Raw genomic sequence first — 57,385 nt, forward strand, 5'->3', positions numbered from 1 at the left:
GTAACCAGTGATTTCAGGCAGCTGGACTACCTGGGGAAAGACCATGCTGGCGGCGAACATCGCGAATCCGAACACGATGGATGCGAGGTTGGTGAAGAGCACCTGGCGGCGGATGGATACGCGTAGATCCACCAGCGGCTTGGGGGTGCGTAGTTCCCACCATGCCCAGAATCCGAAAATCAGGATCGCGGCGCCGAACAGGGAAAGCGTGAGCGTGCTCGTCCAACCCCAGTCGCCACCCTTGGAAATTGCGAGTAGCAGAGCGATGAGGGCGGCTGAGAGTGAGATTGCTCCGCCGAAATCGAACGTGCCTCCTGTGCGAACCGCCGATTCGGGGACCAGGACGACAACAAGAACGGCCGCAAGCGCGCCGAGCACGGCTGACGCCCAGAACAGGACGTGCCAGTCGGCGTACTCGGCGATCAAAGCCGCGATCGGAAGCCCCAGAGCGCCACCGACTCCCAGCGAAGCGCTCATCATCGCAACAGCGCCGGCGAGCTTCTTGGGCGGAAGTACATCGCGCATCACACTGATACCCAGCGGAATGACACCGGCAGCAAGGCCTTGCAGGATTCGGCCGGCAACGAGGGGGATAACGCTCGAACTGAGGGCTCCGACCACCGAACCGGTGACCAACAGCGCCATGCTGATCAGGAGTAGACGCCGTTTGCCGAACATGTCGCCCAAGCGGCCCATGGTCGGGACGGCGACGGCGGCGGCGAGCAGCGTGGCGGTCACAGCCCACGCGGTATCGGACGCCGGCGCGTTCAGGTACTCGGGCAGATGCGGGATGATCGGGATGACCAGCGTCTGCATGAGCGAGACGACGATGCCGGAAAACGCCAGAACAGCCACCACTGCGGTGGTGGCTGGCGACTTCGTTGTCTGTGGCGGCGTTGTCGGTGGTGGAGAAGTGGTTGACGACATTGCGGTAACTCCATCGGAGGAAGAACGAATAATGGTTTAAGTCAGTTGATTGAACTAAAGTTAAATCAAGTGACTGACTTAACGGAAGGGTGCGCCTCCGATCGTGACGAATATCTCCGGTGCCGAGCAGCTTCGGATGGTCGAGGATGATGGTGTCCATGACTACGAGGACTGAGGACGCGTCGGCCGACGTCGGCGGCGCCGCAAATTCCGCGCGCTCTGCTGCAACCCGAGACCGCATTCTCGCCGTCGCCGAGCAGCTGTTCGCCGAGCACGGAGTCTTCGCGGTTTCGAACCGCCAGGTGAGTGAAGCGGCAGGTCAGGGCAACAATGCAGCCGTCGGATACCACTTCGGGACCAAGACCGATCTGGTCCGCGCGATCGTGAACAAGCATTCCCAGCAGGTCGAGAAGAAGCGTGGCGAACTGCTGTGTGAGATCGAAGGGTCCACAAACGTTCGTGACTGGATTTCGTGTCTGGTTCGGGCGTCGACCGATCACTACGCCGAAATGGGTGGCCCGACTTGGTACGCGCGGTTCAGTGCACAGATTCTCACCGACCCGGTCCTGCGGAAAATCGTCTACGACGAGGTACTGGCCTCGCCCACCCTGCAGGAGACGCTTCGGGGACTCTCTGACTGTCTGGCCGACATGTCGATGAGTGTTCGACGCGCCCGCGCGGACATCGGACGCAATGCGATCGTGCACATGTTCGCCGAACGTGAGCGCACGCTTGCCGAAGAGGGGCCGGAAGCGGTCACGTCATGGGAGGACTTCACGACCGACCTCGTCGACGCGCTGGTCGGACTTTGGACGGCTCCGATCAGCCGCTGACCGGCCGTTTGTCCGCGCTAGCCGCCCGCCCCGGGGCAACCCTGCGCAATGGATCTCGCGTCGGCGGAAGATCCAGGAGCAAGCCCACTCCGGCAAGAATGATGACAAGACCGCCAACGAGCGCGAAGGTGACAGGCTCGTTCAACCACAGCACTCCGATGGCTGATGCCGAAATCGGAACGAGAAGAGTGACGGCCGATGCCGCGACTGGACCCGCCTGACGAATTATCCAGAAGTAGACCAGGTAGCCACCGGCGGTAGCCCCCAGCCCCAGGGCCGCCACGGCGATGAGTGGACCGACGGTTATGGGCCCCGGTGGGGGAGCGACGGCGGACACGGGAACCAATAGGGCAACCGCGGCAAGTTGTTGTCCGAGGGCCAGTGTCATCGGTGGAGTGTCCTGGAACGACTTTCGTGCGTAAACACCTCCGACTGCGTACAGCAGCGCCGCGGTCAAAGATGCGCCAATGGCCAGCATTGCGCGACTGTCGATCGCTGAAGGAATTCCACCGACGAGCACCGAGACGCCGACGATGCCGATCGCGACCCCCGAGAGTTTTCGCCAGGTGATCTTTTGTCGAAGCCAGAAAGCGGCGACGAATACGGTGAACATCGGCGTCGTGGCATTCAGGATCGACGCCGTCGACGAGTTGAGGCCGACGATCGCAGTTGCGACAAGCGTCAGGGGCCCAGCGACGTTGAGGGCTGCCAGCAGTAGGAATGCAGGAAACCGGTGACCGACCGCGCGCCAGGTCGATCTGCTGGAAGCCGTTATCAGTGCGAGAACCAACGCTGCAACAATGAAGCGGCCGTGCGTCGTGCCGACGGCGCCGAGTGTTGGTGCTGCCACAGCAACGAGGGGGAACGAGCTTCCCCAGAGCGCGCCGACCAACAGCAAAGCTCCAACTACGGCGAATCGGCTGCTGCCGATTGCTTTCCAGTTCTTCATTGCGCCTCTTCGTCGACGACCTCGCGGACATGGATGGTCGATGCCAGACCTACCCTATACCCCCAGTAGGTATGATGCTTCTTGTGTCATGATGCTGCAGGTGATCCGAGGCTGCGGACGCATTATTCGTTCTCCTGCAATAGTTTATGTGTCGAGGTGCTGTACGCGCAGACCTTCAAGTTATCTTCAGTATACCTATAGGGGGTATATTGTTGGTTGTGTCAGGCTCGCTTTCCGGGCCACATCCGTCCAGCAAAAGAACAGGAATCCCAATGAGTAGTTGTGGCTGTGGAACTACCCCGAAGGCCGACGCCAATGGCGCTGTAGGCACTGTCGGTACGGCGATGCCGACCGGTGGGAAAGACCTACTCAACTCTGGCAGTAGTGAACTCGTCGAATGTCGGGTCATGCCCGGCAGTGTGATCGAAAAGGCGCGTGCCGAAGCGGAAGGCCTGTTCCGTGACTACGAAGGTAATCGGTACTGGTTTTGCTGCAAGGGTTGTGGTCCTCGATTCGACGCAAATCCGCGGAAGTACGCTGACGTGAGCTGAGCGAAAAGTGGTGGTGCAGGCGATGGCTGCACCACCACTTTCGTTGAGGCCCAATCGGGGTTCGGGCAGACCGTCGACATCAGACGGTGCGAGCGCATGCGCACTGGGTGGCCGCCAAGGTGCATTCGCCTCGCGTGGTTTCGTACGTCGCTTGTACGGGCAATTCAGCAACTGTCTCCCGAGGCCAAAGTGCAAATCCTGCAACGGCTCCCACTGCGGCAAGCGCTGCAAGGATGCTCCAAGTGACCGCAAATCCCGCGCTCGAACCAACCCATCCGGCGATCGGATAGGTGACAAGCCAGGCAAGGTGCGACAGGGAGAACTGGGCTGCGAACACCTCCGGTATACCTGCGGGTTCGACGGAGCGCCGAAGTACTTTTCCGGTCGGCGTGACGATCATGGCCATCCCGGCGCCGACGAGTGCCCACACTGCGGCAGTGAGCATCCACGTGAATACACCGGCCACGGCGAGGGCTGCTGCCGCGCTGGCACTGACGACCAAGACAACGGAACCTGCTGTCATCACAGTGCGTTCAGCGGTTCTGTCGAGAACGCGTGGAAGAAGCAGCGCGGTCACCAACGTGCCGGTGCCTGACGCGGCAAGCATCCACGCCACGTCGGATTGGGTTCCACCGAGCTCGTCGCGGACGTAGTTGACGGTGTTGACCACGACGATCGAACCGGCTGCTGCCACCACGAGATTGAGTGCCATGATGCCGCGCAGTCGCGGTGTGGTCACGAAGATTCGCACCCCCGACGCGATCCGATCCCACGCCTTGCGGTGAGTACTCCGACGAGCGTTGGGGATTCGGGTGGCCAGCACGAGCAGTGCCGAGACCGCAAAGCCCACGGAGGTGGCGACGAACAACAGGTTGAATGTCATGAAGGACAGTGCGACTGCGGCAAGAACAGGGCTGAGCAGGCTTTCCATCGTGTAAGCGACCTGCGATGCCGACAGTGCGCGGGTGAAATCGGCCTCGTCGGTCACGATGTCAGGGATGACCGCTTGGAACGTGGGAGTGAACGCTGCCGACGCAGCTTGGAGAACGCCTACCAGCACGTAGATGTGCCAGATCTCGCTGACGAAGGGCAATGCGATCACGACCGCTGCACGAAGGGCGTCGAGGGCAACGAGGAAAGCCCGTCTCGGCAACCGGTCGACGTACGCCGCCGCGAGTGGAGCGATCACGACGTACAGGGACATCTTGATCGTCAGCGCGGTGGCCAGCACAGCTCCGGCGCTCGGCCCAGCGAGTTCGTAGGCGAGTAGACCCAGCGCAACCGTCGCCAATCCGGTGCCGAACAGCGCGATGATCTGGGCGCTGAAGAGCAGGCGATAGTCGCGAATCAAGAACAGACGCATGCTGTTCCGTTCCGGTGCGGTCCTAGCGGTCCGGTTCATCTGGTTTCACTCCCGCGACAAGATTGAAAGCTCCGGTCAGGACATTGAGGGCGACGATTCCGACGACGTCAGCGATCTCGCGATCACCGTAGCCGTGCGCTCGAAGGCCCGCGATGTGTTCGTCTGAAATCGAGGCAGGCTCCCGATAGACGCGAAGTCCGAGGTCGATCATTGCCGCGATGGCAGGATCGGCGGACGTGCCCGCGCGGGCACGCTCGATCTCGTCCGCCTCGACGCCGTTGGCGTGCGCGGCGGCAACGTGGGCTTCGAGGCAAACAGCGCAACCTTGCTGGACCTGCACGGCGATCGAGATTCGCTCGGTGATCTTGCGGCTCAGTTTCGCTCGCTTCATTGCCCGGCTGAGTTGCAGATAGCCACCCAGTACGGCGGGCGAATGAGCCATCGCCGCGACCATGTCACCGACCTGTCCATGACGGTTGACGAGTTCGGCGAGAAGGTCTTTAGATGCACCGACAGCGGTGGCGGGTGTGAGAGATGCAAGGCGCGACATAACGAGTCCTAAGTGGTTCCGCCGGTGGTGGGTTCGGCTGGTGACAGCCGGCCGAACCCACCACCGGAGTTGGTCAAGAATTGACGGTGGATTGAACGGTTCGAGGATCGTCGACCTTGGTCGACCGCATCACGACCGCGGTGATTGCTGCGCCCACCACTGCGATGGCGGCTGCTCCCAGGAACACGGCGGAGAAACCGTTCGTCAACTCCGTCAGGTCACCGAGTTGATCAGCGCCGAACACTGCTGCGATCGCGGTCATCACCGCGAGGCCGACAGCCGAGCCGACCTGGTAGCTGACGTTGACGATGCCGGAAGCCAATCCGCCCTCTTCCGGGCGTGCAGCCGAAATCGCCGTACCGAGTGAGGGAATGAACGCCAGCGTCATACCTGCCGCAGCCACGAGCGACGCCGGCAGTACGTCGACCCAGAAGTTGCCGGTGGGCCGGATCAACGACATCCAACCCAAACCGATTCCCAGTACCAGCAATCCGGTCACGATCATCGCTTTTGCACCGAAGCGTGCCATGGCCCGTGGTGCCACGACGACCATGCCGAGCATGACGAAGATCGTCATCGGCAGCAGCGCCGCACCGGCCGGGAAGGCGCTGTATCCGAGCACTTGCTGCAGGTACAGGTTCAGGAAGAACCACATCGGTATCCAGGCAGCGCCGAGGACGAGCTGAGCGATGTTCGCGGCACCGAGGTTGGGCGCCTTGAAGATTCCCAGACGCACCAGAGGTTCCCGACGCTTGGACTGGATCAACACGAATGCACCCAACAGAGCGGCCGAAACGGCGAGCGCCAGCCACGTCTGCCCGGATCCCCATCCGACATCAGGTGCTCTGACGATGCCGAAGACTCCGACAGCAAGACCTGCGGTGACAGCGAGTGCGCCGAGGAAGTCGATCGACCCGGTACGTGCCGGTGCGTTCGGCATCAGGAGGGGAGTAGCGATCAGCGCGATGACGGCGATGGGAATGTTGAGGTAAAACACCCAAGGCCAGCTGGTGTATTCGGTGATGACGCCGCCGAGGAACACTCCGGCCGTACCGCCTGCCGGGGCGGCAGCGCCGTAGATGGACAGCGCCTTGGTCATCTCTTTCTGCGTGCTGCCGAACAGCATCATCAGCAAGGTGAGCGCCGATGGTGCGATGAGTGCGGCACCGGCACCCTGAACGGCGCGGCCCGCAAGTTCGACGGCAACGTTACCGGCGGCACCGGCGACAACGGAACCGATCAGCAGGATCAGCCAACCAGCGGAGAACACTCTGCGGGCGCCGAACAGGTCGGACAGGCGGCCGCCGAGGAGGAGTAGCCCACCGAATGCGATGACGTACGCATTGAAGACCCAGGTCAGGCCTTCCTGGGAAAAGCCGAGATCGCTCTGCATCTGGGGGAGAGCGACACCGATGATCGAGGTGTCCATGATGACCATGAACTGAGCGGCGGCGATCAACGCCAACGCCCACCACTTACGGGTGGATTTCGGTTGTGTGGACATTCTGAGTTCCTTACCTGTACGGGGTATAGGTGATGCTCGTGTGGTCAGGGGGTGTCGAAAGCGGGCCTGGGCGACATCGGCGCAGCGCTTCGTTGAGGTGCGCGGGGAAATGCTGTTCTTGGAACTCATTCGGCCGGCGCTCTGCGTAGATGCGCATCGGATCTCCTTCGAGTGAATTCAGGGTGTTCGAGTAGTTCGTTGCATACCCTAGGGGGGTATGGTACAAATTGCAACAGGTTCGAATTCAAGGAGTGTCGAACCCGACGCAGACGGCAACGGAAGTGCTGCCGACCCAAACTTTGGAGGGCAAGATGTTCAGCGGCAACGGCTACACACTGGAATTGGCAACGTCGGAGGCGGCCGTCGGCAGCCATGTCCCCTTGCAGTTCCGGATCCTGGATTCGGTTGGAACTCCGTTGACCAGGTACACCGACACCCACGACAAGCAGTTGCATCTGATCGTGGTCGGTCTGGACCTGACCGGATTCCAGCACGTGCATCCCGAATTGGACGAGAACGGAAACTGGCGTGTGTCAGTCGATTTCGATCACGCGGGAGACTACCGAGTCTTCGCTGACTTCACCCCGGACGGGGGTGACGGAATGACGCTGAGTGCGGATGTACGCGTCGCCGGGTCCTATGATCCTCGGCCGTTGCCCGCCGCTGCTGCCGTCACGACGGTCGACGGCTATACCGTCTCTCTCGAAGGCGCGGCCCATGCCGGCCAGACATCGAAGCTCACGCTCTCGGTCAGTCGTGACGGAATCCCGGTCACAGACTTGCAGCCCTACCTTGCCGCGTACGGGCATCTGGTCGCGTTGCGTGCCTCCGACCTCGCCTATCTCCATGTGCATCCGGATGGTCATCCGGGTGACGGTGTCACGCCGGCTGGACCGGCAATCACCTTCTACGCCAACATGCCGAGCGCTGAGGACTACCGGTTGTTCCTGGACTTCAAACATGGCGAAGTGGTGCGTACGGCGGAATTCACTCTGACTGCCGACAATGCGACCACGCCTGGGGTCGAACACTCGAGCCACTCGCACCACGGGCACTGAGACCGAATGAGTTTCGCAGCAACGGGAAAACGGGCATGGGCGATCATCATGCACCCATCTGTCCGTGCAGTAGCGAAATGCGTGGCGATGTGCGCAGTGATTGCTCTGCAAGACAACGGAAGTCGAAGAGTATCCGCACATCGCCCCGGTAACGAGAATTGTTGCGAAGTCACGCGTTGACGAACAGGAGGACATCGAATGTCGGAAGCGACAGAAGTGGGCAACGCTCCAAGCCGTGCCCCGGGCAATGATACGACCGGCGATGTGTGCTGCACGGGTGATTCCCACGGCTACATCACCGCCAAGGACGACTACCTAGGGCGCCTGCGTCGCATCGAGGGTCAAGCCCGCGGCCTGCAGCGCATGGTCGACGAGGACAAGTACTGCATCGACATTCTCACGCAGGTTTCGGCGATGACCAAGGCTCTCCACGCGGTGGCCATGGGGCTGCTCGAGGACCACATCAGCCACTGCGTCGTCAAAGCTGCCGTTGACGGTGGTCCCGAGGCGGAGGCAAAGGTGAAGGAAGCGACCGACGCGATTGCGAGGCTCGTTCGCTCGTAGAACTGTGCTCGACGAACATTGATACCGTGGTCGTCATGTTCAGCATCGAGATCCGTCGTACATTCGCTGTGAGGCAAGGGTTTCCGGCGACTTCCGGCACCCGTGCGGGACGCAAAGAATTTGCCGCCGCTGATGCCTGCCGAGGGATTTCGCGTGACGATGCGAGTCGGGTTCTCGTTCGAGGACGACCAACTCGGAGAACGTGGATGGTTTGTCGACACGGACGCTCTCACGAGTCCGTCGATTGGTGCGCCGAGCGATTGGCGAGCGGTGTCTGGCCGGAGATTTTCGATTTCCGTCCGTCATTCGAGAACGTTGCGAAGTGGGCTTTCACGGAACTTGCGTCCACGATTCCTCAGCTGACCTACGTCGAACTCGACAACGAGACGATAGGTGTGGCAACGAGATACGTCAGATCGCACTGATCTGACGTATCTCGTTGCCACAGGGGTTTCGATCGATCGGACTACTGGTAGAGACGCAGTGCAGACCCGATGAAGGACTTACCGAATGCGAGCCCGGCCTTGTTGAAGTAGAAGCTCATGTTCGTATTCGCGAACGGCACCGCGGACACCGTCTTGGTGATCTGCGACTCGGCGTCTGCCCACTCTGCGCACGCTGCGTCGCCGGTCAACCCGGAAGCCTTGGCCACCGCTGCTTCGTAGGCGGGGTTGTTGATCGAAGAGAAGTTCTTACCGGCTGCCGGAGCAGGTCCGGTGAAGAACGGGGTGAACCCGCTGGGAATCGAATTGTTGATCTGGATCCATGCGATGTCCCACTGATTGTTGTCTTTACCGCTGAGCATGACGTCGACAACTTTGGTCTGGTCGGCGCCCGTTACCTCGACGTTTGCGCCGAGATCCGACCATGCAGATTGAGCCAGTTCGGCTGCTGCGCTGCGAGCTTCTTCGCCTCCTGCGTAGAAGAGGCGGAGTGTCAACGGGTTTCCGTCTTTGCTTCGTTTTCCGTCCGACCCGGCGGTCCAGCCGGCCGCGTCCAAGGTTGCCTTCGCTGCGCTGACGTCGTAGTCCGGAATGTTGCCGGTGACGGAGTCGTACACGCAGGCGCGGGGCTCTACACCGACGAGACTTGTTGCGCGGGTGCCCTGGCCGGCAGTGATTACTTCTGCCAGATCGTCGAGATTGACTCCCTGGATGAGTGCTTTGCGAACGGCGGGATCGCTGGTGGGATTGTTCGCGATCTGGTTGAAGTACATCTGACCGGACGGCATCGGGCGATTGATCGAGGCGAAATTGGCGGCTTCGATCCGGTCCTTGTCCGGACCGGCGATCGGAGATGCGTTGAGTTCGCCGGAGAGAAGCTGGTTTGCGGCGGTGCTGACATTGGGTGCCATGACAGCGATGACGGTCTTGGGGACGCCCGGTGTGTCGGAGGTGGTGTCGTCGGGTCCCCAGTTGTAGCCGTCACGACGCTCGAACGTGTAGTGGTCGTTGGCGGCGACTTCGGTGACTTCGAACATCCCGGAACCGAGAGACTTCTTGTTCGAGGCGGTCGGGTCCGCGAGTCCGGCGTCGCACATGATCGGGAGGCGACTGACCGTGAGGAGGAGGAAGGGGCTCGGCGCCGGAGTGGTGACCGTGATGGTGCGGGTCGCGGGATCGGCAGTGGCCGAAGCGCCTACGGGGACCGTGGTGCCGCGTTGTTGTGAACCGTTGGCCGGATCGGCCACGAAGTTGATGTTGTTCGCGACGGTCTGCGCGTTCAGCGTCGACCCGTCGGTACAGGTCACTCCCTCGCGGATGGTGAAGGATGCGGAGGTCGGCGTCTCTTCCCATTTCTCTGCCAACCACGGTTTGAATTCACTGGTGTCCGGGTCCTGGTAGACCAGGGAATCGTAGGCCAGCCTCGAAATGTCAGCGGTTGCCGCGGAGCCGGACATGATCGGGTTGAGTGCACCCGGATCGGCTTGCAACGCATAACGGAAGGTTCCGTCTGTCAGAGGTTCACCGCCGTCGGAGCCCGAGGACGTGCCTCCCGAGCTGCAAGCCGACAACACGAGTGCGAGCCCCGCTGCCGTTGCAAGTGCCGGATAAGAGCGGTGTTTCATTGTGCCTCCGTGAAGGAGCCAGGGCCCGAGCGAAGTTCGAGAGGGCGCGGTCGAGTGTGACCGCTAAATCTTGGCGTAGGACGTGACGGGCATCTCGGTCGATCTTCACGAAAAAGGGGTGGATTTTTGTCCGATTTCACGAGAACCGGGGTGATGAACCAGTCTGGCTCAAAGCGAGTCGAGGTCATTTCGCTGTGGCCACCCGGTTGTAGTGAGTACAACGGCAGGGACCGACGTCAACGGAGAGATCGGGCCGATGGCGAGGAGATCTTCGTCTTCGTCGATCTCGGACCAGAATTTTTCAGAAGAAACATCGAGGCCGAGAACGATCCACGGCGGTCCGGCTTCTTGAAAGGCAAAGGAGACGCTGCCGGTTCGCGGAACCGTCGCATCGAACAGGTGGGCTCCGACTGGATATCCCTGTTGCTCGCCCACCAACGTCAGGGTTGTCGGTTCGAAGGACGCCTCGCGCAGCATCTTCTCGACTGTGCGGTCGAAACTCTGCTGGGTGGTGAACTCTTCGTCCGCGTTCGAACCGCTGAACTCGGGGAAATGCGCACAACACAAAACGTGCGAGCCCTCTGAGTTGCAGTAGAGACGAAACACAGGAAATCCACCTGCCACGAAGCGTGACGTTAGCAGAGCGTCGAAATGAAGAAGTTGCTGTTTCGGCAAAGATGGTTGCGTGAGTTGTGGAAGGTCGTTCATCCTGGGTGCATGAGCCACGAACACCACAATCACCACGAAAACTCTGAAACCACCGAGAATCCGTACGCCAAGGCGGACGCACAGTTCTGGAACTCGCTGTACGAGGAACGTCCCGCGCGCTGGAGCGGAAATCCCAACCCACAGTTGATTGCCGAAGCCTCCGACCTCGAGCCGGGCACTGCACTCGACGTCGGTTGCGGCGAAGGCGCCGACGCTTTGTGGTTGGCACGTCGCGGGTGGAAGGTCACCGGCACCGACATATCGTCGGTTGCGCTCAGTCGCGCCCAGGCTCACGTCGAGGGCGAGGGCGTCGACATCGAATGGCTGGAAGCCGACCTGACGAAGTGGGATCCGCAGGGTCGATCGTTCGATCTGGTGTCCGCGCAGTTCTTCCACATGCTCGAACCCGCGCGCGGGGAATTGTTCCGTGCTCTCGGAGATCTGGTCGCGCCGGGCGGGCATTTGCTGATCGTGGGCCACTCGCCCCACGAGTCGCCCACCGAACATCATCGGGCAATGCTGCATACCCCGGAATATGTGGAGTCGCTGTTCACCGATGGTTGGAAGGTGTTGGTCTCGGAGTCGCGGGAACGTGATCTTCCCGCGAACCCCGAGATGCATCACACCACGGATACCGTTGTGCTGCTTCAGCGATTGAGTGCGAGCACCGACAGCAACTCGTAAGCGACGTGAGCCGCTGCGATACCGGTGATCTCGGCGTGGTCGTACGCCGGCGCTACCTCGACGATGTCGGCGCCGACCACGTTGAGTCCCACCAACCCGCGCAGTGTGTTCAACAATTCGCGAGAGGTCATGCCGCCCGCTTCGGGTGTTCCGGTACCCGGAGCGTGTGCGGGATCGAGCACGTCGATGTCGACGGAGACGTACACCGGGCCACCGTCGAGGCGCTTACGCATGCGCTCGACGATGCTGGCGACGCCGTCGACCTCGTAGTCGTCACTGCGGATCACCTGGAAGCCGAGGACGCGGTCGTCTTCGAGGTCTTTCTCGCTGTAGAGCGGTCCACGGATACCGATGTGCTGGGAACGCTCCATGTCGATCAGGCCTTCTTCGCTGGCGCGGCGGAAGGGGGTGCCGTGGGTGAAAGGCTGACCGAAGTAGGTGTCCCAGGTGTCGAGGTGAGCGTCGAAGTGCAGGACGGCGATCGGGCCGTGATCGCGGGCCAGTGAACGCAGGATTGGAAGTGCGATGGTGTGGTCGCCGCCGAGCGTGAGCACGGAGGAACCGTCGGCGCGCAGGTCTGTGACGGCGGACTGAACCGTCGTGAGAGCTTCCTGAATGTCGAAGGGGTTGACGCCGATGTCGCCGAAATCGGCTACCTGCTGGTTGGCGAAGGGCGAGACCTTGAGCGCGGGGTTGTACGGACGCAGCAGCTTCGACGCAGCGCGGATGTGTCCCGGACCGAACCGAGCGCCGGGTCGGTAGCTGACACCCGAATCGAAGGGGATGCCGAGGATTGTCACGTCGGCGCGCGAGACCTCATCGAGGCGCGGCAGACGCGCAAAAGTGGTCGGCTCGGCGTAGCGGGGGACGCGGGTGGCGTCGACGGGTCCGATGAACGATCCGGGGTTGTTGGTAGCCATGTGCAGAGGTCCCTGCTCTCGATTCGGCGCACACCGGGCGCCCTTCAGTGATGTAGCTCTCTGAGCAAGTATGGTTTCTTCAAGAGGCTCGGTTGTCAACCCCTGTTTCCTGAAAGGGACACGGCGGTCGTGAAGGAGTGGGTTCAGTGGCCAAGGCGAAGGAAGCGGTCGAGCCGGTCGGACCGCGCATCGGGGCGAGGCTCAAGGCGGCACGTCAGTCGAAGCGGTTGACCCTCGACGACCTGGCCGAGGCCTGTGGTGTGACCAAGGGGTATCTCTCGAAACTCGAGCGCGATCACGTCAACGCGTCGGTGGCGACCCTGATCAAGGTGTGCGCGGTGCTCGAGATCCCCGTCGGATCCCTGTTCGAGAATGCGTCCGCCGGTGAAGTAGTCCGCGCCGACGCCATGCCGCAAATCAGCTTCGGCGGCGAAAAGATGACGGAGTACCTGCTCACGCCTACCAACGAGCGTCGAATTCAGGTGCTGCTCGGCGAGCTGGAACCAGGCGGCGGAAGTGGTCAGGAGTTCTACAGTCTGCCGATCGACGTGAACTTCGTGCACGTGCTGGAGGGCGGCTTGCGGGTCTCGTTCGAGGGCGGTCGGACGGATCCGAACGGTGAGGCCGTCGATGCCGAGGACGTCGTGCTTGCGGCGGGCGATTCCTTCACATTCACGCCGACGCACAACCATAGTTTTCAGGCCGAAGGCTCGGCTCTGGCGAAGGTTCTGTGGGTCTTGAATCCGGCATTGCCGGAAGGGCCACGCGCGTCGCCTTCGTGAGACCCGAATCTGTGAATGTTGATTCTTAGGAAACAAGAGTTGACATGATTGGCGGCACCCGTCACGCTGGTAGTTGTCCCCGTCACACACACCGTCGAAAATTGGCGTCACGGAACTCCTGAAGGAGCGCACCATGCATGTCGATTCAGTTCGAGTTGGCCTGTTCCAAGGTCCGCTCACCACCCCGGACACCTTTGCGTCGGTGGAGTTCAACCTCGCTGCAATCGACACCGCTGCCCGCGAGGCTGCGGCATCCGGTGCGAAGATCCTGCTGACGCCGGAGATGTCCGCAACCGGCTACGACATCGGCGAACTGGTGTCGCTGCGCGCGGAGCCGGCCGACGGCCCTATCTTCGATTCCGTCGCCGAGATTGCTCGAAGTGCAGGCATCGCAGTCGTCTACGGCTACCCCGAACTCGACGGGGGGGACGTCTACAACAGCGTGCAGGTGGTGGACCGCGATGGCACTTCGCTTGCGCACTACCGCAAGACGCACCTGTTCGGCACGCTCGACCGCGAACATTTCCGGCCAGGTGAGACCCTGGTGGTCGGGTTCGATTTCGAGGGCATCCGCTGCGGATTGTTGATCTGCTACGACGTGGAATTTCCCGAAGCGGTTCGGGCCCATGCCGACGCCGGTACCGAATGGCTCATCGTGCCGACGGGGTTGATGACTCCGTACGAACACATTGCGCAGCAAGTGGTTCCGGCCCGCGCATACGAGAGTCAGATGTTTGTCACCTACGTCAACCGCTGCGGCGCCGAAACCGAGCTGACCTACTGCGGTCTCTCGTGCGCCGTCGCACCCGACGGTGCCGAGTTGGCGCGGGCCGGGGGCGGCCAGGAATTACTCTTCGCGGATATCGCCGCCGCCACCGTCTCGCAATCGCGCACCCTCAACACGCATCTCGACGATCGACGCCTCGATCTGTATCCAGACCTTTCTGTCACGACTGTCTCCAAGGAGAACCGTAGATGACCATCCCAGTAGCTCCGGACAGTTCCTCGGAACCCGGCAAGCAGCCGCCCCTCACGATGTTCGGACCGGATTTTCCGTTCCCGTACGACGACTACGTTTCCAGCCCGGCGGGACTCGGCTCGGTGCCCGATCTGGCACTGGGTACAGAAGTTGCCGTGATCGGTGGTGGACTCTCCGGCATGATCGCGGCCTACGAGTTGCTCAAGGTCGGTCTCAAACCGATTGTCTACGAAGCTGATCAGATCGGTGGCCGGATGCGGTCGGTCGAGTTCGACGGGCACCCCGGGGTTGTCGCCGAAATGGGCGCAATGCGTTTCCCACCGTCGTCGACGACGTTGTTCCACTACCTGAACGAACTGGGTCTGCAGACCGAGGAGTTCCCGAATCCCCTTGCCGAGGTCACGCCGAGCACGGTCATCGATCTCAAGGGTGAGAGCCACTACGCGCACACTCTCGAGGATCTGCCTCCGATCTACACCGAGGTGGCGCAGGCCTGGCAGCGCACTCTCGAAGAGCATGCCGATCTGATTCCGTTGCAGCAGGCCATTCGTGACCGCGACACCGCAGAGATCAAGCGGATCTGGAACGACCTCGTGGTGCGCTACGACGACCAGACGTTCTACGGATTCCTCGCCGCGTCGAAGCACTTCAAGTCCTTCCATATGCGGGAAGTGTTCGGGCAGGTCGGATTCGGTACGGGTGGTTGGGATACCGACTACCCCAACTCGATCCTCGAAATCCTTCGTGTGGTCATCACGGCCGCCGACGACGACCACCGCGGCATCGTGGGTGGATCGCAGCAGCTGCCGATGCGGTTGTGGAACCGCGCCCCGGCGCACATGGCGCATTGGCCTGCCGGTACGACGGTCGCTTCGCTCAACGACGGCGAGACGCGTCCCCGCGTCACCGAACTCCGGCGTACCGAGCCCGGCAACATCACGGTGACGGACTCCGAAGGTTTCATTCGCACGTATGCGAGTGCCGTTGTAACAGTGCAGAGTTGGATGCTGCTGAACAACATCAGGTGTGACGACGATCTGTTCCCGATCGACCACTGGACTGCGATCGAGCGAACTCACTACATGGGTTCGACCAAGGTGTTCGTTCTCGTCGACCGCCCGTTCTGGAAGGACAAGGACCCCGTGACCGGCCGTGATTCGGTGTCGATGACACTGACCGACCGTATGAGTCGCGGCACCTACCTGCTCGATCAGGGCGAGGGCAAGCCAGGCCTGATCTGCTTGTCGTACACCTGGTCGGACGATTCGCTGAAGCTGCTGGCGCTCGACGCCACCGAGCGCATGAACATCATGCTGCGTTCGCTCGAAGAGATCTACCCAGGCGTGGACTTCCGCAGCCACATCATCTCGAGCCCGGTGACGCTGTCGTGGGAAACCGAGCGAGACTTCATGGGTGCATTCAAGGCGAACCTTCCGGGGCACTACCGGTACCAGGAGCGCCTGTTCTCTCACTTCGTGCAGAATGATCTCGAACCGCGTCATCGGGGAATCTTCCTCGCCGGAGACGACGTGTCGTGGACTGCCGGCTGGGCCGAGGGCGCGATCCAGACCGCGATCAACGCGGTATGGGGCGTCGTCAACCATCTCGGCGGCGCTGCGCCTACCGAGAATCCCGGACCCGGCGACGTGTTCGAGGAGCTCGCTCCGATCAGGTTGGGCGACTGAGCTCACCGCAACTGCCGAAATGTCGTGCCCGATAGGGGTTGGTACTCCTATCGGGCACGACCTCTTTCCGGTGATCCACGCAACACTGGAAAGTGTTCGGATCCAATAATTTCCAGGAGGGTGTTCAATGGCGAGCACATCATCGGCGACCAAGACCGCAGCTGCAGAATCGAGACCCGCGGGCGGTGATCGATCCGGTGACCCGGCGCTCGAACTGGTCGCCGAATTGGCAGCAGCGGGCCAGCGACTCGTCTTCCGTCAGGGCAACGACCTGAGCAGTGACGATCTGACCTGTGTGGTGCTGTGGCCGTCCGGAGAGCCCTCCCTCTCCGATCTGTGCGAGAACTTCGAGTCGCTCGGACTCCGAGTTTCGACGCACCGCCCGCTTCCGACCGTTCTGGGTTCGGCACACTACTTCACCTTCGAGCCGAGCACTTTCGGCGGCAGTGCGCTGGAGAAGATGGCGGACGCCTTCGAAGCCGTCATCGCCGGACAGACCCGGATGGACGCATTCTCCAGTCTGATCGGACGAGCAGACATCACGTGGCGCGACGCAGAGTTGCTGCGCGCTGCGTGCCGTTTCCTCGCTCAGGCTCGTATCGGGTTGTCCGAGAGCTACATCGTCGGAGTGTTGGCAGCGAAGCCGCTCTTCGTACGGCAGGCAATCGAACTCTTCACCGCGCGTTTCGATCCCGCAGTAGCAGGTTCGCGTGAGACGGCCGTGGCCACCGCGGCGGCGGCCATCGACGAATCAGTCGACGGTGCAGACACTCTCGACGAGGATCGCGTCTTGCGCGGTGTGCGTTCATTCTTGCAGGCGACTCTGCGCACCAACTGGTACCTGCGCGGTGAGGCCGGCGAACCGCTGCCGTACGCGTCGTTCAAGATCGACTCGCAGTTGCTCTCCACCCCGCAGAAGACAGTTCCTTTCCGCGAGATCTACGTCAGCGCACCCAATGTCGAAGGCGTGCATTTGCGTAGCTCGTCCGTCGCCCGTGGTGGCCTGCGTTGGTCGGATCGATACGAGGACTTCCGCACCGAGGCTCTGAGTCTGATGAAGACCCAGAGCGTGAAGAATTCGCCGATCGTTCCCTCGGGAGCCAAGGGTGCGTTCGTGGTTCGGGGCACGTCGTCACCGACCCCGGCGCAGGTGCAGGAGTCGTACAGCACCTTCATCCGCGGCTTGCTGGACGTGGTGGACAACATCGTCGACGGCGCAGCGGTGCACCCGGCAGAAGTAGTCGAGTACGACGGTGAAGACTCCTACCTCGTCGTGGCGGCGGACAAGGGGACCGCACGGTTCTCCGACGTCGCGAACGGCATCGCCGTCGAACGTGGTTTCTGGCTCGGCGACGCTTTTGCTTCCGGCGGTTCGGCCGGCTACGACCACAAGGCGATGGGCATCACCGCTCGCGGCGCCTGGGTAGCGGTTCGACGCCACTTCGCCGAGCGCGACCTCGATGTCGACACCGATCCGTTCACCGTCGCGGGCATCGGTGACATGTCCGGCGATGTGTTCGGTAACGGAATGTTGCTCTCGCACAAGATCCGTCTGGTCGCGGCATTCGATCACCGCCACATCTTCATCGACCCGAACCCCGACACCGAGACGACGTTTGCCGAACGCGCTCGCCTCTTCACCGTGCCGCGCTCGTCCTGGGACGACTTCGACCGCACCGTGATGTCGCCTGGCGGTGGGGTCTGGCCGCGTAGCGCTAAGTCGATCCGCCTTCCGCTCGAGGCGCGTCAGGTGCTCGGTATCGCCGAGGAGAAGCTGACTCCGCAGGAACTGATCCGAGCGATCCTGTGCGCTCCGGTGGACCTGTTGTGGAATGGCGGCGTCGGTACCTACGTGAAGGCGTCGACCGAAAGCAACGTCGACGCGGCCGATCCGTCCAACGACGCAGTTCGCGTCAGCGCTGACGAGTTGCGTGCAACCGTGGTGGGTGAGGGCGGCAACCTGGGTTTCACCCAGCGTGCCCGCATCGAATATGCCGCTGGCGGAGGACGAATCAACGCCGACTTCATCGACAACGCGGCCGGCGTGGCTACCTCGGACCGTGAGGTCAACATCAAGATCGCACTCGCAGAGTTGGACGCGACCTCGCGCAATGAACTACTTGCGGCGGCCCAGGACGAGGTAGCCGCATCGGTACTCGAGGCCAGCGAAGATCAGACCCTCGCGATCAGCCTGGCCGAGCACCGCGCTCCCGCCCTACTCGATCAGCACGAACGGTTGATCGAGAACCTGGTCTCGGCGGGCGCGATGAAGCGCCTCGAAGAATCATTGCCGGACGCCAAGGCGCTGGCGGTCAGGGCGCGAGCCGGGCAGGGCCTACTCCGTCCGGAACTTGCTGTGCTGGTGGCGCAGTCGAAGAACGTGCTGACGGCGGAATTGGGGGCGTCGACCGTCCCGGACAATCAGATCTTCGCCGATCGTCTCCCGCAGTACTTCCCGCTCTCCGTCGTCGAGGCAGCACCGGACGCGGTCCGCGCACATCGGTTGGGCCGCGACATCATCATCACCTCGGTGGTCGACGAACTGGTCAACCGCGTCGGACCCGGCGTGCTGTTCCGGCTGGAGGAACACCTCGGAGTCCACAGTCCGGAAGCGGCTCTGGCCTACGCAGTGGTCAGCGAAGTGCTCGGCACCGAGGACCTTCGGCGCGAGATCTTGAACTCGGAGCTTCGCGCCACCGAGCAGTTGCAGGCTCTCGATCGCTTGCAGCAGTTGTTGGAATCCGAGATGAGCTGGGTGTTGCGTCGTCCGGGAGCAGCCGGCCGGTTCACCGTGAACCCGCGAGCCGACATCGATCGATGGGCAGCGCCGGTGCGGGCTCTCACCGAAGGGCTGTCGGCCAGCGACCGCATCGAGGCGTCTTTCGGGGCGCTCGCCCTGGCTGACATTGCGTTGCAGGAGAATACGACGGTTCAGGCCGCGGCTGCGATCTACCGGGAACTCTCCGACACCCTCGATCTGGGCGACGTTCTCGGGGGCGTCGACGTTGCCGTCGGTGCCTCGCATTGGGAGGTCATGGGCAGCGCTGCCGTCCACGCCAGGTTGACGGCGCGTTTCGCGGACCTCGTGTCCGGAGCGCTCGGAGAAGGTATTCCGGAGGTCGTCGAGTTGTGGACCGCCGCCAATCCGCAAGCGGTGCGCCGGTTCACGGCTTTGATGTCGAGCGTGAGCCGCAGTGGAGCGCTGGACACCGCCCGTCTCTGCACGGTCGACGCCGAACTCGAACTACTCGTTCGCGGTGCGTCCGGTTTCGCTTCGGTGCACGCCGCGGAGCGTTCAGCGACCCTCCCAGGCGAGTAGCGATAGCAGCAGTTCGGCTCTGACCCTGGCCTGTCCGAGGTCGCATTGCAGCAGTTCCTCGATGCGTGCGATGCGACCTCGGAGGGTGTGCCGATGAACACCGAGTTCGGCTGCGGCCGATTCCCATTGGCCGTTCGCCTCGAGATAGGCGCGCAAAGACGCGACCAGTGCGGTCCCGTGTGCCTGGTCGTGTTCGGTCAGCACCGGGATGGTGTCCGCAGCCATTGCGATCAGTGCCTCACGGGCAGGCTCGGATGCCAGAATCGTCGAACCACTCAGAGCGTCGAACTCGAGAATGCGGGCAGTGGCCGTCGTGAGATTGGCCGCGGCGCGGGCCTGGACGAGTGCGCGCGGTGCGTCCAGAAGACGGTGAGGGGTGCTGATTCCGGCCCGCACCGTCTTCGCCTCGGTGGGGGAGAGCTGCGCCAGTAGTGTTTTGGCAGTGTCGATTGTGTCGGTTCCGCGAAGGAGGACGGTCAGCGAACCGTCCTCGGATTGCGCGAACAACGGCCGGCCTGCTCGCGCGAGAGCGTTGTCGAGTTCGCGAAGAACAGGGCCGAGTCCGGATCCGCGAACGTGGACGACACGGACATTGCCGTGCGTATCGCTCGCTTCGTCCAAGTACGACGGCACACCGTCCTCGGGGATTCGGCCGTCGAGTAAGAGCCCGAAAGCCATGGCGTTGAGTCGAGTTCGCTCGGCCCGTAGTCGAACCGGTTTCTCGAGTTCGAGAGTGAGCAGCGAGACCGCATGCCCGAGCAACACTCTGTCGATATTGCTCAGGGGCCCGGCGCCCGCCATTGCGAGGTAGCCGTGCCAGCTGTCGGTGACGCCGACGGGGGACAGTGTCAGCGTCCGTTCGGGTGTGCTCTGCGAGATCGACGCCGGAGCGTTGGGATCGCGGGTGGTCGCCGCGACCGCGCGAACCTCGGTGATCAACGACTTCTGGTTTGCCGGATGCACCGCGGTGATCCGATCTCCGACAAACGCCACCGAAGTTTTTGTGGCCGTGGCCAGTTCACGCACGATGGCAGACACGCCTCCGCGCAGCGCAACGCGGGTGATGCGTGTCTGTACTTCTGCCGCGCGGAGTACCGATTCGTATTCCTGCTGGCTCAGACGGGTCATCACCGCGCGCGTGACCGCCGCGAACGGGGTCGTGAACGGCACTTCCAGCAGGGGGAGCCCGCGACTGCGGGCGGCGGCAATCAGGTCTGCGGGCACACTCTCGTGGGAAAGGCCGGTCCCGAAACCCAGAGCCGATACTTCTGCGGCGGCCAGACGGTCGATGTACTCGCTGTAGTCGGTGGCGTCCGCGCCCACCAGTGCCAGCCCGGTGGTGAGCACCAATTCGCCGCCGGAAAGCCACGGGGTGGGGTCCGTCAGCTCTGTGGCCTGCGCAAACGTGACGGGGTGGGTGGCGGCTGCTCGGTCGGTGAGCAGAGCCAGCGAGAGGTGTTTCTGGCGCAAGAGCCACGAGATCGGAACCGTCACCTGATCAAGGCTAGCTGTCGTTGCCGATATGGAGTAGCCCTGAAGCTTCGGGTATCCATTTCGGCAGTGCTTGCGATGCTTCGCGCGTCGCATACTCGAATGCAATACACAACCGAGAGGGTGGTCACATGAGTGCAATCGAATACCGGCTTCCGCAGGAGCGTCGCATCGTCACGGAGTTCCCGGGCCCGCGCTCGGCTGCGCTCGCCGAACGACGTAAGAAGGTCGTCGGCGCCGGCGTCGCATCCACCCTCCCGGTCTACGTCGCCGACGCAGACGGCGGAGTCATCGTCGACGTCGACGGCAACTCGCTGATCGACCTCGGCGCCGGTATCGCGGTGACCAGCGTCGGCGCTTCCAACCCGGCCGTCGTGTCCGCAGTTCAGGATCAGGTCGCGCACTTCACCCACACCTGTTTCATGGTCGCTCCGTACGAGGGCTACGTCGAGGTCGCCGAGCGTCTCGCCGAGCTCACCCCCGGTGACCACGAGAAGCGTTCCGTGCTGTTCAACTCCGGCGCAGAAGCCGTCGAGAACGCCGTCAAGATCGCCCGTCACGCAACCGGTCGCGACGCAGTCGTCGTCTTCGACCACGCGTACCACGGCCGCACCAACCTCACGATGGCACTGACCTCGAAGTCCATGCCGTACAAGAGCGGCTTCGGTCCGTTCGCCCCCGAGGTCTACCGCGTACCGATGTCCTACCCGTACCGCGAGGGCCTCAACGTCGACGGCTCCAAGATCACGGGTGAGCAGGCCGCACAGCGCGCCATCACGATGATCGAGAAGCAGGTCGGTGCTGCCAACACGGCCGCCATCCTCATCGAGCCCATTCAGGGCGAGGGCGGATTCATCGTTCCCGCAGAAGGATTCCTCCCGACGCTCGTCGCGTGGGCCAAGGAGAACGGCGTCGTCTTCATCGCCGACGAGGTTCAGGCAGGCTTCGCTCGTACCGGCGCCTGGTTCGCCAGTGATCACGAGGGCATCGTCCCCGACCTGGTCACTCTCGCCAAGGGCATCGCAGGCGGCATGCCGCTCGCCGCTGTCACGGGCCGCGCCGAGCTCATCGACGCCGTCCACCCCGGCGGCCTCGGTGGCACCTACGGCGGTAACCCCGTCGCCTGCGCCGCTGCATTGGCGTCCATCGACCAGATGCGCGAGCTCGACCTCTGTGGCCGCGCACGCACCATCGAGTCGACCGTCGTCGGCCGAATGAACGCACTGGCAAAGGAACTCGACGTCATCGGTGACGTTCGCGGTCGCGGCGCCATGCTCGCCATCGAGCTGGTCAAGCCCGGTGGGCAGGAGCCGGACGCCGATATCACCAAGAAGATCGCCGCCGAATGCCTCGCTGCCGGCGTCGTGATCCTCACCTGCGGTACCTACGGCAACGTCATCCGTCTGCTCCCGCCGCTGGTCATCTCCGAAGAGCTGCTCGACGACGCGTTGACCGTCCTCGAGACCGCTATTCGCACTGCAGCACAGGGGAACTGACATGTCCAACGTCTCGGATCTTCTCGACTCGGTACCCAAGGGTCTCTGGCTCGGCGGCAAGCTCGTCCCGGCCGAGAAGACCTTTGCGGTCTACAACCCGGCAACGGGTGAGGAACTCGCCCAGGTAGCCGACGCCACCGCTGCCGACGGTATCCGTGCGCTCGACCTCGCCGCTGCGGCGCAGGAAGACTGGGCGGCCACGCCGGCACGTGTACGCGGCGAGATCCTGCGCACCGCCTTCGAATTGCTGCACGCCCGCGCCGAGGACTTCGCGCTGATGATGACCCTGGAAATGGGTAAGTCGTTGGCAGAGAGCCGCGGTGAGGTCAACTACGGCGGCGAATTCCTGCGCTGGTTCAGCGAGGAAGCAGTACGCATCGGCGGACGTTTCACGCAGGCTCCGGCCGGCAACGGTCGCATCCTGGTCACCAAGGAAGCCGTCGGACCGGTCCTTGCGATCACCCCGTGGAACTTCCCGCTCGCCATGGGCACACGCAAGATCGGACCGGCGCTGGCTGCCGGTTGCACCATCATCGTCAAGCCCGCCGAGGACACGCCGCTGACCATGCAGCTCCTCGGTCAGGTGTTCGCCGATGCCGGTCTGCCCGACGGTGTGCTCTCGATCCTCCCGACGTCCGACGCGGCCTCCATCAGTGGACCGCTGATGGAAGATGCGCGTCTGCGCAAGGTCACCTTCACCGGCTCCACGGGCGTCGGAAAGCTGTTGGTGCGCAATGCCGCTGACAAGCTGCTCCGCACGTCGATGGAACTCGGTGGCAATGCGCCGTTCATCGTCTTCGACGACGCCGACATCGACGCAGCTGTCGACGGCGCAATGCTCGCGAAGATGCGTAACGGCGGCGAGGCCTGCACCGCGGCCAACCGCATCTACGTCGCCAACTCGGTGCGCGAGGAGTTCACCGACAAGTTCACCGCCAAGGTTGCGGCCTTGAAGGTGGGCGCCGGTGACGCCGAGGGCACCAACATCGGCCCGCTGATCAACACCAAGCAGCTCGCAACCGTCACCGGACTCGTCGACGACGCCGTGTCCAAGGGCGCTCGCGTTCGCACCGGTGGATCGGCGCCCGAAGGAGCCGGCTTCTTCTTCACCCCGACCGTTCTGGATCAGGTGCCCGCCGATGCGCGCCTGCTGAAGGAAGAGATCTTCGGACCCGTTGCGGCAGTGGTCGGTTTCGACACCGAAGACGAAGCGATCGCGGCTGCGAACAACACCGAGTACGGCCTCGTGGCGTACTTCTACACCCGCGACATCGACCGGGCGATGCGCGTCTCGGCCAAGCTGGACACCGGCATGGTCGGCGTCAATCGGGGCGCGATCTCCGATGCTGCGGCGCCGTTCGGTGGCGTGAAGGAATCGGGCTTCGGCCGTGAAGGCGGAACCGAGGGTATCGACGAGTATCTCGATACCAAGTACGTAGCGCTGTAACTTGCTGTGCGCCTTTATTAACCGCGGGCGGTTAATAAAGGCGCACAGTTGTCTATTGACCTAACGGAGTGGGGCGGTAGTACTTGCCCTCGTGGTAGAGCAGCGGTGCGGCAGCGGATTCGTCGTCCTCTTCGGCGTGAACCCGCGTGACGAGTCCGATGACCAGCGTGTGGTCGCCGACAGGGATCAACTGGTCGACCTTGACGCGCATCCAGCTGGGGGTGCCGTGCAGAACCGGCTCCCCGGTGTCGAGCACTGCCCACAGCGACTCGTCTGCAAAACGCTGATCGGCGCTACGCGCAAAGCGCTGGGCCAGATGTTGCTGATGTTCGCCGAGAAGGTGGATAACCAAAGACTCGGCGGCCTTGAGTGCATTGATGCTCGACGACGTCTCCGCGATGTTGAACGAGACGAGCGGCGGCTCGAGGGAGACGGACGAGAACGAGGTGGCGGTGAAACCCACCGGGCCGGTACCCGAATCGAGGGTCACGACGGTGACACCGGCGGGGTGGCGGCGAAGCGCTGCACGGTAGTCACCGGCGCAGATGCCGGTGGACAACTCGGGCGTCGCTGCTACTTCGGGGACGTCGGGGGTGGTGTGGCTGGAAACGGCATTCGGCTTGTCAGACAACGGGAACTCTCCGGCTGGAACTCGAGGTGTGCGGTGTGGTCGAGGTGACTGCGCTCGGCATACACAGACATGCGTCGGTGCGGCACAGATCTACGTGTCGTCGACGCCAGTGGTTACCGGCCGGGGTCCTGGTTGCAGTGCACATGGTGCGTCCAACTATAGGTGGACGCACGTCTGAGTGGGGTCGGACCGGGTTGGCTGAAGTGCGTCAGTCCATGTCGACGGCGAGGCCGGCCGTGATTCGGAGGAGTTCGGAGTAGGTCGTGCGAAAGACCGTGTTCGGGTGCCCGGCAGCAGCCCACAATTCGGGGTACTGCTCGAGGGCGGTATCGATGTAGGTGGGCAGGTTGGTGGGATGCCCGAGCGGAGCGACCCCACCGATCGGCTGGCCCGTTGCCGACTTCGCCATTTCCAGCGGCGCCCGCGTGAGCTTGCCTTCGAGGCGTTCGCCGGTGGCTTTCAGGTTGACCTGATGTGCGCCGGAGACCAGCAGCAGGACCGGATCGTCGTCGAGAAGGAACACGAGCGACTTGGTGATCGCGCCTACCTCCACCCCGACGGCCGCCGCTGCCTCGGCCGCGGTGTGCGTGGCTTCGGGCTGCGTGACGATGACGCCGTGGTGACCCCGTGAGATCAGTGTTTCGGCGACGTGCGAGGCGTTGGGGTGGAGGAGGCTCGTCATGAGTTCAGACTAGGACTAGTCGGCGTTCGCCACAGCTGGAGTCGGCGTCGTGTCGGTGGACTTTCGGTTACGGCGGATCGTGAAGCCGAACAGCATGACCGCACCGATCAGCGCGTACAGGAAAAGCGTCAGAGCAGGCTGGCCGACGCCGACGTTGTTGAAGTAGACGATGCTCCGCACGCCTTCGGTGCCGGCGCCAGGTGTGATCCATCGGCCGATGGCGGCATAGAACGAGGGAATCACGTTGGAGCCGAATGCGCCTCCCGCACTGGGATTGCCGAGAATCACGAAGACGGCGATAGCCAGCGGGACTGCCAGAACGCCGATGGCAGCGCGCAATCCGAGTGTGAACATGGCGGTGCCGAACACCACGGCTGTTCCCAGGATCCAGAGCGGGAACCAGTGGCCCGCGAAAGTTCCGAGCACGTGTGAGGTGATGAGTGCGCCGAGGGCTCCCGAGATGATCGAGTAGATCGCGATCACGCCCGTGTGTGCGCTTGCCTGGCGGAGGGTCTTCGGCGCACCGATGAACAGTCCGATGGCTGCCGCAAGGAGATAGCCGCCGACGACCCAGCCGACCGAGAGGTAGAAGCCGGAGAGGCCGCGGTTGTCGTGCGCTCCGACGGGGATCTCGTCGCGGACGACGAACTGTCGGTCCTGCGTCGCCTCGACCTTCGTGAACACCGCTTCGAGTGATGTCGCGATGGAGCTGCCGCCCGCGCTCGCGGTGATCAGGGTGTCCGGTCCGGCCGGATTGATGACAAACGCGCCCTGGATCTCGCGGTCGTTGATCATGCGGCGAGCGGTCGCCGTGCTGTCGACCACCTGAGCGTCGAGCGGGCTGCCGTCGATGGCATTGAGTTTGTCGGCGATCTGCTGATCCATGCCGTCCGGTGTGCCCTGATCGGCGATGACCGCGATTTCGATGTCTCGCGGAGTCGGCTGATGGAAGGCGGCGACGTAGCTGAGGATGAAGCCCATCTGCAGCAGGAGCACGCCGACGAACAGCGCGGCCATCACCTTGGGTGCGCCGTATTTCACGAGCAGATTGTCGTGGTGGTGTTCGTCGTGGGTGGAGCTGTTGTCTGGTGCGGCGTGTGCCGGATGCGTAGTGGTCACGAAAGAGTCCTGATCTTGTCGAAAGTAAAGAGCTTGTCAATACCCGAGGTATTGAATACTCTAGGTATCGTGACTGAATCTCGTCAACCGGACTGGACGCCGGTAACCCGCCCCGGACGTGACGTGGTGCGGCAAAGACTGCTCGACGCTGCGGCGGAAGAGTTTGCGGAGCGCGGATTCAGTGCTGCACGTCTCACTGAAGTTGCTCGCCGAGCGGGCTTCACCAAGGGGGCTGTCTACTCCAACTTCGAGTCGAAACAGGATCTGTTCGCCGAACTGTTCGCGCAACGGTCTCTCGAACTGGCCGGCCGTGTGCTTGCCGAGATCGCCGGGATGAACCCGGCCGACGCGGCGGGCAAAGGTGGCGAGGCCATTGCAACGTGGATGGTCGACGACCCGGGGTGGTCACTGCTCGTCCTCGAATTCGGAGTGCTCGCCGGACGTGATCCGCAGATCGCTCAGGCGTACTTACGTGAGCGTCGCCACTTGCGCAGTCAACTCGTGGAGTTGATCGGTGAACGTGCCCGCGAATGGGGAGTGGACGATTCCTTCGATGTGCGGACCACTGCAATCTCGTTGATGGCCTTGATATCCGGGCTCGTTCTCGAGCACTCGGTGGATCCGGAAGAAGTTGATCAGAGCGTGATGGGTGCCGCCGTGACGGCACTCTTCGCCGGCGCCGTCGCACGGGCAGGATTGCCCGCCGTCTGAGTTGCTCGGTTGACAGGCAACAGATTTGAGAACTACCCTCTGGGTGCAGTACCTCGTTAGGTGAGGCTTCTGCACGAACACAGGCCACTGATCTCACGACGTCGAGAGACGCCCAAGGTTAGGACAGATCTCCCCGGCTTAAGGGGTGATCCAAAGTGGCTTCCCGGTCTTGATCGGGACACGTCGTGCAGTGCCAAAACTCGGACGTGGAGGTGTTTTCGCAGCTTGATGCCGGTTTCTTCCGGCGAAGGCGAGAGTACGTCGATATTCGGTTCTCCTGGCGTGTGCTGTGCGCATGTACTTTGTGTGGCGTCATCGGACGCCCCGAACTTTCAGGAGGTGACCATCGTGGACGACCCGCCGAGTCGATATTCGACCCATCCTTCTGTTCTTACCGACGGTGCTCACCCCGGCATTTTGCTCGTCAGTCTCTGACCTTCGCACCCTCGGTTTCATCTGCGCGGCTTTGTCGCGTCCGCTGACGACTTCCGTTGTCGTTCAGCGCATTCTGCTGCCCTCATGCACTGGCACTGTCCCGTGGACGCTGGCAGTCGAGGAGATTCGTCATGTCATTTTCCGTTCTCGCATTGCGGCCACGGCCCACGAGAAACAGTGCACAACAAACACCTTCAACGGTCCTGGCAAAAGAAAGCGCACAGGAATTGGTCGACTACTCGGCCTCGGACACGCGCACCGTTCTCGCAGATCTGACTACGACGGCCAACGGCCTTCGTGACGATCAGATCGACGATCTTCGTCGGCGATACGGGCGCAACGATGTCCGCCACGACCGCCCGGCGCCGGCGATCGTGCAGTTCGCGCAAGCTTTCAAGAATCCGTTCATCTTGATCCTGGTGTTCCTCGCCCTGATCATGGTCGGGACCGACGTGGTGTGGGCAGACCCGGAAGACGGTCCCTCCTACGAGGGCATTATCACCCTCGGGCTGATGATCTTTGTCAGTGTGTCCCTGAGGTTCTGGCAGGAATACCGTTCGACTCGGGCTGCCGAGGCACTCAAGGCCATGGTCACGACAACTGTCGCGGCCACCCGCAAGATCAACAACACCGTGGTCACGGCTGAGATTCCGATCGAGCAGCTACTGCCAGGTGATGTAGTCCAGCTTGCCGCCGGCGACATGATCCCGGCCGATGTCCGCATCATCCGGGCCAAAGATCTACAGGTCAATCAGTCAATGCTCAGCGGTGAGTCGATGCCGGCCGAGAAGTCGGCGGAACCGTCGACGGGGATCGACGTCGATCGGCTGCTCGAGGCCGAGAACATCGGGTTCATGGGTACTTCCGTCGTGTCGGGCAGCGGCACCGCCGTCGCGGTGCACACCGGCAAGCGGACTTACTTCGGTGCCATGACAGCACAATTGGCGTCCAAGCGACCCGAAACCAGCTTCGACGTCGGGGTGCGCAGTGTCAGCTACCTGCTGATCAAGTTCATGCTGATCATGGTTCCCGCGGTGTTCATCATCAACGGACTGACCAAGGACTGGAGCCAAGCACTACTCTTCGGCGTCGCCACCGCGGTGGGGTTGACCCCCGAAATGTTGCCGCTCATCGTGACTGCGAACCTGGCCAAGGGTGCGCTCCACATGTCGCGCAAGAAGGTGATCGTCAAGCAGATCAACGCGATTCAGAACTTCGGTGCCATGGACGTTCTGTGCACGGACAAGACCGGAACTCTCACCGAGGACCGCATCGTTCTCGGTGAGCATCTCGATACTGCCGGACGTAAGTCCGAGGACGTATTGCGTCTCGCGGCAGTCAATTCCGTGAATCAGACTGGATTGCGCAGTCTTCTCGACGACGCGGTGATCGAGGCCGCCGGTCCCGAAGTGGTCGAGGAGATCTCGCGTCGGCACGGGTTGGTGGACGAGATTCCCTTCGACTTCAAGCGCCGTCGACTCTCCGTGGTGGTCGACCACGGCGACGCCGATCTGATCGTCACCAAAGGTGCAGTGGAAGAGCTCCTTTTGGTCTGTGAATCGGTGGAACTAGACGGGGTGACCCACCAATTGACGCCGGGATGGCTGGCCCGAGTCGACCGTCTGGTCGCGGAACTGAACGGTCAGGGCAAGCGAGTGCTTGCGGTGGCAACCAAGACAGTCGTCGAAGAGCAGCGCCGCGAGTACTCGACGGCCGACGAAGAGGGCATGACCCTGGTCGGACTGCTGGCCTTCCTCGACCCGCCGAAGGAATCTGCGGCCGGGGCGATCGAAGCCCTCGCGAGCCACGGAGTCGCGGTCAAGGTAGTGACGGGTGACAACGAACTGGTCGCCGAAACCGTCTGCGGCAAAGTCGGTATCGATGTCGGGACCGTGGTCTCCGGCGCCGAGATCGAAGCGTTGAACGACGACGCCCTCGACGAGTTGGTGCAGCGGACAACCGTCTTCGCGAAGACGGATCCGATGCAGAAGGCACGCATTGTCGAATCGCTGCGCCGGGTCGGCCACACGGTTGGTTTCCTTGGTGACGGTGTCAACGACGCACCCGCACTTCGGGCGGCGGACGTCGGCATCTCCGTCGACACAGCGGCGGACATCGCCCGCGAATCCGCGGACATCATCTTGCTGGAGAAGGACCTCGGGGTACTCGAACAAGGAGTCATCGAAGGGCGTCGTACCTTCGGAAACATCCAGAAGTACATCAAGATGACTGCGTCGTCGAACTTCGGGAACGTCTTCTCGGTGCTCGTCGCCAGTGCCTTGCTGCCGTTCATCCCCATGATTCCCGTAGTTCTGTTGTTGCAGAACCTGATCTACGATCTCTCGATGCTCACGATCCCGTGGGACCGCGTCGACGACGACTTCCTCGCGAAGCCCCGCAAGTGGGAGACCAAGAGCCTTCGCCGGTTCATGGTGTTCATCGGCCCGATCAGTTCGATCTTCGACATCTCGACCTTCGCGCTGATGTGGTTCGTGTTCGCTGCCAACTCTCCCGAGCATGCAGCGCTGTTCCAATCGGGTTGGTTCATCGAGTCGTTGATCTCGCAGACGCTGATCGTTCACATGATCCGCACCCGGAAGGTCCCGTTCATCCAGTCGCGTGCTTCGCTTCCGGTACTGCTCAGCACGGGCGCCGCCTGCGTCTTCGCGCTGGTGTTCCCGTTCACGTCCTGGGGCCATTCCCTCGGGTTGGTTTCACTGCCGTGGAACTACTTCCCGTGGCTGGTCCTCACTCTCGCGGCTTACTGCGTCGTCACGCAGGTGGCCAAGGGAATGTTCATCCGTCGATTCGCGACCTGGCTCTAGGAGTTCACCGTGGAAATCCACGTCATCCTTGTGCGGATAGCGCTCGGACTCGTCCTCGGCGCTGCCGTCGGGATCGAAAGGCAATGGCGCGCAAGGATGGCGGGTCTGCGAACCAACGCGTTGGTGAGCTTGGGTGCGACGCTCTTCGTCATCATGGGCGCGTACGGGTTTCAGGGGCCGGACGCTGATCCGACGCGCGTCGCAGCGCAGATCGTCTCGGGGATCGGCTTCCTCGGTGCCGGGGTGATCATGAAGCAGGGAGCCTCGGTCACCGGCCTGAACACCGCCGCAACCTTGTGGGCCACGGCCGCCGTCGGTGCGCTGGCAGGCGGCGGAATGTACTGGGTTGCGGTGTTCGGTGCCGGTGCAATCATGTTGGCGAATACGTTGTTGAGGCCGTTGGGCCGGATGATGGATCACCAGCCTGCCCGCACCGGGCGCGAGGAACCGCCGGCTGACTACACCTTCGAGGTGACCTGCCACGGTGACGCCGAAGCTCACATCAGAGGGCTTACCGTGCAGTCCATTTCGAGGCCGGAGTTCCAGCTCCGGTCAGTGCAGTCCTTCGACATCCCGGACAGCGACCGCGTACGAGTGGTCGCGGAATTGGCCGCAGCGGAGCGTGACGACGGACTCCTGGAATCCGCCGTCAGCCGGCTTAGCCTGGAACCGTTGGTAACTCACGTTCGCTGGGAGGTGGAGCCGTCGAAGTAGATTCGAGGTCTCGGTCAGCTAGCGTGCATGTTCCTGCGGCGCAAGAGAGTTCCCCGGTGCGATATTCGCGCAGTTCGACGGAGCAGGCTTGCCGGTGAATCGGTCGTCGATCCAGGTGAGCGCACCGGGGAGCCAGAGCATGGCGCCGAGGAAGTGGCTGATGGTGTCGTACTGGTCGTACTGAATCGGCAGGCCGGCGTCGCAATACTTGCGTGCGAGGGTACGGACGTCGCCCGTGATCATGACGCCGTCGCCTGCTCCGACGCCGGGGCCACCGGGTTGGGTGCCCTCGATAGTGCCGTTGGCTGCCTGGGCGATGAACATCGGAATCGTCGGTGTGGCTGCGGTGCCCATGTTGATCTTGTTCACGACATCGACGTACTCGGGAACCGTATTGGGATCGGCGTACTCGGGCTTGACCAGTTCCTGCCAGGTCAGACCGGGGTACTGTGCCAGCACATTGCCGATGGACGCGTCTTCGAGTCGAGCCATGACGTCGCGTCCACGGTCACTGAGATACTTTCCGAAATCGATGTCGTACGAACGCGCAACGCCGACGATTGCCATGCCGACGACGCCGCCCCACCCGATGCTTCCGCTCGCGTAGCGAAGGTTGTTAGCCGGATTGACCAGCACGCCGCCCTGCGCGGCACCGATCAAGTTGTCGTTGATCTCCGGTGCGTACGCGGGAGCGAGGATCGAAGCCCAGTTGGTGGCGATCGCTCCGCCGGAGTACCCCATCAGCGCGATCTCTGCGTCGTCGGTGATTCCGGTTTCCGGGACACCTTTGGCCGCACGCAGAGCGTCGAGCGTCATCATCCCGTATTCGGGTCCGGCAGCGAAGTTTGCATCCGGGCCTTCGGTGTCCGGGACGACGATCGTGTAGCCGAGGGCGAAGAGCGGCCCGAACAAGGCTGCCTCGATGGACGTGAAGGTTCCGCCGACGTTGAAATTGCGCCCACTCGGCGTCCAATCTCCGATCGGGGTGTTGCCCGCGATGGCCCGCGACGGACTGTCGTCGGGGTTCAGTGAATCGTAAAAGGATTGGTACGAAACAACTTTATCCGGTTGAGCGTTGGCCGGGCGCAGGATCGAGGTGACGTTGGCCGACGGCTGACCGAGGGCGTCGGTTGATCGGTAGAGAACCTGCACTGCCTGTATCGGGGTCGGGATGTTGAGAATGGTGTACGGCACGGTGCGAGTCTCGAGGACCGCGCCTGGAGCGTACGACGAGAGAGGCGCCGCGCCCTCGTAGCTGTAGAAACTGTCATCAGGGGACTGGGCAAGAGCCGGCTGCGCGAGTGCTGCCGGTGCACCGACGCCTGTCAGTGCAACCGCGAGTACTCCGACAACTGTGCGAGATAAGACCCTTGACGACATACTCGTCCTCCACATTGGTGTGCCACGCCCCACCCTGAGATCGCGGTGTGACGACCACCATATATTACTCGCGGGTAATGTGGGGATCGGTCAGATCGGGCGCAGGCTCGAGGTCTCGGCGTAGGAAGATTTCGGAGGGCTCGCCTGGGAGTAACAGAACTCCCGCGTCGGTGTATCCCATTGCGCGATAGAAGTTCTGGGCTGATTCGTCGGCGAGTGTCGAGGTGAGGACCTGCGAGTGGCCCGCGCGGCTCATGCGTTTTTCCCAATCTGTGACCAAAGCGCGCCCGATGCCTTGGCCGCGGTTCGAAGACAGGACGGTCAGCATGTTCATGAACGGAATCTCGTCCCAGAACAAGCCCCAGCGGAGCCATCCGATTGGTTTCCCGCTGTCCTCGGCGACGAGTATCCGGCCGCGTTGGATCACTGACGCGAGTTCCTCGGCTGCGATGTGTGAGTCGTGCTCACGTAAGAACGGCAAGTCTGTCTGCGCTGCGACGCGAATGTTCACCACAGAAGTCAGTATCGCCGTTCACTCGGAGTTGATGGCGTTCGGCTTGGACAGGTAGACGACTCCGGGGATGTGGCTGGGGTCCGGCGGCAATTGGGAGTAGCCCGCTCGGGTGTACAGGCGAATGTTCCGCACGCTCTTGCTTCCGGTGAACAGCTCGAAACTTGTGGTGTGCTCCGGAGCGTTCTGTTCCACGTGCTGCAAGAGGCGTCGGCCGAGGCCGTTGCCCGCCAAGTCCGGTGCCACCATGAGGCGCCCTATCTGCCATGCGGTTCCGTCGGCTGTGCCGCGGACGGCCCCGACGAGTCGGCCGCCGCGTCGTGCGGTCCAGACAGTCGACTCCTGAACCCAGGCTCGGACCGTGGGTAGGTCCTCGTGGAGCGGGGGTATGTCCATGCTGTTGTTCGAGATTGCTTCCGAGACCCAGCAACAGCGTTGTAGAACAAGGATTTCCGCGGCGTCCACGTCCGTTGCGCGCTCTATGACTATCTCGTTCAATTTCAGTCTTCGTTATCGACTTGTTCTTCACGAGGGAGATCGGACGCTTTAGGTGCGGCGGGGACCCATTCCCGGAGTGGTTGAACGACTTCGGAATAGAACACCTCGGCTGAACTTGTGACGCTGCTGATGAAACTTGCAGCAGTGCCCGCACGCTTGCTGCCGAGGGGGAAGGACTGTGTCAGCACGAATGAAGTGAGTTGACCGCCTTGCCCGTCCGTCAGTAGACGCGGTGTTGCTCGGGCCGATGTAAGAATCTCGCATGTCGACGCGGCAGGGCCGGTGAACAACGCTTCGACCAACAAGTCCTCGGGTGCATTTTTCAATTGACGCAAAGCCCAAGTAACCCGTTTTCCCGCGGTACCTTCGTCAGGAGCGGAAACCGTTGTACTGCAGCTCACTTTGTTGGTTCTCAAATCAGCGGTAACCCGTAACTCTCCGGCTGCGTCGGGGATCCGGAGGGTGGCGCTGAAGGTGCCGTCGTTCGCCAATTCATTGACCGTCAGCGCGGTACGCGCTTCCGCGTCGTTGACTACCCGGCGGGGCAACACATGTTTGACGATGACACCGAGATCAGCTGTGAACCGCAGCGCAAGATTTCGTGCGAGCGCGATCCACGACTGAGCGACCGCCGCTGCCTTCGGATCTCCAGGACGTAGAGTCCCGGCGCTGACGGAATCGCGTATCGATACCCAGTGACGACCCATGTCGACGAACTCCTCGGCCCCTGACTTGGGATGTTCGATGTACCGGAGAAATTCGCTGAGAATCCAACCTTGCAGAGGATTGTCGATTCCGCCGTGCGAGAGCACCATCCGGGCCTCGTGGATGACTTCTGCCCAAGACAGATGCCGCAGCGCAACTTTGGTGAGCTTGCGCTTGTCTACCTCGACGGGTAATTCGCCGGCGCCGGCAGGCAAGTCGTTGGACAGGCTGATCACGACGTCGTACTTGTTCTTCTTGGCGACGTCGAGATAGTTTTCGAGCTGCGCTCGGGTATGGGTGCCTGCTCCAGTCTTTGCTTCGAGCAAGCCGGTCCAGAGCCGGCTTCCGCGGGCGATGCGCCACACCGCATCCGGGATCACCCGAGATTCACCTTTGACGTAGGGAACTTCGACATAGCCCTCGAACGAGCCGGCCGGTGCGCCCACGCGGGACGAAACCGCCCGCGCAAACAATGGAACCGCTTGCATCGTGGAAACCAATGCCGACGTCGTGCGTCGTTCTTGTTCCTCGCCGGTTCCGACGCCGATCACCGAGAAGAGTCGTGCAGGTTGCCAGGTCTCGGACTCGGCGTGCTTGAATTCGGGTAGTGGAGCCTTCTTGGGCACGGGCTTCGCTGTACGAACCCCGCGCTGCCGTGCGGGCTTTGGTGGCGTCGTGGGTTCGGTGACTGGTGGATCGGATTCCGATATCGGTTGGGGTGTCTCCAGCTCAGGTGACGACGGTTCCTCGACGGGGGCATCCTCGCTCACGTCGACTCCGAAGTCTTCGGCGAGCCCGGCGAGTCCTGAAGCCCAACCTTGGCCGATGGCGCGAAGTTTCCACTTCCCGTTGCGCCGATAGACCTGACCGAAGACGAAGGCGGTTTCGGTGGATGCGTCCGCGGTGACGTATTCGGCGATAGGAGAGCCGCCGGAATCGACCAGTTGGAGCGCAAGTTTGCCGAGGTCTCCGAAAGAGCCGGAGTCGACGCTGCCTACCAACGCGATCGCATCGACCTGTTCGGGTACAGCAGCGAGGTGGACGAGGAGGCGCTCGTGCGGGCCGGATTCGGCTTCGCGGCGGCCGAGATAGCGAACCGAGCCGTCAGCAGATTCCTGTTGGTTGTAGAAGACGAAGTCCGCGTCGGACCTGACTTTTCCGTCAGCACCCAGAAGCAATGCCGAGGCATCGACACCGAATTCCGTATTGTCCCAGGTGATCACGATGTCGATCTGATCGAGTTCGTCGGGGAGCTCGATGTTCTGGCCTTTGGACAGAAACTGGTCTTCCACGACTTTCCCCCTCATCACTGTGCACAATCGGATTTCGCCTCTTGATTGTGCCGGGGTGGGTCGAGATTTGTGCGGTTTCGCACCCGCAGGGCAATTGTTCACCCGCAGGCTGAATTTGACGCGCGGCTGAACAATTGGCGCGCGGCTGTGAATGCAGAGAGTTTCAATTCAGGCATTACAAACAAAACGCCCGCAACCAATTGGTCGCGGGCGTTTCGAGAAAGAACGTCAGACAGTTGCCGGAGTGTTCTCGTCCAACTTCGGATCTGCGTTCGCGATTCGCTTGTTGCGAATGAGGCTGCTGATGAAAGCAGCGCCGATCAAGAAGACACCGACCAGGCCGGTGATGATCTCGTTGATGTGAACGCCGATGGACACCATCAAGATGACGGCCAGAGCACCGATGGCCCAGTGCGCACCGTGCTCGAGGTAGACGTAATCGGAGAGCGTGCCCTTGCGGACCAGGAAGACCGTGATGGAACGGACGAACATCGCGCCGACGAAGCCGAGGCCGAGGGCGATGATGATCGGGTCTGCGGTGATGGCGAATGCGCCGATGACGCCGTCGAAGGAGAAGGACGCGTCGAGGACCTCGAGGTAGAGGAACAGGAAGAAGCCGGCCTTGCCGGTTGCCTTCGCGAATTCGGTGGGACCACCGGACTTGGTGGTCTCCTCTTCTTCGCCTTCTTCCGGCAAGTTGAACAGTTCACCCAATCCGTTGACCGCGATGTAGGTGATCATGCCCAGAACGCCCGAGATCATGACGGTGGAGACCTTGTCGTCAGCAGCGAGGAAAGAACCACTGAGAACCAGGACGATGCCGGCTACGACGACGGAGAGCTGATCGAGCTTGCCGATGCGAGCGAGGGGCTTCTCCAGCCAGGACAGCCAGGTAATCTCACGCTCTTCGAAGATGAAGCCGAGGAAGAGCATCAGCAAGAACATGCCACCGAAGGCAGCGATCTGCGGGTGAGCGTCGGTGAGGATGGTTTCGTAGCTCGGCTCGCCGTTGGCGAAGTAAGCGGCGTCGTCTGCAGGCGGGTTGAGCGCGAGGTCGAGCGCAGCTACAGGTCCGAGCCCGGAAGCAGCCCAGACGATCACGAGCGGGAACACCAGACGCATACCGAAGACGGCGATGACAATGCCGATGGTGAGGAAGATCTTCTGCCAGAAGTCACTCATTCTTCGCAGAACGGTGGCATTGATGACGGCGTTGTCGAAGGAAAGCGAGATTTCCAGAATCGACAGGATGATGACGAGGAACAGTGCCTCGGGTCCGCCGTAGATGAACGCGACGATCATCGCGATGATGGAGATCGCGATGGATAAACCGAATATTCGCAGTACCACGGAGCGTGGCCCTTTCTAGTTGGTCAATGCAGAGTGGTTACTGCAAGCGGTCTCTCACCGCATCCGAACGTGAAAACGGGGAGGGTTCCACAGACTACTGCGGAACCTTCCCCGAGTCAGCTCGTCGAGAGCGAAGATCAGACGTTGACGCCGTAATCGCGCGCGATGCCGGACAGGCCGGATGCGTAACCCTGGCCGATTGCGCGGAACTTCCACTCTGCACCGTTGCGGTACAGCTCACCGAAGACCATGGCGGTTTCGGTGGAAGCGTCCTCGGAGAGGTCGTAGCGAGCGAGCTCGTTGCCGTTCGCCTTGTCGACGACGCGGATGTACGCGTTGCGGACCTGGCCGAAGGACTGCGAGCGAGCCTCGGCGTCGTAGATCGAGACGGGGAAGACAACGCTTTCGATCTCGGCGGGAACCGCAGCGAGGTTCACGTCGATCTGCTCGTCGTCGCCTTCGCCTTCGCCGTCCGTGTTGTCACCCTTGTGCTCGATCGAGCCGTCGGGCGAGCGGAGGTTGTTGAAGAAGATGAAGTGCTGGTCGGAGAGGACCTTCTTGTTCGAGCCTGCGCCGATTGCGCTGGCGTCGAGGTCGAAAGCAGCGCCGGTGGTGGAACGCGCGTCCCAGCCCAGGCCGACGACCACTGCAGTCAGGTTCGGGGCCTCCTTCGTGAGAGAGACATTGCCGCCTTTGGTCAAGCTGACGCCCATTCAGGGGTCCTTTCAAGAGGAGAGACAAGGCCCACTACGACGCGAAGTCGTCTTGGGAGTGTGTTTACCTCCACCACCCTAACCGCAGTTCCGGTGTGTTCGCCGTAACAGCAGAATTACGAACCGAGAAGCGAAGTGCTGGACCCGTAGGATTCAATCGTGGTGGGAAGATGGTCGGAGCGCTTCAATCGGGGGGCAAGAGTGGGGGAGTCGGTCAGTCGTGCGCGGGAGGCGCAGACGGCCATGGTTTCGGCGTTCCTCGACATGGACAAGCGGCAGACCATCGCGTCGGCAGCAGTCGACGCTTCCGCCGAGCTGTATCCCGAGCGAGGGTTGCGCGCTGCGTGGGAACCCGTTCGGGATCGGTGCTTCCAGGCTGCGTCGGACTACCTCGACACCTCCGAGCGCTATGGCAACGATCAGGTACTCCACCAGAACCCGAACGGTGCTCGGGCGGCGTTCGAAAAGTCGGTAGCCGAACTCGTCGAGGCGGCGAAGGGCGTCGACGCCTTCTACAACGGGCATCGTGCGCACCTCGAGCAGGCGACGGTCACGATGTCCGCCATTCCCGTCCTCGGCCAACAGGCCCGAACCCTGGCAAACGCCGTCCGGGAAAAACTGGCTGCCACCGATCAGCGCTATCGCGAGTACCCGTCGGTGGTGACGGCCTCCGAACACCTCGACGACGCGGTTGCAGCGCTCGACAACGCGCGCTCATCCGGTCGCGCCGACGCAGTCCGCACGCGGGCCGAGAGTGTCCGCGAAGCGGTATCGGCGCTCGAGGAAGCATTGGCAGAAGCCCCGTCGACCCAGCACCGTGCCGAGATGACGATCTCCTCGGTCTCGACCAGGTTGTCGGCAGTGCGCACTCGAGTGGACCGCCTCGACCCGGCGTACTCCGCACTGCTGCGCGAGTTCAACGCCGCGAGTTCCGCTGACCTCGTCGACAACAGCAGTCGCAGTCGAGCGCATATCGATCAGGCCGACATCGATCTCAAGGAAGCGAAGCAGTCGCTGGCTGCGGGAAACCCCGAACATGCACTGGCTTTGATGGCCGAAGCACGTGTTCACCTCGCCGACGCCGAAGCGTGCGCCGATGCCGTGACGGACCGTCTCGCTACTCTGCGTGCAGTTCGGGCAGATCCGAGCCAAAAGGAACGTGAGGTTCGTTTCCGGCTGAAAGACGCCCAGATGTTCGCTGTTAACCAAGGGTTGGTGGCGGAGTGGGGCTCCGTACTCGATGCTCAACTAGCAAGGATCGAGCGAGCGAGTGCGTCACTGTCGGGAACTCATCCGGACTACTGGTCGTATGTATTACAGCTGGACTCGGTATCGACGTTCATCACCGAAGTTGTCGAGAAGATGCGGGCGCGAGCCGGCAAAAACTGAATGGTCGGGCCGATCGGGGGATCGGAGTTGCTCGACGCGTTGTCACAGGGGGTCGTTTCATGGACTTGATTGCGGTTACAGAGAGAAGAGAAATGCAGCACTTTCAACATCTCGAGGATGACGTGCGGGAGCAACTGTTCCTGCATGCGCCTCGATCGTTCGCGGATTCCGACGAGAGGGATCTGCTCGCGATTGCTCTGGGTGCAACTCTCTACGTTCCTGCCACCCGAGCCGGGTTGGCCGACATCGTGGTCAAGCGTGCGTCCGAGGGCGTCAGCTCGATGGTGCTCGATCTCGAGGACGCCGTCGCTGATCACGAGGTCGAATCGGCGCGGGCAAACGCGGTTGACGCTCTCGACAAGATCGCGTCCACCGACGCCGTCGGCATGCTGCTGTTCGTGCGGGTTCGTGAAGTCGCGGACATCCACAAGGTCGCCGCGTCGTTGACCGAGGGGCGCGCCGCGCTCACCGGGTTCGTCATCCCGAAGTTCGGCAGCGAGTCTGGCCCCGTGTTTCTCGACGCCGTCGCGGACGCATCCGAGCTGCTGGGTAAGCATCTCTACGCGATGCCGGTACTCGAATCACCCGCGCTGGTTCACCGCGATACACGTGATCTCGAATTGCGCACCATCAGTGGGATTCTCGCGCAACACCGCGAGCGCATCCTTGCCGTCCGCATCGGCGCCACCGACATGTGCAGCACCTTCGGTATCCGCCGCGACCGCGATCTGACCATCTACGACGTGCGCGTGGTTGTCGACGTCATCGCCGACATCGTCAACTACCTCGGCCGCGCCGACGGTTCGGGTTTTGTCATCACCGGGCCGGTGTGGGAGTACTTCGCCGATCACGAACGCATGTTCCGGCCGATGCTGCGCGCCACCCCGTTCGAGGAACACGACGCCGTCCGGTTCCGTCAGCATCTCGTCAGCCGCGACCTCGACGGTCTGCTCCGTGAGATCGCGCTGGACCGCGCCAACGGAATCCAGGGCAAGACGGTCATCCACCCGTCGCACGTCGCGGCGGTCAATGCACTGTCCGCGGTCACGCACGAGGAATATCACGATGCCCTCGACATTCTCGGTGCCGATGCCGGGGGAGTGCAGGCCTCCGGCTACCGGAACAAGATGAACGAGATGAAGCCGCATCGCAATTGGGCCCATCAGACTGCGCTCCGCGCTCACGTGTTCGGTGTGACCAACAAGGGGATCACGTTTGTCGAGTTGCTGACGGCGTTGGTCGATCGATGACAGAGGTTGTCCAGTCCCGGGACGTTCCCTGGGCTACAGCAGAATTCGGCTTGGACCTCGTTCACGGCGATTCGTCGCTCGGGCATTCGGTGCCCGATCTGGTGATCCCGGGCCTTCGGCGGAATCCGCGTCGCGCTCACCTGCTGGTGTCCACCGTGCTGGGAAAGCACGTGCCCACCGAGCCGTCCGTGGTCATCGGTGCTGCCGACGACCTCGGCGATCTGGTGCGGACAACCCTCGGTGAGGGTGTCGACGTCGTCGTGCTCGGGTTTGCCGAAACCGCAACAGGTTTGGGTCATTGCGTTGCGGCCCGTCTGCGCGCTCACTGCTACCTGCACTCGACTCGTCGCGACGTACCCGGGGCTACGACGCTCGCCGGGTTCGAGGAGGGACACTCGCACGCCACGAGCCATCTGATGCAGCCGACGTCAGCCGAGCTGTTCGAGAACGACCTGCCACTGGTCCTCGTCGACGACGAGATCTCCACCGGCGCCACCGCGATCGATGCCATCCGGGCACTGCACGGGCAATGCCCGCGCAGCCGCTATGTCGTGGCCTCGCTGGTGGACATGAGAACCGAGGAACACCGAGCCGCCAGCGAAGCCGCGGCCACGGAACTGGGTGTACGAATCGACTACGTCTCTCTCGCTTCGGGTTCGACGGTCCTGCCCGACGGCCTGACCGAGCGCGTCACGGCGCTGGATGCTCCGGATCTCAACCCGATCGGTGATCGCCGCGGCACGCTGTCTCGGATGGATCTGCCGTGGCCCGCGCAAGTCCCCGACGGAGGCCGGCACGGTTTTCTCGATGGCGACATCGCGGCATTCGAGTCCGCTGTCGAGGCAGCGGTGTCCATTCTCGGATCGTCGATCGACGCGTCGCGTGCTGTGATCGTGATCGGTCACGAGGAGTTGATGTACCTGCCACTGCGCATCGCCGCGGGCTTGGAAAGCTCTGGGCGAGCGGTTCGGTACCAGACCACGACGCGTTCACCCGCCTACGTCGTCGACGTGCCGGGATACCCGCTGCGTCGCGGGTTCACCTTTCCGGCACCGGAACTGGGCGAGAACGAACCCCGATACGTCTACAACGCGCAGTGGCCTGACACGGCGGTCGACGCCCTTGCCTTGCTCGTCGTGGACGAGCCCGCCGATACCGATCGGTTGACGGCGATGGACGGGGTGATCGAGGTGTTGCGGAACTCCGGCACCGACGTCCTGGTTGCCACCGTTCGCGGGGCCGATCCGTCGGCGCTGCGAGAATCCAGAGCAGGAGGCTCGTCATGAACGAACCATTGGTCGGGCCCGAATTCGGTTCGTACGCGCCGGGCGAAGTGAAGTGGCTGCTCAAGGATCTCTCGCACGTGGATCTCGAAGCGGATGTATCCGTGCGCGAGAAGCGTATTCAGTCGGGTGAGGCGCACTATGCCGAGTCTCTCCCCATCGAGTACCAACCCGATCAGGCATACCGGGATCTTTTCGAGACGGTGCTCGCCGAGAGCGCTCCACGGTTGGCGCGCGCTGTCGGGACCGTGATGGACCTGGTCTTGGCCGAGCGGGGGAGTGACATCACGCTGGTCTCACTCGCCCGGGCCGGAACACCGATCGGGATTCTGATGCGGCGCTGGGCCCAGCAGACCCGCGGGTTGACGTTGCCGCACTACGCGGTGTCCATCGTCCGTGGCAAAGGAATCGATTCCGTCGCACTCGATTATCTTGCGCACCATCACGACTCGGAGAACGTCGTCTTCGTCGACGGCTGGACGGGCAAGGGCGCCATCGCCCGCGAACTCGACACAGCGTTGACGGAGTACCACGAGGCAGGCGGAGCGAAGTTCGACTCCGATCTGGCTGTTCTCGCCGACCCCGGACACTGCGTGCGAACGTACGGAACCCGCGACGACTTCCTGATCGCGTCGGCGTGCCTCAATTCGACGGTGTCCGGCTTGGTCTCACGAACAGTCCTCAATGACACCCTCATCGGGCCCGGCGATTTCCACGGCGCCAAGTTTTACGCCGACCTCGCCGACGTCGACGTCTCCAATCGGTTGCTCGACGTGGTCTCGGCCGAGTTCGACTCCGTTCGCGGCGGCGCAGCGGATTCTCTTGCCGCAGTGCTCGATTCCGATCGGACGCCAACCTGGGCCGGCTGGGAGTCGGTGGAGAAGGTGCAAGCCGAGTACGGGATCTCGACGGTCAACTTCGTCAAACCCGGTGTCGGAGAAACAACCAGGGTGTTGCTGCGCCGGCTCCCCTGGAAGGTTCTGGTGCGTGAACTCGACGCCCCGGAGCATGCACACATTCGGTTGTTGGCGCAGGCCCGCGGGGTTCCGGTCGAGGTGGTACCCGACCTCGCCTACTCGTGTGTCGGGCTGATCAAGGACATCACGTGAGCCGTGCGGACACCGCTGCGTCCCAGGTCCTGATCGCTACGGATCTGGACCGCACGATGATCTATTCGCAGGCCGCGATCGGCGGCGATCCCAGTGGCTCCGACCTGGATTCGGCGCCGAGCCCGTTGTGCGTCGAGTACTACAACGGCGGTCCGCTCTCACACATGAGCGTCGAATCGATCGAACTGCTGACCGCGCTGAGCTCGCGGGTTCCGGTGATTCCGACAACCACCAGGACCATCGCACAGTTCCAGCGGATCGATCTTCCCGGCGGGCCGTGGAAGTACGCCATTACGAGCAACGGCGGAAACATCCTGGTGGACGGCGAAGCCGATCGCGAGTGGCGAAACGAGATCGACCGTTCGACCAGCAAGTCCGGCGCCGAGTTGCCGCAGGTTCAGGCCGAACTGGAATCGCGGATCGACTCGAGCTGGGTCAGCTCCATTCGTGTTGCCGACGACCTGTTTCCGTACCTGGTCGTCGATCTGGCCGTGATGCCGAGTGAATTCGAAACCGAATGGAATCACTGGTGCGTGACGCGGGGCTGGAACGTTTCGCGTCAAGGCCGGAAGATCTACACGATGCCCGACGCCGTGTCGAAGTCACGCGCACTGGCAGAGGTGCGCCGCAGACTGGTCGAGTCGGGTGATCTGGATCAATCCGCAGTCGTGATCTCGGCAGGTGACGGCGCATTGGATGCGGACATGCTCGAATACTCCGATTTCGCGATCCGGCCGAGGCACGGTGAGCTGGAAGAACTGAATTGGCAACGGCCGACCGTTACTGTGACAGAAAGGTCCGGTATCGCAGCGAGCGCGGAGATATTGCGGTGGTTCTCTTCCGCGCTCGGGTAATACACGCTCTCTATGAAGGGGATTTAGTTGTCTGTATCGCTTGCCAAAGGGCAGAACGGCCCGCTGGACGTCTCGGATGTAGTTGTGTCGGTTCAGCTGGCTGCAGCCGCTGACCTGTCTGCGCTCCTCGTGACGAGCAACGGAAAAGTTCGTTCCGACGCCGACTTCGTCTTCTTCAACCAGCCGACCGGACCCGGCGTGCAATTGGTGCCCAACCCGGGTGGCATTGCCTCACTCCGAGTCTCGCTCGCCGGCGTCCCTGCCGATATCGAGCAGGTTCGCGCCGTGATCACGCTCGACGACGCTTCGTCGAACTTCGGGCGCAGCGCTGCACCCACCGCTCGGGTCTCCGACGCGGCCGGGAACGTGTTGTACGAGTACGTGATCGACGGTCTCACCACCGAGTCCATCGTCATCGCGCTCGAGGTGTACCGACGCCAGGGTGCGTGGAAGGTGCGCGCCGTCGGCCAGGGGTACGCGGGTGGATTTGCCGCGCTGGTCACCGATCACGGTGTGTCCGTCGACGATGCGCCCCCGCCGCCGCCGCCCACTCCGGTCGCGGCTCCGGCTCCGATCACCCCGCCCTCGTCCGTCGCTCCTACTCCGCCGGCGTACAACCAGCCGCCGCAGCAGCAGCCTTCGTACAATGCGCCGCCGGTTCCGCCGGCCCCGCCCGCGTACAACCAGCCGCCTGCCTACAACCAGGGACCGACGCCGCCGGCCTACCCGCCGGCGCAGCAGCCTGCGTATAACCAGCAGCCGACGTACAACCAGGCACCCCCGGCGCCTCCCGTGCAGAACCAGCCGCCGGCGCAGCAGCCCGAGGTGAGCCTGGTCAAGGGACGCCCCGTCAGCCTGACCAAGGGCCAGAAGGTCACGCTCCGCAAGGAGGGCGGCGTCGCGCTCACCATGATCCAGATGGGTCTGGGTTGGGATCCGATCAAGAAGAGCGGTCTGTTCGGAAGCCGTACCGCCGACGTCGACCTAGACGCTTCGGCACTCCTGTACGCCGACGGCAACCTCGTCGACGTCTGTTACTACGGTCAGCTGACGTCCAAGGACGGCTCGGTCCGTCACATGGGTGACAACCTGACGGGCGACGGAGATGGTGACGACGAGGTCATGCTCGTCGATCTGCAGCGGGTCCCGGCTCACGTGACCACCGTGATCTTCACCGTGACCTCGTACCGCGGACACACGTTCGAGCAGGTCTCCAACGCTTTCTGCCGTCTCGTGGACAGCACCACCAACTCTGAGCTCGCTCGATACACGCTCCAGGGCGGCATGGCTTTCACCGGAATGGTGATGGCAAAGGTGTACCGCGCGAACGGCGAATGGAAGCTGCAGGCCATCGGTGAAGGTATCCAGGCCAAGCACGCAGGAGAAGCTGCGCCGCAGCTGGGACGTTTCCTCACTGCTTGAGTCGAGACTGCATAGTCGAGATGAATCCGGTTCGGCGGTAGGTGGTTTCGATCGCCGTCCGCCGAACCGGACATCGTTGTCCCCTCCGTGCGTTAACCTCATGCGGCATGTCGAGCCGTCAGTCGAGCGGCCGTGCGCGAGAGGACTTGGCACAGTAGATGATCACTCGAGGGAAACTTCTCGGTCGGGCGGCGGCCGTCGCAGGCGTTGTGCTGGCGCTCGTGAGCACCGGAATCGCGCAGGCTTCGGTGCCCCAGTCGGCACCGCCGGCAGGTTTTTCCGAGACCGGGATCAAGTACGTCGCCCTCGGTGACTCCCGCGCCTCCGGTCCAAGGCTGGAACCGATGTACCCCGACGCCTGCTCGCGTTCGTACGAGAACTTCGCGGGCAAGATCTCGCGGGTGCTCGACGTGGCCGAGTTCGCCGACGTCTCTTGCAGCGCGGCACGCGCCGAGAACATCATCGACACCCCACAGATGATTCCGAACTACTGGCCCGTCCAGCTCGATGCCGTTCACCCGGACACCGACCTGATCACCATCTCGATCGGCGGCAACGACTCCAACAGCATCTTCCTCGGCCCCCTGTGCGTCGCTCCGGGACCGGGAACTGATCGTGGATGCCGGTACGACCCGCTCGCGAATTCCGTCGCCCAGTCCGGAATCGACCGGGCTGCCGGAGAATTGGATCGCATCCTGACCGCGGTCACGCAGCGCGCGCCTAACGCTCGCATCTACCTGATCGGAGAGGGCGGCATGATCTCCACTCGCGGATGCTGGCCGAACATCCCGTTCTCAGACGCCGACGCATCCTGGTTCATGGACTACTTCGCTCGCTACAACACGAAGTTCGACGAGGTCGCCCACGCCCACGGTGTCCGTACCGTCGACATTGCGGCAGCGAGCATCGCCGGCGGGCACGATGCGTGCGCGAGTGCAGATCAGCGTTGGTTCGAAGGCCTGTTCTCGGAGTCGACGGCGCAGCGCTTGCACTTCACGGACGCCGGGATGACCGCGGTGGCCGATCTAGTGGTGGCGGACCTGCAAGGCTGACCGAGAGAGCCCGGTCATGGCATAGTTCGCTGCTGTGGGTATGACTTTTGTTCCCGGACAGAACGCGCCGCTGCAGGCGCCCGTGGTGACGTTTCGAGCCGAGAGCCAGACGCCGTTCGACGTGTCGGCGCTGGTAGCGGACGCGAACCTGCGGGCATTGACGTCCGAGGACTTCGTGTTCTACAACCAACCATCCACCGCTGGAGTGCAACTCGACCAGAGCGGCATCCGGGTGGAACTCGATCGACTTCACCCCGATGCCGCAGCAGTGTTGTGCATCGTCAGCGTGGATCCGGCAGCGACGGCCGCGGGAGCCTTTCGCACGGCCGGGCTCTCCGCCACCCTGAGCGATCAATCCGGTTCGGTCCTGGCCAAATTCGCGATCCCCACCGCAGGCACCGAGACAGCGGTCATCTGCTGGGAGCTGTACCGAAAGTCCGGTGCCTGGAAGATTCGGGCCGTAGGGCAGGGCTATGCGGGTGGTCTGGCGGAACTGATCTCGGTGCACGGCGTCGAGGTCGACGACGAGCCGGCACAACCAGCCCCGACAGCCGCGCCCGCGTGGGACTCCGCGGTGGAGCCGTTGGAGGTGGGCCGCGGCCTCGAGCGTGCGTGGATGATCTTCGAGGACGCCTCCCGATCTGCCGCTTCCTTCGTCTCCAGCAGTGAGTACGCGCTTGCCCGTTTGGACGAGGATCTGACCGCAGCCGTCGCAGATCCGTCGTTGCGGAACTCGGCAGCGGGAGTGGCGGCGCGCGATGCCGCACAGAAGCGTCACGACGACCTCGTCTCACTCGCGCGGGACAATCACGCCCGCGACAGCGCTCAGCTTGCGCACGAACTCGGTGTGATCGACGGCGTGCTCCCACGGTCGATGGCGTCGTGGAAGTCGGTGTCGTGGGCGGGAACAACTGATCCGGCCCAGATCACGGCCGTCAGCGACGGTATGCGTCTTGGCGAGCTGTCGGCTCCGGACCGCGGCACGCTCACCGTTCCCTACTGCGTCCCGTTGCCATTGCGCCGGCCGATCTGGGTGGACAGCACGTCGAGCAAAGCAGCGCTCGGACTGATCAGCGCCGTCACCGTGCGCGTCATGGCCGCCGGCCCGATGCCGCTACTCGACGTCGTCGACCTGACCGGCTCGCTGACGCCACTGACCGACAGACTGGCACCGATGCTCGCGGGCCCGGTCATCACCGCTCACACCGAGATCTCGGCGCGCTTGCGGGCACTGGCCGAGGCCGTCGACATGGGCGAACTCGCGCGAATGAGCGGTGTCGCAGATGGCCCGAGTTCCCTGCGCCTGTTGATCCTCAGCGATTTCCCGCACGGATACTCCGCCGAAGACGCACAGACCATCATGTTCCTCGCCGAACGCGGGCCGGCAATCGGTTTGTCCATACTGATTGTCGGAGAGGACGAGTCGAACTTCGCGGAAGAATCCGTCGCCGCACTGTCCGAGGGGTGCCAACATCTTTCGGCAGCAGGGCAGACGGAGGTTCACGATCCGTGGACCCGCACGCAATGGCACTTCACCCCGGACGTGCTCGACCCGATCTCCGAGTCGCGAATTCTGGCAGTGTTCGACCGCACCTAGTGGCCGATGGCGGATTGCCGAGCGCACAGGCAGAGTGGTGGTACGACCACGCGCGGTGTGTGGCGGCAATACTCGAGGAGACTCATGGCATTCTGGGATCAGTTGAAGGCTAAGGCTCAGGAGATGAACGGCCAGCTCAAGACAAAGACCAGCCAGTTCCAGAACAAGGAATTCAAGAACGCGAGCATGGCAATGTGCGCGTTGATCGCCGCCGCAGACGGTTCGATCGATCCGTCGGAGCGTCAGAAGACCGCCGCGCTGATCATGAGCAACGAGTCGCTCGCGGTCTTCCCGCCGGACGAGCTTCGTGAGCAGTTCGACTGGTACTGCAGCAAGCTGTCCTCGGACTACGAGTTCGGCAAGGTCGAGGCAACCGCGACCATCGCCAAGCTCAAGTCGAAGCAGGATCAGGCCCGCGCGGTCATCCAGATCGGCATCATCATCGGCGGCGCGGACGGCAACTTCGACGAGCACGAGCGCGGCGTCGTACGCGACATGTGTTTTGCAGTCGGAATCTCTCCGGCCGAGTTCGATCTCTGATCGATTCAGAGCATGAAAGCGGGTGCGGCGCGAAAGCGCTGCACCCGCTTTTCTTTTCAGTACTCGGGATAACCGTCCTCGGGTCCCAGCATGCGCTCGATCCTCGTCCGCGTGATCTTGGCGAGCTCGTCGACGCAGACCTTGCGCTCGACGGACCTCTCGTTGGACATGCGCTGGCCGATGTTCTCGAGCAGGTCGTCGGCGTCGTGGCCGTGCGAACACCACAGATACCGGAAGCCGAAGTTCCGCTCGTACTCCTCGCCGGCGCGATAGATGGTTGCCATGACGGCGTCGTCCGGAACCCAGATCGAGCATTGCTCGAGGTGGGACGGCACGCTGTTCCTACGGACGCCGACCGGTGGATGGCATTGCAATGCTCGCTCGACGTCGACGTCCGAGAGGTTGAGAATCGCGTCCTCGGCGCGCGAGAGGATCTCCGCGTGATCGGCGAACGGACGTCCGTCGCTGACCCACCCGGCCCACGTCAGAGAGCAGCAGCACTCGAACAATGCGTGAACCGCCTTCTGTCGCGGTAGTTCGTTGAAGCGCTCCAACCCGATCGATTGATGTAGCAGCATGTAACCTCCCGGCCCGTTGTGCCTTCAGGCGCGCTCGACATGCCGCGCGGTAACCAGATGCGCGACCATTTCGATAATCCGCCGCTTCACCTGGGAAAGGAAGGTTTGCTCACCGAGTTTTCAGGTTCTTAACGCGGCGTAACGAGCTGACCCACACAACGCAGGAGCCCCACCGGCGACAACCGGCGAGGCTCCAGACCGGGACCCCTTGGAAGGAAAAGACCCGATCGTGACTGACCTTCTTCTCTGGTCGGCCCGTATCCAGCTAGGCGCTTTGCTCGCTCGGGCTCGCGATCGCCACCGGCGCCTTCGGACCTTCTTTCGCCGTGCAACGAGACCTCACACTGCAAGCACGGATCATCGAAAACCTCGTCGGGATCTTCCCTGCGAACGTCGACAGCGCAACCATCGCCATCACCAGCAAGCTCAAAACGAACACCAAGGTCGTTAATAGGGCGCTCGCTGCGAAAAAGTGCGCAGAGACCAGTTCCGCGGTCGACGTTGAGTAGTTGTACGGATTCGCGGGTGTCGCTGCGCGTGCAGGCTCAGGATGTGACCATCTGGCGGAAGATCGGCGTGTTGTTCCTTGCATTGGTCTGGACGCTCGTGGCGGCGGCCTTGGTGTTGTTCGGTCTGTGGGATTCAATCGACACGAGCTGTGACGGACCTGCGGAACGCGACATGGCCGGTGGCGGATGGCTGGTGATCGCGACGTTGTCCGTATGGTCTGGGGCATTCGTCGTCTGCGCGCTTCGTCTCCACACCGTGACTGCGGCCGTGCTCGCGACACTGTCGGTCGTATCGTCGACACTGGTCGTGGTCAACATGCTCGCCACGGCCTCGGGCCTTTGTTGGTGAATGTCTATTCGCCTTTCTGGTCGTTCACGCGTTCGGATTTTTCGATGATCGCGTGCATCGAAAAAATGCTTATACCCAACGTGATCACCCTCTCGAACTTCCCGAAAAGAACCGCGTTAAGAAATTCAGAAGTGTCGCAGGAAAACAATTTTGGTCCCGGGTTGCATAGGTGATCAAGTGCCCCACAGATTCGTTACCCCAGTTCCGCCCGTTCTGGACAGGCTTTCGGGTTCCGCTCATTAGCCACCGTGGTCTTGGACATACTGAGGTCATGACGAGCCGAGGAGTGGTACGTAGTTGGGACGTGGGGGGGTATGCAGGGCGTGATCGACTCCGCAGACACTCCGGGCGGTAGCTGGACCTCATGGACATCTGTAGTGGTCCACGGGTTCCCGGGTTTGGTCGAAGGTCAGGAAGTCGAGTTCGAGTGGAATCAACTCGACGAGGCGGCAGACGGTTACGACTTTCACACCGTGCAGGCGTGGCCAGTCGGCGAGGACCACACGCCGCCGGGACCGCCCGGTTTCAGGGCTTGGGATATCGATCCCGACGGCACCGTTCACGAGGTCACCGATCTAGACATCACCGACCTCGACGATACGATCGCGCCCCCGATCGGCACCCCAGCGATCGGTGTCGTCACCACGTGGAATGGTGAGGAAGGCTGGGGAGTCATCGACTCCGCGGACACTCCGGGCGGTTGTTGGACCTTCTACAGCGCCCTACACCCCGACGAAGTCATCAACGCTCGGCCGGGCGACAGTTTCAGCATCGGCGGAGGGATCAGCGCTCTCGTCGTCGGAGAGCAGGTCGACTTCGAATGGGAGCCGGTCATCGACCAGGACGGATACAAATTTCGTGCGATCAAGGTCAGGCCGCGGCGGGATATCCCCCCGTGGCGCGTCGAACGAATCGGTAGGTAGCTCGACATCGACGGCACGTCGACGACCACCTGCCCTGCCTCGAACGCCGCGAAGCGCTCGCCAACCGCAGCCTCGAGCACCCTCGCATCAAAGTCCCACCTCACTGGCTCAACGTCGACGGACCGATCATGCTCGAGGTAGCCCTTGGGCATGCCTCTTCGTGCGCATTCGAGCCCGAAGGCAACCATCAATCGTGCACCGTGCCACATCAATGCCCTCACTACGCATTTCCAGCCACACCTTGTGTGCGCCGTAGACCGAATAATTCTCGGTACGCACACGGCTGACCTCGGCTCTAAGTTCTTCGTCGTGCACGGTCCGCTGGCCCCTCGACTGCAGGAGCGGCACCCGAAGATGGTCGAACCGGTATACCGGCACCTCCGGTTCGCGCAGAATGGAAGTCGGCGCAGACACCGACGAACCACGGGAGCGATGCGATGATCCGACGACGGCTCGGCCAAGCATTGATGGTGATCGCACTCGCCTCCGCGGCCGTCTCGACCGCGCCCGTCCACGCGCAGGAACCGGCGCCAATCACGGCGCCGGGCACAGTGACCGCGGCAACTTCCCTGCCGCACTCCTTCTGGATTCCCGGCGCCGCCAACGCATCAAAGCTCACGTACTGGTCCACAGGACCGCTGAACCAGCCCGCGTTGAGTACGGGCGCGCTCTTCCTGCCCCCCGGCGATCCACCCGAAGGTGGCTGGCCGGTCATCTCGTGGGCTCACGGCACTGTAGGTATTTCCGACCAGTGCGCTCCCACCGTGACCGGGACCGTCGGCAGTCCGTACCTCACGAACTGGCTCTCGCAGGGCTACGCGATCGTCGCGACCGACTACGTGGGGCTCGGCACGCCGGGAATCCACGCGTACCTGGACGGACCGTCGGCGGCGCACAGCGTGATCGACATGGTGCGTGCCGCGCGTGCGGTCGAACCGTCGCTCTCACCGCGGTGGTTGGCACTCGGACAGTCTCAGGGCGGGCAGGCCGCTATGGTCACGGCAGCGATCGCCACACGGTACGCACCCGAATTGGACTACCGGGGCGCGGTCGCGACCGGGGCGCCGTCCAATCTGGAGAACCTTGCACCACTCGTGGGGCCGGACTTTCCCCGCTTGCCACTGACCGGCAGCACCGTGTTCGTCTCGTACCTCTTGGCCGGACTCCGGGCGGCGCGACCCGATCTCGACATCGATCGCTACCTGACACCACGCGGCACGGATGCCCTGGCCCGAGCCGAATCCGACTGCTACCAGGACATGGCATCGGGCCTCGGCGACGTCACGATCGGCGATCTGGTGAACCGGCCCCTCGACGATCCCGCGGTGCTGGCTGCTGCTCGCGGCATGCTGGAGATCCCGACGACCGGGTACGACCAGCCAGTGTTCCTCGGGCAGGGGCTGACGGACGAGATGGTGCCGGCACCGCTGGCTTTGAAACTCGCGGCCGAACTCGCCGCCAACCGCCAGCCAGTTACATTCCGAACATATCCGACCGGTCATATCGAGACGATGCGGGCAGCGCTCCCCGAAAGCCTCTCGTTCGTCCGGAATCTCTTCCAGCCGTAGGTGAATTCACGCGTTTGTCGCATGGCTGGCAGGGGTCCGCTTGCGGCTCGCGATCTCGTCGGAGAGCTGCTGCACGTGGGCGGGGTCCGCGTCCCTGGCAAGGGCGACGTAGTGGTCCATGACGGCCGGCCGGTAGCGCACGGGCAACGTCTGTCCCGGGGCGAGTCGTGTCAGTTCGGTGATCGTGAGGTCTTCGTCTGCGATACCGCGGAACGAGATGCCGTCGGAGGTTTCCACGTCGAACATCAGGACCGCGCGTGGATTGCTGTTGACCTCCCGCCAGTCGACGAGAACGCCGAGCGCAAGCGCCCCCGTACGTAGTTCCGCACTGCGCTTGCGTGCATCACTGCTCATGAGCGGGTTCGGGGCGACGCCAGGAAAGTCGGGCCCGACGCCGAGCGATTCCCGACTCAGGTCAGGCCGGAGCTTTGACATCACATCGTCGAGCGTCATCTTCGAATCGTGGCGCTTCTTCTTCCAACCGAACATCCTGCCCCTCCCTCACCTCGGTGCCGGAATCTCGGCCTGGCGCTTCGCTCTGACCGCGATTGTATGTCGCGGTCATTCCCGATCTCCGTCACATCGTCCCGTCGCGATGGGGTCGCCGTCTGCGGTCGTGGACGGGCTCGGTCAGGGCACCTGTCTGTCGGACGAGTCATAGACCAGGAACCGTTGTCAGTTGGATCATCTACTGCATTCGCCTGCTCGGCGGTCCGGCCACCTGCGGTGTCCACGCGAAGAGAAATTCGCTGCGCTCCGCGATGACCTTTCCGCAGCACTGGCATGCCATGATCGAGCACCACGAGACCACGCCCGAACAGACCTACACGTGGGCAAATTGGATAAAAACTAAGGCGCCACAACAAAACCCGACGCCAGTCGAGATTCGGCCGACTCCCAAGCTGGGCGCTCCGGAGCGAAAACTAGCCGACCTCGACACCACCAAGTTTCATATCCACTGGCGCCCCGATGCCGATCACCAAGACGGTTTCCGGTGGATTGAGCCGCTACTGTGCAAAGAGTCGGAAACGGTCGTCGCGAATGGCCGCTGCCACTTGTTGGGCACTCTGTTCTTCCGCGTCGCCCGACGTGTCCAGTACATGATCGTCGAGCTCGCCGAGGTCGGAGAACTGATCCCACATCGAGAGGATTGGCCCCTCATCGATCAAGGCGCTTGGCGCGGTTCGGGCTTGGGCTCGCTTCAGCGTGATGTCGCGCTGCGGCCGGAGCACGATGTAGTGGACCGCCAAGTTCGGGTGCTGTGTCGCGTGTGTGCGGAAGTGGGGGAGCATCCACGGCCCGATGATTCCGTCGATCACCGTGGTGAAGTCGCCGCGAGCATAGGTATAGGCGGCGCCGGCGATCACATCCATGACAGTCTGGTTCTGCGCATCGGACGTGGGCTCGTACGGAGGTATCGCGCCCGAAACGATGCAGTGCCAGAAGTCGTCTGTGTGCAGATGAACGCCTTTGCTGTAACCGCGGGCAAGTTTCGCGGCGAGGGTCGACTTCCCTGCCCCTGGTGGGCCGGTCAGAATGATCACTTGTGCGCTCACGCACGACAACCTATCCCTATCTCGACGGCTGAAGCACCCGATTTTCCCGGCCTAGGTCCAGTATTCTCGCCGAACGACGCGGCGATGTCGTGCGAAGCGTCGCCGCCGTCGTGCTCGCGGTTTGGCCGCGAACATTTCGGTCCCGAAATCGCACTCCGAGTTGGCCCGCGCTGGCAATTCGCCGCCATGCACCCGGATCGTGCGTTCTCGTGCGGGTAGTGCAAGCAGGGCGGGGCGGAGGTTTCGTGGTTGTCGACGCCGTCGAAGTCTCCTATGGCATCTCAGATGGAGATACGTCCAACCCTGGGTCAGCTTCGCCGGAAAGTCGAGTATGGTCCGGTCATGGGCCGACTCACAGAACTACTCAAGTCCGTAAAATCACTCGGATCACGCAAAGACACCGCCGCCAAGCAGGAAAAACGCGCACTGGATCGGTGGGAAAACGAAGGCGGCCCTGTCGCAGAGGATCCACGACAACGCTGACCCCGGACGAGTGCCAGCGCGCCTGGACCGATCAACCCAGCCAGAATTGGCCGCAACTACCTGATCGGCGCCGGCAGTGCAGACCTCGACGCACACGGAAGTACAACAGACGTTTTCGATGGCTGAGGTCGGTCGCACTACGTCGTGGGCAGTGATGAATCCCCGTGGTGACCGGTGGCTATGACGACCACCTGAACAACAGCGTCTTCAGGCATCTCGGGGTAGTAGTTGACCCGGAGTTGTCTTGCGAAATTCGTCATGTCGGTGCCGGGTGGCTGGTGAGCTGCTAGCGGCGACAGATGAGCGAGATCGTACGTTTCTACAGCGGTGACCTGTCCTGCAAGGGGGCGGGCGGTCGGGTGATTGTCGAAGATGAAAATTGCCGGCCCTTCGTGAATGTCTTCGCGCCAGCGGACGGTGGAAACTTTCGCGCCAGAAACCACTGCCGTGTAATGCTTCTGATGAAAGTGCACGGTTTGAGCAGGAGCGCAGGTCGTCATGTTCGCATTGTCCACTAAGCACGGCCAGCACCAAGGCGGTCCTACCCTCGATGGCGGCGGCCGAAAGCGTGGCCTTCGCGCCCCCGCAGGGTCGGCCGGCTTTCCCGGCAGGCATCGCCGCGCAGGGACTGGTCGGTAGAGCGCAGGGAATCCTCCTCCGTCTCCAAAGTCACGTCATAGGAGGCCTTCTGAACCTCGGAGTACTTCTGGTGCGAGGGCTCGAGCGTCGAGCACGAGAGCGGAAGCCGCACGACAGCGTGTGGATTTGGTTGTCATCTGGCTCCACCCGCATCTAACCCTTGGGTTCTAGTGCTACGACTCCTGTCATCCGCGGTGCCACGTTCTCACCGGAAACTGCGCGGTTAGAGATCGGCAGCCGCTGCTGAAGTGACGAAGAGGTGGTCGAGTGCCCAGACTTCGATGCCCCCTCCAGTGTGGGCGGAGGGGGCATCGAAGTGACGAAGGTGCGGAGAGTAGCTAGATCAGTTCCCGATCCTGAAGAATGAGCTGGACGACAGAGGTCCGGAGCTCGCGCTGGACGTTCAGGGGAGTCGCACCGCTTCCGGTCGTTGGAGTGGAAGTAGTTCTACCGCAAGGAAATTGAGTGAGTAACTCGTTTACTGGTAGAGGCGGAGAGCAGAACCGTTGAGCGTTTTACCGAATGAGAGCCCGGCCTTGTTGAAGTACAGGTTCGTGATCGCGTCGGCAAAGGTTACAGCAGAAGCCGATTTCACGATCTCCGACTCTGCGTCGGCCCAGGCATCACAGGCTGCTTCGCCAGTCAATCCGGAGGCCTTTGTTACTGCTGCGTCGTATGCGGGGTTGCTGATAGACGAGAAGTTCTTACCGGCTGCGGGAACGGGTCCGCTGAAGTATCCGGTGAACGTGCTCGGGAGCGAAGAATTGATCTGGATCCACGCGATGTCCCACGCGGTGTTGTCCTTACCGCTGAGAATGATGTCGATGATCCGGTTTTCGTCGCCACCTGTCACCTCGACGTTTGCACCGAGTTGGGTCCACGCCGACTGCGCGAGTTCGGCTGCTGCATTTCGCGGATCGTCGACACCGTCGTAGACGAGGCGCAGGTTCAGCGGCTTTCCGTCCTTGCTTCGCTTGCCGTCTACGTTGGCGGTCCAACCAGCGGCGTCCAGGGTTGCTTGTGCCGCACTGAGATCGAACTCGGGAAGATTGGCGGTCACAGAGTCGTATACGCAGGCGCGCGGTTCGACGGCGACGAGACTGGTTGCCCGAATCCCGTTTCCTGCGGTGACGACCTGAGCGAGGTCATCGAGATTGACCGCTTGGATCAGTGCCGTGCGGACGGCGGGATCGCTGGTCGGGTTGGTTGCTGTCTGATTGAAGTACATCTGACCGGCTGACATCGGTCGTTTGATCGAGGTAAAATTGGCGGCCTCGATTCGGCTCTTGTCCGGCCCGTCGATCGGTGCTGCGTGGAGTTCGCCCGACAGAAGCTGGTTCGCGGAAGTGCTGACATTCGGTGCTACTGAGGCGATTACGGTCTTGGGGACACCTGGTGTGTCGGAGGTGGTGCCGTCGGGCCCCCAGTTGTAGCCCTCGCGGCGCTCGAATGTGTAGTGACTGCCGGCGGCGATTTCGGTGACTTGGAACATGCCGGTGCCGAGCGAGGCTTTGTTCGATGCCGTCGGGTCCTTCACTCCGGCCTCGCACAGGATCGGGAGGCGCCCGACATTAAGGAGCAGGAACGGGCTGGGAGTCGCAGTGTTCACCGTGACGGTACGCGTAGCGGGGTCAGCGGTCGCCGATGCACCAGTAGGGACAACCGAGCCACGCAACCGTGAACCGTTGTCCGGATTGGCGACGAAGTTGATGTTGTCCGCGACGGTCTGGGGGGTCAACGTGGACCCGTCGGTACAGGTCACGCCTTCACGGATGGTGAAGGATGCAGACGTCGGGGTTTCATCCCACTTTTCTGCCAACCACGGTCCGACTTTGCTGGTATCGGGATCCTGGTAAACCAGGGAGTCGTAAGCCAACCGCGAAATCTCGCCGGTAGCAGAGGATGCCGTCATGACCGGGTTGAGTGCGCCTGGATCGGCCTCCAGTGCAAATCGGAAGGTTCCGTCAATGAGGGGGTCACCGCCGCCGGGGCCCGAGGAAGTGCCTCCCGAGCCGCAGGCGGACAACACGAGAGCGAGCCCTGCGGCCGCTGCAAGTGTTGGATAGGAGCGGTGTTTCATGGTGCCTCCGTGATGGAGCCGGGGCCCGAGCAAAAAGATGAGGGCGCGGTTAAGTGTTGACCGCTAAATCTTGACGCATGACGTGACGCCCATCTCAGTCGATTCTCACAAGAATCCGGTCGGTTTTTGTCCGTTCCCACGAGAATTGAATTGACAAGTAATTACCTGTCGACAATCGGGCAGCGACCGGTGAAACAGGCGGGTTAAGTCGGTTGCCGCCGCCCGCTGGTAGAGGTGCGAGACAGAAGCGACCTATATGGAAATGAAGATTTCTGCATGGGCGTGGACCTGAAACAGAGTCGCATCGAGCCAGCGGTCGCGAATTCAGGGCGGCGGCGTTACACGAGCGCGGAATACGAGCCACCGTCACCGAGAACAAGGCAGTTCGAGTGGGATTTCATTTCGGTGTTCGACCTCAAATATGTCGGATAAGCCCTAGTCCGTAGGTAAAAGGTTTGGCCCCCAAGTCTGTTGGTAGATTCCATTGGTCGTTGCAACATATCGGCGGCGGTGCGGGAGTCATGATCACGCGACGAGCAAGCGTTCGAGTACGCGCAGTGCCGCGGACGTGGAGTCGGTGTGCGCGTTGTGGGCGAGCACCCATCGGTCGACTTCCGTGAGGACGGCGATCAGTAGGTGTAGTTGAAGCTCCAGGGGGGTGTCGAGGTCAATCTGGCCGAGGTCGCGGCCTCTTTCGAGTGCGTGTGTGAGCCAGTTCGTTATCGAGTGGCGAAGAGCGTCGAGCGTGGGTGAGGGCGGG

The 57,385-nt window shown here is 62.6% G+C and carries 53 protein-coding genes and 1 riboswitch (2 of these 54 running past the window's edge); of the genes, 28 read left to right on the plus strand and 25 right to left on the minus strand.

Features of this window, described 5'->3' with window-relative positions:
- On the minus strand, nt 1-927 hold the 5' portion of the coding sequence (locus GJB56_RS25235) for an MFS transporter (protein WP_020968298.1). Its footprint begins 576 nt before the window's first position; 927 of the gene's 1,503 nt are visible here — the first part of the coding sequence; the start codon lies at nt 925-927; its stop codon lies off the left edge, out of view.
- Between the two features lie 158 nt (nt 928-1,085).
- Between GJB56_RS25235 and GJB56_RS25240 the strand changes: the two genes are divergently transcribed.
- Nucleotides 1,086-1,760: a TetR/AcrR family transcriptional regulator gene (locus GJB56_RS25240; RefSeq protein WP_113682409.1), complete on the plus strand. Its 675-nt coding sequence runs from the start codon at nt 1,086-1,088 to the stop codon at nt 1,758-1,760.
- Here GJB56_RS25240 and GJB56_RS25245 read toward each other — a convergent pair.
- The gene (locus GJB56_RS25245; RefSeq protein ID WP_030534848.1) at nt 1,750-2,709 is read right to left on the minus strand and encodes a DMT family transporter; all 960 of its coding nucleotides are present in this window, start codon (nt 2,707-2,709) and stop codon (nt 1,750-1,752) included. The two genes, GJB56_RS25240 and GJB56_RS25245, sit on opposite strands and share 11 nt — an antisense overlap.
- 407 nt (nt 2,710-3,116) lie before the next feature.
- Here GJB56_RS25245 and GJB56_RS32010 point away from each other — a divergent pair, with 407 nt between their 5' ends.
- On the plus strand, nt 3,117-3,260 hold the full coding sequence (locus tag GJB56_RS32010; RefSeq protein ID WP_021342727.1) for a YHS domain-containing protein: 144 nt from the start codon (nt 3,117-3,119) through the stop codon (nt 3,258-3,260).
- A gap of 79 nt (nt 3,261-3,339) precedes the next feature.
- On the opposite strand, the gene GJB56_RS25255 is transcribed toward GJB56_RS32010, so the two are convergent.
- The 3 genes from GJB56_RS25255 to GJB56_RS25265 form a co-directional block, all read right to left on the minus strand.
- Nucleotides 3,340-4,662 (minus strand): MFS transporter, encoded by a 1,323-nt coding sequence (locus GJB56_RS25255; RefSeq protein ID WP_030534847.1) that lies wholly within the window; start codon nt 4,660-4,662, stop codon nt 3,340-3,342.
- On the minus strand, nt 4,646-5,173 hold the full coding sequence (locus GJB56_RS25260) for a carboxymuconolactone decarboxylase family protein (protein ID WP_021333740.1): 528 nt from the start codon (nt 5,171-5,173) through the stop codon (nt 4,646-4,648). The genes GJB56_RS25255 and GJB56_RS25260 overlap by 17 nt, the downstream gene beginning before the upstream one ends.
- A gap of 73 nt (nt 5,174-5,246) precedes the next feature.
- Nucleotides 5,247-6,677 carry an MFS transporter gene (locus GJB56_RS25265; protein WP_020968303.1) on the minus strand — a complete coding sequence of 477 codons (1,431 nt, stop codon included), beginning with the start codon at nt 6,675-6,677 and terminating at the stop codon, nt 5,247-5,249.
- 251 nt (nt 6,678-6,928) lie between these two features.
- On the opposite strand from GJB56_RS25265, the gene GJB56_RS25270 reads away from it, so the two are divergent.
- The 3 genes from GJB56_RS25270 (at nt 6,929) to GJB56_RS31720 (ending at nt 8,724) form a co-directional block, all read left to right on the plus strand.
- Complete coding sequence (locus tag GJB56_RS25270; protein WP_113682041.1) at nt 6,929-7,735, plus strand: hypothetical protein; 807 nt, start codon at nt 6,929-6,931, stop codon at nt 7,733-7,735.
- A 198-nt stretch (nt 7,736-7,933) separates the two neighbouring features.
- Nucleotides 7,934-8,299 carry a metal-sensitive transcriptional regulator gene (locus tag GJB56_RS25275; protein ID WP_113682042.1) on the plus strand — a complete coding sequence of 122 codons (366 nt, stop codon included), beginning with the start codon at nt 7,934-7,936 and terminating at the stop codon, nt 8,297-8,299.
- Between the two features lie 206 nt (nt 8,300-8,505).
- On the plus strand, nt 8,506-8,724 hold the full coding sequence (locus GJB56_RS31720) for a hypothetical protein (RefSeq protein WP_230091071.1): 219 nt from the start codon (nt 8,506-8,508) through the stop codon (nt 8,722-8,724).
- A gap of 41 nt (nt 8,725-8,765) precedes the next feature.
- On the opposite strand, the gene GJB56_RS25280 is transcribed toward GJB56_RS31720, so the two are convergent.
- Both GJB56_RS25280 and GJB56_RS25285 read right to left on the minus strand, forming a co-directional pair.
- Nucleotides 8,766-10,367 carry an ABC transporter substrate-binding protein gene (locus GJB56_RS25280; protein ID WP_029254380.1) on the minus strand — a complete coding sequence of 534 codons (1,602 nt, stop codon included), beginning with the start codon at nt 10,365-10,367 and terminating at the stop codon, nt 8,766-8,768.
- 168 nt (nt 10,368-10,535) lie between these two features.
- On the minus strand, nt 10,536-10,973 hold the full coding sequence (locus GJB56_RS25285) for a hypothetical protein (protein WP_113682410.1): 438 nt from the start codon (nt 10,971-10,973) through the stop codon (nt 10,536-10,538).
- 111 nt (nt 10,974-11,084) lie between these two features.
- Here GJB56_RS25285 and GJB56_RS25290 point away from each other — a divergent pair, with 111 nt between their 5' ends.
- Nucleotides 11,085-11,759, plus strand: a complete 675-nt coding sequence (locus tag GJB56_RS25290) for a class I SAM-dependent methyltransferase (protein WP_020968309.1) — start codon at nt 11,085-11,087, stop codon at nt 11,757-11,759.
- Here GJB56_RS25290 and speB read toward each other — a convergent pair.
- Nucleotides 11,723-12,679 (minus strand): agmatinase, encoded by a 957-nt coding sequence (speB, locus tag GJB56_RS25295; protein ID WP_003941134.1) that lies wholly within the window; start codon nt 12,677-12,679, stop codon nt 11,723-11,725. The two genes, GJB56_RS25290 and speB, sit on opposite strands and share 37 nt — an antisense overlap.
- Nucleotides 12,680-12,825: 146 nt before the next feature.
- On the opposite strand from speB, the gene GJB56_RS25300 reads away from it, so the two are divergent.
- The 4 genes from GJB56_RS25300 (at nt 12,826) to GJB56_RS25315 (ending at nt 19,444) form a co-directional block, all read left to right on the plus strand.
- Nucleotides 12,826-13,461 (plus strand): helix-turn-helix domain-containing protein, encoded by a 636-nt coding sequence (locus tag GJB56_RS25300; RefSeq protein WP_092765464.1) that lies wholly within the window; start codon nt 12,826-12,828, stop codon nt 13,459-13,461.
- A 133-nt stretch (nt 13,462-13,594) separates the two neighbouring features.
- A complete protein-coding gene (locus GJB56_RS25305; RefSeq protein WP_113682043.1) occupies nt 13,595-14,440 on the plus strand; it encodes a carbon-nitrogen hydrolase family protein in 846 nt (281 codons plus the stop codon).
- The gene (locus GJB56_RS25310) at nt 14,437-16,125 is read left to right on the plus strand and encodes a flavin monoamine oxidase family protein (RefSeq protein ID WP_020968312.1); all 1,689 of its coding nucleotides are present in this window, start codon (nt 14,437-14,439) and stop codon (nt 16,123-16,125) included. The genes GJB56_RS25305 and GJB56_RS25310 overlap by 4 nt, the downstream gene beginning before the upstream one ends.
- 127 nt (nt 16,126-16,252) lie before the next feature.
- Nucleotides 16,253-19,444, plus strand: a complete 3,192-nt coding sequence (locus tag GJB56_RS25315; protein ID WP_113682044.1) for an NAD-glutamate dehydrogenase domain-containing protein — start codon at nt 16,253-16,255, stop codon at nt 19,442-19,444.
- Here GJB56_RS25315 and GJB56_RS25320 read toward each other — a convergent pair.
- Entirely contained in the window at nt 19,421-20,938 is a 1,518-nt protein-coding gene (locus tag GJB56_RS25320; protein ID WP_019746725.1) for a PucR family transcriptional regulator, read from the minus strand. The two genes, GJB56_RS25315 and GJB56_RS25320, sit on opposite strands and share 24 nt — an antisense overlap.
- Nucleotides 20,939-21,066: 128 nt before the next feature.
- Between GJB56_RS25320 and gabT the strand changes: the two genes are divergently transcribed.
- Together gabT and GJB56_RS25330 are read left to right on the plus strand one after the other, a co-directional pair.
- Nucleotides 21,067-22,431: a 4-aminobutyrate--2-oxoglutarate transaminase gene (gene gabT / locus GJB56_RS25325; protein WP_007727077.1), complete on the plus strand. Its 1,365-nt coding sequence runs from the start codon at nt 21,067-21,069 to the stop codon at nt 22,429-22,431.
- A 1-nt stretch (nt 22,432) separates the two neighbouring features.
- Nucleotides 22,433-23,878, plus strand: coding sequence for an NAD-dependent succinate-semialdehyde dehydrogenase (locus GJB56_RS25330; protein WP_020968315.1), 1,446 nt, complete (start codon nt 22,433-22,435; stop codon nt 23,876-23,878).
- A gap of 52 nt (nt 23,879-23,930) precedes the next feature.
- Here the strand turns inward: GJB56_RS25330 and dszD are convergent, their stop codons facing one another.
- The 3 genes from dszD to GJB56_RS25345 form a co-directional block, all read right to left on the minus strand.
- Nucleotides 23,931-24,509: an NADH:FMN oxidoreductase DszD gene (dszD, locus tag GJB56_RS25335; protein ID WP_003941189.1), complete on the minus strand. Its 579-nt coding sequence runs from the start codon at nt 24,507-24,509 to the stop codon at nt 23,931-23,933.
- A 208-nt stretch (nt 24,510-24,717) separates the two neighbouring features.
- On the minus strand, nt 24,718-25,191 hold the full coding sequence (locus GJB56_RS25340; protein ID WP_019746727.1) for a YbaK/EbsC family protein: 474 nt from the start codon (nt 25,189-25,191) through the stop codon (nt 24,718-24,720).
- Between the two features lie 15 nt (nt 25,192-25,206).
- Entirely contained in the window at nt 25,207-26,310 is a 1,104-nt protein-coding gene (locus GJB56_RS25345; protein ID WP_003941129.1) for a membrane protein, read from the minus strand.
- Between the two features lie 126 nt (nt 26,311-26,436).
- On the opposite strand from GJB56_RS25345, the gene GJB56_RS25350 reads away from it, so the two are divergent.
- From GJB56_RS25350 to GJB56_RS25360, 3 genes are all read left to right on the plus strand, one after another.
- A complete protein-coding gene (locus tag GJB56_RS25350) occupies nt 26,437-27,021 on the plus strand; it encodes a TetR/AcrR family transcriptional regulator (protein WP_029254386.1) in 585 nt (194 codons plus the stop codon).
- Between the two features lie 45 nt (nt 27,022-27,066).
- Nucleotides 27,067-27,240, plus strand: a riboswitch (M-box (ykoK) riboswitch).
- Between the two features lie 347 nt (nt 27,241-27,587).
- A complete protein-coding gene (gene mgtA / locus GJB56_RS25355; RefSeq protein ID WP_113682045.1) occupies nt 27,588-30,281 on the plus strand; it encodes a magnesium-translocating P-type ATPase in 2,694 nt (897 codons plus the stop codon).
- Nucleotides 30,282-30,290: 9 nt separating this feature from the next.
- Nucleotides 30,291-30,995 carry an MgtC/SapB family protein gene (locus GJB56_RS25360; protein ID WP_003941187.1) on the plus strand — a complete coding sequence of 235 codons (705 nt, stop codon included), beginning with the start codon at nt 30,291-30,293 and terminating at the stop codon, nt 30,993-30,995.
- 18 nt (nt 30,996-31,013) lie between these two features.
- Here the strand turns inward: GJB56_RS25360 and GJB56_RS25365 are convergent, their stop codons facing one another.
- The 6 genes from GJB56_RS25365 to GJB56_RS25390 all read right to left on the minus strand — a co-directional run bounded on the left by GJB56_RS25365 (nt 31,014) and on the right by GJB56_RS25390 (nt 37,444).
- Nucleotides 31,014-32,375, minus strand: coding sequence for a lipase family protein (locus tag GJB56_RS25365; RefSeq protein ID WP_113682046.1), 1,362 nt, complete (start codon nt 32,373-32,375; stop codon nt 31,014-31,016).
- A 64-nt stretch (nt 32,376-32,439) separates the two neighbouring features.
- Entirely contained in the window at nt 32,440-32,889 is a 450-nt protein-coding gene (locus tag GJB56_RS25370) for a GNAT family N-acetyltransferase (protein WP_019746731.1), read from the minus strand.
- Between the two features lie 18 nt (nt 32,890-32,907).
- On the minus strand, nt 32,908-33,282 hold the full coding sequence (locus GJB56_RS25375) for a GNAT family N-acetyltransferase (protein ID WP_230091072.1): 375 nt from the start codon (nt 33,280-33,282) through the stop codon (nt 32,908-32,910).
- A 104-nt stretch (nt 33,283-33,386) separates the two neighbouring features.
- The gene (locus GJB56_RS25380) at nt 33,387-35,381 is read right to left on the minus strand and encodes a TerD family protein (protein WP_113682048.1); all 1,995 of its coding nucleotides are present in this window, start codon (nt 35,379-35,381) and stop codon (nt 33,387-33,389) included.
- Nucleotides 35,382-35,609: 228 nt separating this feature from the next.
- Nucleotides 35,610-36,731 carry a DUF475 domain-containing protein gene (locus tag GJB56_RS25385; RefSeq protein WP_020906048.1) on the minus strand — a complete coding sequence of 374 codons (1,122 nt, stop codon included), beginning with the start codon at nt 36,729-36,731 and terminating at the stop codon, nt 35,610-35,612.
- Between the two features lie 137 nt (nt 36,732-36,868).
- Nucleotides 36,869-37,444 (minus strand): TerD family protein, encoded by a 576-nt coding sequence (locus GJB56_RS25390; RefSeq protein ID WP_020906049.1) that lies wholly within the window; start codon nt 37,442-37,444, stop codon nt 36,869-36,871.
- 243 nt (nt 37,445-37,687) lie between these two features.
- Between GJB56_RS25390 and GJB56_RS25395 the strand changes: the two genes are divergently transcribed.
- The 9 genes from GJB56_RS25395 to GJB56_RS25435 all read left to right on the plus strand — a co-directional run bounded on the left by GJB56_RS25395 (nt 37,688) and on the right by GJB56_RS25435 (nt 47,940).
- On the plus strand, nt 37,688-38,833 hold the full coding sequence (locus tag GJB56_RS25395) for a hypothetical protein (protein WP_007727045.1): 1,146 nt from the start codon (nt 37,688-37,690) through the stop codon (nt 38,831-38,833).
- A gap of 92 nt (nt 38,834-38,925) precedes the next feature.
- On the plus strand, nt 38,926-40,083 hold the full coding sequence (locus tag GJB56_RS25400; protein WP_021342746.1) for an HpcH/HpaI aldolase/citrate lyase family protein: 1,158 nt from the start codon (nt 38,926-38,928) through the stop codon (nt 40,081-40,083).
- On the plus strand, nt 40,080-41,369 hold the full coding sequence (locus GJB56_RS25405; RefSeq protein ID WP_113682049.1) for a phosphoribosyltransferase family protein: 1,290 nt from the start codon (nt 40,080-40,082) through the stop codon (nt 41,367-41,369). The genes GJB56_RS25400 and GJB56_RS25405 overlap by 4 nt, the downstream gene beginning before the upstream one ends.
- Nucleotides 41,366-42,475 (plus strand): cysteine protease StiP family protein, encoded by a 1,110-nt coding sequence (locus GJB56_RS25410; RefSeq protein ID WP_113682050.1) that lies wholly within the window; start codon nt 41,366-41,368, stop codon nt 42,473-42,475. The genes GJB56_RS25405 and GJB56_RS25410 overlap by 4 nt, the downstream gene beginning before the upstream one ends.
- The gene (locus GJB56_RS25415) at nt 42,472-43,329 is read left to right on the plus strand and encodes a hypothetical protein (protein WP_019746738.1); all 858 of its coding nucleotides are present in this window, start codon (nt 42,472-42,474) and stop codon (nt 43,327-43,329) included. The genes GJB56_RS25410 and GJB56_RS25415 overlap by 4 nt, the downstream gene beginning before the upstream one ends.
- A 27-nt stretch (nt 43,330-43,356) precedes the next feature.
- Entirely contained in the window at nt 43,357-44,751 is a 1,395-nt protein-coding gene (locus GJB56_RS25420) for a TerD family protein (RefSeq protein WP_113682051.1), read from the plus strand.
- A 158-nt stretch (nt 44,752-44,909) separates the two neighbouring features.
- Nucleotides 44,910-45,803 carry an SGNH/GDSL hydrolase family protein gene (locus GJB56_RS25425; RefSeq protein ID WP_113682052.1) on the plus strand — a complete coding sequence of 298 codons (894 nt, stop codon included), beginning with the start codon at nt 44,910-44,912 and terminating at the stop codon, nt 45,801-45,803.
- A gap of 40 nt (nt 45,804-45,843) precedes the next feature.
- On the plus strand, nt 45,844-47,400 hold the full coding sequence (locus tag GJB56_RS25430; RefSeq protein WP_113682053.1) for a TerD family protein: 1,557 nt from the start codon (nt 45,844-45,846) through the stop codon (nt 47,398-47,400).
- Between the two features lie 84 nt (nt 47,401-47,484).
- Entirely contained in the window at nt 47,485-47,940 is a 456-nt protein-coding gene (locus GJB56_RS25435) for a tellurite resistance TerB family protein (protein WP_003941110.1), read from the plus strand.
- Nucleotides 47,941-47,996: 56 nt separating this feature from the next.
- On the opposite strand, the gene GJB56_RS25440 is transcribed toward GJB56_RS25435, so the two are convergent.
- The gene (locus GJB56_RS25440; RefSeq protein ID WP_003941084.1) at nt 47,997-48,518 is read right to left on the minus strand and encodes a 2-oxo-4-hydroxy-4-carboxy-5-ureidoimidazoline decarboxylase; all 522 of its coding nucleotides are present in this window, start codon (nt 48,516-48,518) and stop codon (nt 47,997-47,999) included.
- A 552-nt stretch (nt 48,519-49,070) separates the two neighbouring features.
- Between GJB56_RS25440 and GJB56_RS25450 the strand changes: the two genes are divergently transcribed.
- Together GJB56_RS25450 and GJB56_RS31725 are read left to right on the plus strand one after the other, a co-directional pair.
- Nucleotides 49,071-49,376: a hypothetical protein gene (locus GJB56_RS25450; RefSeq protein WP_154606703.1), complete on the plus strand. Its 306-nt coding sequence runs from the start codon at nt 49,071-49,073 to the stop codon at nt 49,374-49,376.
- Between the two features lie 323 nt (nt 49,377-49,699).
- On the plus strand, nt 49,700-50,299 hold the full coding sequence (locus GJB56_RS31725) for a hypothetical protein (protein WP_230091236.1): 600 nt from the start codon (nt 49,700-49,702) through the stop codon (nt 50,297-50,299).
- A 126-nt stretch (nt 50,300-50,425) separates the two neighbouring features.
- Here GJB56_RS31725 and GJB56_RS32135 read toward each other — a convergent pair whose 3' ends face one another.
- Nucleotides 50,426-50,764 (minus strand): IS3 family transposase, encoded by a 339-nt coding sequence (locus GJB56_RS32135; protein WP_397510834.1) that lies wholly within the window; start codon nt 50,762-50,764, stop codon nt 50,426-50,428.
- On the opposite strand from GJB56_RS32135, the gene GJB56_RS25460 reads away from it, so the two are divergent.
- Nucleotides 50,737-51,867 (plus strand): lipase family protein, encoded by a 1,131-nt coding sequence (locus tag GJB56_RS25460; RefSeq protein WP_092765451.1) that lies wholly within the window; start codon nt 50,737-50,739, stop codon nt 51,865-51,867. The genes GJB56_RS32135 and GJB56_RS25460 overlap by 28 nt on opposite strands.
- A 6-nt stretch (nt 51,868-51,873) precedes the next feature.
- On the opposite strand, the gene GJB56_RS25465 is transcribed toward GJB56_RS25460, so the two are convergent.
- On the minus strand, nt 51,874-52,356 hold the full coding sequence (locus tag GJB56_RS25465; protein ID WP_046377878.1) for a hypothetical protein: 483 nt from the start codon (nt 52,354-52,356) through the stop codon (nt 51,874-51,876).
- Nucleotides 52,357-52,874: 518 nt separating this feature from the next.
- A complete protein-coding gene (locus tag GJB56_RS25470) occupies nt 52,875-53,423 on the minus strand; it encodes an AAA family ATPase (RefSeq protein ID WP_113682055.1) in 549 nt (182 codons plus the stop codon).
- 342 nt (nt 53,424-53,765) lie between these two features.
- Between GJB56_RS25470 and GJB56_RS25475 the strand changes: the two genes are divergently transcribed.
- Nucleotides 53,766-53,906: a hypothetical protein gene (locus GJB56_RS25475; protein WP_154606704.1), complete on the plus strand. Its 141-nt coding sequence runs from the start codon at nt 53,766-53,768 to the stop codon at nt 53,904-53,906.
- 137 nt (nt 53,907-54,043) lie between these two features.
- Here the strand turns inward: GJB56_RS25475 and GJB56_RS25480 are convergent, their stop codons facing one another.
- The 3 genes from GJB56_RS25480 to GJB56_RS25490 all read right to left on the minus strand — a co-directional run.
- Entirely contained in the window at nt 54,044-54,406 is a 363-nt protein-coding gene (locus GJB56_RS25480) for an ASCH domain-containing protein (RefSeq protein ID WP_113682411.1), read from the minus strand.
- A 617-nt stretch (nt 54,407-55,023) separates the two neighbouring features.
- Entirely contained in the window at nt 55,024-56,625 is a 1,602-nt protein-coding gene (locus tag GJB56_RS25485) for an ABC transporter substrate-binding protein (protein ID WP_113682056.1), read from the minus strand.
- Nucleotides 56,626-57,150: 525 nt separating this feature from the next.
- A protein-coding gene (locus GJB56_RS25490) for a TetR/AcrR family transcriptional regulator (RefSeq protein WP_113682057.1) crosses the window boundary here: on the minus strand, nt 57,151-57,385 show its end. Its footprint extends 359 nt past the window's final position; 235 of the gene's 594 nt are visible here — the last part of the coding sequence; its start codon lies off the right edge, out of view; its stop codon occupies nt 57,151-57,153.

The sequence above is a fragment of the Rhodococcus sp. AQ5-07 genome (assembly GCF_009707305.1).
GTDB lineage: Bacteria > Actinomycetota > Actinomycetes > Mycobacteriales > Mycobacteriaceae > Rhodococcus_F > Rhodococcus_F erythropolis.

What these genes read in the sequence shown, in the direction of transcription:
- GJB56_RS25240 (WP_113682409.1), top strand. Translation starts at nt 1,086, where the DNA reads ATGACTACGAGGACTGAGGACGCGTCGGCCGACGTCGGCGGCGCCGCA.
- GJB56_RS25245 (WP_030534848.1), bottom strand. Translation starts at nt 2,709, where the DNA reads ATGAAGAACTGGAAAGCAATCGGCAGCAGCCGATTCGCCGTAGTTGGA.
- GJB56_RS32010 (WP_021342727.1), top strand. Translation starts at nt 3,117, where the DNA reads ATGCCCGGCAGTGTGATCGAAAAGGCGCGTGCCGAAGCGGAAGGCCTG.
- GJB56_RS25255 (WP_030534847.1), bottom strand. Translation starts at nt 4,662, where the DNA reads ATGAACCGGACCGCTAGGACCGCACCGGAACGGAACAGCATGCGTCTG.
- GJB56_RS25260 (WP_021333740.1), bottom strand. Translation starts at nt 5,173, where the DNA reads ATGTCGCGCCTTGCATCTCTCACACCCGCCACCGCTGTCGGTGCATCT.
- GJB56_RS25265 (WP_020968303.1), bottom strand. Translation starts at nt 6,677, where the DNA reads ATGTCCACACAACCGAAATCCACCCGTAAGTGGTGGGCGTTGGCGTTG.
- GJB56_RS25275 (WP_113682042.1), top strand. Translation starts at nt 7,934, where the DNA reads ATGTCGGAAGCGACAGAAGTGGGCAACGCTCCAAGCCGTGCCCCGGGC.
- GJB56_RS31720 (WP_230091071.1), top strand. Translation starts at nt 8,506, where the DNA reads ATGGTTTGTCGACACGGACGCTCTCACGAGTCCGTCGATTGGTGCGCC.
- GJB56_RS25280 (WP_029254380.1), bottom strand. Translation starts at nt 10,367, where the DNA reads ATGAAACACCGCTCTTATCCGGCACTTGCAACGGCAGCGGGGCTCGCA.
- GJB56_RS25290 (WP_020968309.1), top strand. Translation starts at nt 11,085, where the DNA reads ATGAGCCACGAACACCACAATCACCACGAAAACTCTGAAACCACCGAG.
- speB (WP_003941134.1), bottom strand. Translation starts at nt 12,679, where the DNA reads ATGGCTACCAACAACCCCGGATCGTTCATCGGACCCGTCGACGCCACC.
- GJB56_RS25305 (WP_113682043.1), top strand. Translation starts at nt 13,595, where the DNA reads ATGCATGTCGATTCAGTTCGAGTTGGCCTGTTCCAAGGTCCGCTCACC.
- GJB56_RS25310 (WP_020968312.1), top strand. Translation starts at nt 14,437, where the DNA reads ATGACCATCCCAGTAGCTCCGGACAGTTCCTCGGAACCCGGCAAGCAG.
- GJB56_RS25315 (WP_113682044.1), top strand. Translation starts at nt 16,253, where the DNA reads ATGGCGAGCACATCATCGGCGACCAAGACCGCAGCTGCAGAATCGAGA.
- gabT (WP_007727077.1), top strand. Translation starts at nt 21,067, where the DNA reads ATGAGTGCAATCGAATACCGGCTTCCGCAGGAGCGTCGCATCGTCACG.
- GJB56_RS25330 (WP_020968315.1), top strand. Translation starts at nt 22,433, where the DNA reads ATGTCCAACGTCTCGGATCTTCTCGACTCGGTACCCAAGGGTCTCTGG.
- GJB56_RS25340 (WP_019746727.1), bottom strand. Translation starts at nt 25,191, where the DNA reads ATGACGAGCCTCCTCCACCCCAACGCCTCGCACGTCGCCGAAACACTG.
- mgtA (WP_113682045.1), top strand. Translation starts at nt 27,588, where the DNA reads ATGTCATTTTCCGTTCTCGCATTGCGGCCACGGCCCACGAGAAACAGT.
- GJB56_RS25365 (WP_113682046.1), bottom strand. Translation starts at nt 32,375, where the DNA reads ATGTCGTCAAGGGTCTTATCTCGCACAGTTGTCGGAGTACTCGCGGTT.
- GJB56_RS25375 (WP_230091072.1), bottom strand. Translation starts at nt 33,282, where the DNA reads ATGGACATACCCCCGCTCCACGAGGACCTACCCACGGTCCGAGCCTGG.
- GJB56_RS25390 (WP_020906049.1), bottom strand. Translation starts at nt 37,444, where the DNA reads ATGGGCGTCAGCTTGACCAAAGGCGGCAATGTCTCTCTCACGAAGGAG.
- GJB56_RS25395 (WP_007727045.1), top strand. Translation starts at nt 37,688, where the DNA reads ATGGTTTCGGCGTTCCTCGACATGGACAAGCGGCAGACCATCGCGTCG.
- GJB56_RS25400 (WP_021342746.1), top strand. Translation starts at nt 38,926, where the DNA reads ATGCAGCACTTTCAACATCTCGAGGATGACGTGCGGGAGCAACTGTTC.
- GJB56_RS25405 (WP_113682049.1), top strand. Translation starts at nt 40,080, where the DNA reads ATGACAGAGGTTGTCCAGTCCCGGGACGTTCCCTGGGCTACAGCAGAA.
- GJB56_RS25410 (WP_113682050.1), top strand. Translation starts at nt 41,366, where the DNA reads ATGAACGAACCATTGGTCGGGCCCGAATTCGGTTCGTACGCGCCGGGC.
- GJB56_RS25425 (WP_113682052.1), top strand. Translation starts at nt 44,910, where the DNA reads ATGATCACTCGAGGGAAACTTCTCGGTCGGGCGGCGGCCGTCGCAGGC.
- GJB56_RS25430 (WP_113682053.1), top strand. Translation starts at nt 45,844, where the DNA reads ATGACTTTTGTTCCCGGACAGAACGCGCCGCTGCAGGCGCCCGTGGTG.
- GJB56_RS25435 (WP_003941110.1), top strand. Translation starts at nt 47,485, where the DNA reads ATGGCATTCTGGGATCAGTTGAAGGCTAAGGCTCAGGAGATGAACGGC.
- GJB56_RS25440 (WP_003941084.1), bottom strand. Translation starts at nt 48,518, where the DNA reads ATGCTGCTACATCAATCGATCGGGTTGGAGCGCTTCAACGAACTACCG.
- GJB56_RS25460 (WP_092765451.1), top strand. Translation starts at nt 50,737, where the DNA reads ATGATCCGACGACGGCTCGGCCAAGCATTGATGGTGATCGCACTCGCC.
- GJB56_RS32135 (WP_397510834.1), bottom strand. Translation starts at nt 50,764, where the DNA reads ATGCTTGGCCGAGCCGTCGTCGGATCATCGCATCGCTCCCGTGGTTCG.
- GJB56_RS25465 (WP_046377878.1), bottom strand. Translation starts at nt 52,356, where the DNA reads ATGTTCGGTTGGAAGAAGAAGCGCCACGATTCGAAGATGACGCTCGAC.
- GJB56_RS25475 (WP_154606704.1), top strand. Translation starts at nt 53,766, where the DNA reads ATGGGCCGACTCACAGAACTACTCAAGTCCGTAAAATCACTCGGATCA.
- GJB56_RS25480 (WP_113682411.1), bottom strand. Translation starts at nt 54,406, where the DNA reads ATGACGACCTGCGCTCCTGCTCAAACCGTGCACTTTCATCAGAAGCAT.
- GJB56_RS25485 (WP_113682056.1), bottom strand. Translation starts at nt 56,625, where the DNA reads ATGAAACACCGCTCCTATCCAACACTTGCAGCGGCCGCAGGGCTCGCT.